Origin of the sequence: Gracilibacillus sp. YIM 98692 (assembly GCF_010993965.1) — a bacterium.
Classification (GTDB): domain Bacteria; phylum Bacillota; class Bacilli; order Bacillales; family Amphibacillaceae; genus Gracilibacillus.
The window spans coordinates 1-57,671 of record NZ_WIXM01000019.1 but is presented as its reverse complement, the minus strand read 5'-3'; the positions used below and the strand labels follow the sequence as shown (position 1 = coordinate 57,671).

Below are 57,671 nucleotides of genomic sequence, written 5' to 3'. Positions count from 1 at the left end.
GTTGAAAATCAATAATCTTTTCTCCTTGATCATTTTTAACATAAGCATCATTGATGTTCCATTCTCTTGGAATTGTCCAATCAAATACTTCCGTACCGCTAGGAACCTCCTTCACTTCAAGTGGTATATGTTCTTGAATATCCCTTAAAGTTTCTCTAACACCCTCACCAGTTATACTTCTGCAAATTGGAAATAATTTCTCCATTAATTCATACATTTTTAATCCTTCACTAGCCATTAAATTAACCCTACCTTTATATTCGCAAATGATAAAGCTATATATTATGTGTTATCTCATCAAAAGCAGCTTGATATTCTTCGCTTACTTCTGGAATAGTATTTTCTTTTAGAAAATCAATATAATTCTTTTGGATGGCATCCTTTAAATCATTTGTTAATTTAAATTCTAAAAAATCTATTGGTGGATTAGTAATTCCAAACAAATTATATAACTCATGAATTTGTTCACTAGAAGCATATTCTACAAATCTTCTATGAACCCATTTTTCGTTACTTAAGTGATTTATAATCAAATGTCTTTTTTCTTTGACATTATTGTAATCCGATGAATTTTTTAGAGTATTTGTTAGTAACCTAGACATTTCATTCATTTTAGACAATAAATAAGTTCTTTCTAAATTTAAAGAGGTATTCATTTTTTGGTCTAAATTATCTTTAGCAACTGGAACTTGAAAAGCATCCGAGATTACTCCCCAGAATATTTTTTTATTCTCTTTAAGTAATTCAAAAGGCAAAACTAAGATATTGCTAAAATATCTTTTATAGCAACTGATTACATACTCAAGGTCTAAAGAATTTTTTAAAAATTCACTTTGTTTATCGACAAATTCCTGTGCTGAACCATAATTACCTTGTTTAATAGATTGAACGTACATAGACCTTATCCAAGAAATTGGTTCCCGGATTGTTATTAGTAAGTTTTCTGTCTTTTTAGTAACTTGGTTCAAACTTTTGCTTGTGTAGTCAACAAATTCAGGTATTTTATCTTGATATACCGGTTGATTTAAAAATGCTGTTGAAAAACCTTCCCTACTTACGACAACGGTTTGATTTGACTTTGGTACTGTATCTGTATTAATTAGAGTACTTACTAACATGTTCGTATTGTCCTGAATAACATTATTCCTTAATTCATTTAAAAATTGTGTATTTCCTTGCCAAGATAAACAATATGTTGGATCCTGTTGCCATACATTTTGCATATACGTTGTAGCTGTCTTCATCATACCGATATGTATAAAATCAAATCTCATTTAATCACATCCTAAGATATACTTCATATATTTATTAATACACTAAAATAAATATATTAACTAAACCTTTTATTAGTACTATTGTTCCGATAGTAATTTTCCATATATATAAGAATCATACCAAGAACCTTTTGTCCAGTGTGTGCTTCTTAGTCTTCCTTCTAAGATATAACCAGCTTCATTTAATAATTTTATTTTTTTCTCATCAAAAGAATAAACTTCACACCATATACGATTGAGATTCACCTCTTCAAACCCATATGTTTCTAGTAGTTCTGTAGCCTCAGTTGCATAAATGTCATCAATATAAATCTTTTTTTCACCAATATAAACCGATAGCTCTGCACTCCTATTAATCCAATCAATATAACATAAACCACAAGCCCCAATTAGATTTTCAGTTTGTAAATTAATTATTCCGAACATAATAGTATTTTTACTATTTGAAACAACGTTATTATACCACCCATATTGATTTTGTTTATTTAATTCTCTATATTCACGAAAATAGACTCTCAATTCAGAATTATTACGCCATGATTGTAATTTATCCAAGTCTTGTTCCTCAATAGATCTTAATCCTACTTTAGAACCTTTTATCATTCTAAATTATTCCCCCATATCATGCTTGTTTATTACTTCACCTTTTTCTTTAGATGAATTTATTTTTTTTCCAATATAATTTATTATCTCGTAAGGTTTGATGGCATTAACTGTTGCTGGTCTTAAAAAGTCCACGTCATCATTTTTTAGAATATCTCCTTTTTTTAGGGACTTCTTTAAATAACATGCTCTTCTTTGTATTATTGCAGTTTTTTCTTCGTTTTTTTCGATTTTTTTTACACCATCACCTAAAGATTGTTCCAATTCCCTTGATCTTTCCACCATTTCTTTCCATGATTTTGGATTCATAGAAAAAGGATGATCTGGCCCTATCCTTTCATTATCATCTGTAAAATGTTTTTCTATTACCCTTGCTCCTAGTGCTATAGCACCAAGCACTGTACTGTGGCCAGGGGTGTGATCTGATAATCCCAAGATTACATTAGGAAACATTGTAGTGTATAATTTTAAAACATTTAGATTTATATAATGAAAGTTTTCTAATGAGTTTGTGTAGTTAGTATTACATTGCATTAATACAATCTTCTCATTATATTTATTGATTGAATGAACCGCTCTTTCAACATCTGCTATATCTGATGCTCCAGTCGCCATCAACATGGGTTTATTTTTCCTTGATATTGTCTTAATAAAGTCAGTATACGTTATATCACCGGACCCAATCTTATATGCTGGAAGGTATTGATCTAATTCATCAACAGCCTCTAAATCATAAGGAGTAGTTAAAAAATCAATATTTGCTTTTTTAGCTTCTTCCATTAATTCCAAATTCCAGTTTCTATTTAGCTCATAATCTTTAAAGACATCAAACACACTTTTATGCCAATTCGATTGATGACTTGCATTCTCTATTCCATCAAAACCCTTTTGGCTTATTAAACCCTCTGCTGTAAAATGTTGAAATTTTACAGCATCAGCTTCAGCTTCTTTACATAACCAAATCAATTCCTTAGCTCTATTTAAATCACCATCATGATTTGAGGCTATATCTGCAATAAAATAAGATGGATTACTTAATGATATTGTTGAATTATTTATTTTTAACTCCGATTTAAAGTTCAACAAGCTCACCCTTTCTATATTCATTAACTAGGCGATTAATAACTTCATTACTTGTAGGGGGTATCTCCCCTGTATGCTTAATAAATTTACTATTATCTAAACCTAAAGTCTTTGCTCTGGGTATGGTATTTGTTATTTTACCTTTTTTTATCTGACTACTTGTATTAAAATAATATGCCACTTTCCGAATAAATTCATATTTAGAAATAACATCATTAGCTGCGATATTATAAATTCCGCAAGTTTTCAAATTTATAAGCTTTAGAAGAAGTTCTGAAAAGCTAATTGTATCTATACTAGAAGTATAGAAATCAGTGTAACCTATAATATCCCTATTCGCTTCAAGTTCTTTAATTATCCATTCAAAGAAAGTAGGACTATAACCATTTCTAAAGCCAACTAGATTTGTTCTAATAACTAATGCTGCTTGATTAATCAATGTAAAAGCTTCACCTGCAAATTTCGTTTTAGCATACTCATTTAATAGCGTTATTTTTTCATTTTCATAATGCGAATGAATTGGTTTGTCATTATAATAATGATCTGTTGAAATTTGCACAAAATATACTCCAAACTTTTCACAAGCAGATGATAAAATATATGGTGCTCTAGCATTGACTAGGTATGCTTCTTTAGGATTTTTCTCACAATATTCTAAGTTTACAATTGCAGCACAATTAATCACTATATCAGGTGATTCTAATCTGATTAAATCGTCTATTGAATTACTATTTAAAATAAAATCAATATAGTATGGATAATTTCTTGTTACCTCAATAACTTCAATTCCAATTTGTTGTAATACATGACTGAGTGATTTCCCCAACATCCCTGTTGCACCAAAAATCATAACTTTTTTCAATTTTATTCACCTAATTTTTTTTGCTTTACATGTTTATTGATTTCTATTAATTCAGGCTCTTTTTCCAATAAATAAATAATATCATTTAAAGTAAAAAGTTGTTTATTTGGATAGATACTCTTTAAAATTTCGGATATAAGATTAAAGTCTTCTGCAGTATCGACAGTCAAACGATATTTACTATAATTTTCTTTATATTGAACTTGTCCTATATTGAAGTACCTTTTATTTAAGTAAATATAAGGAGTTACGTGTTCTTTTTCATACCCTTTTTTGGCATTATCATAAGCACTCTTAAGTGCTTTACCTGAAAAAACTTCTACATCCATTCCTCGTGGATAGGTACGTATTTGTGTATTTGAGACATAATCATATTCATTATCAATATAATTATCTATTACTTTATCTATAATAAAAGGATCAATTAAAGGACAATCACCAGTCATTCTCACGATAATATTAGCATCATATTCTCTTGCTGCTTGATAATATCTTTCAAGAACATTATTTTCTGGGCCTCTAAAGGTCTTAATATTTAATTCATTACATAAATCTATAATAAGGTCATCACTAGGTAAAAGTGTTGTCGCTACAACCACATCTGTAATTAGTTCTGATTTCTTTACTCTTTGTAATTGATACTCTAACAATGGTTTACTCATTACTTCCTTTAATACTTTTCCTTGTAACCTTGAAGACCCCATCCTTGCTTGAATAATGGCAACTATATTCACCAAGATCACATCCCTTTGCATTACAAAGTTTAATTATTCTTGAATAATTGTTTCTAATTGCTCAACTGACAACCACTCCTGATTCCTATCACTACTATAGACAAAATCATTTTTTACTAAATTTTCAGAATTGAGTTCATACTGCCACCAAGGAAATTCTGGTTGTATTACATAATAATTATCACATTCTATTGTTCTACGAGCATCATCTTCAGTTATCATTACTTCATGTAGCTTTTCTCCAGGGCGAATACCTATTATATCTATCTTACACTCTGGTCCAATTGCTTTCGCTAAATCTGTTACCTTCATACTTGGAATTTTGGGGACAAAAATTTCTCCACCTTGCATTCTACGAAAATTATCAATAACAAATTGTACTCCTTGATCAAGGGTTATCCAAAATCGAGTCATTCTCTCATCTGTAACTGGTAATCGTCCAGTTTTTCGCATTTTATTAAAAAACGGAACAACACTTCCTCGACTTCCCACAACATTTCCGTATCGGACAACTGAAAACTTGGTATCTTTTTCACCAACATAAGAGTTACCTGCAACAAAAAGTTTATCGGATGCTAATTTTGTTGCTCCATATAAATTAAGAGGAGCAGCAGCTTTATCAGTACTTAAAGCAATAACTTTATGAACACCTTTATCAATTGCTGCTTCTATAATATTTTGAGCCCCATGGATATTCGTTTTAACAGCTTCAAAAGGATTATATTCACATGCATCTACATGTTTCATGGCTGCAGCATGTACAACATAATCGACTCCATCGAATGCTCGATATAACCTGTCCTTTTCTCTTACATCACCAATAAAAAAGCGTAAGCGGCGATCAGAGAATTCTTGCTTCATCTCATATTGTTTTAATTCATCTCTACTAAAAATAATAACTTTTTTCACACTAGTCTCCAGTATTCGTCTAGTAAACTTTTTACCAAACGAACCCGTACCACCAGTAATAAGAATTGTTTTATCATTATACATATCCATTTTTGTCACCTCTAATCTTGTTGTATCTCTGCTATCATTTCTTCAAAGTAAGAATCTATCGCTGTAAAATGTTTATTAACTATTTCAATAAATGGTTCAAACAATAAGCTAACTTTATTTGCTTTTGCTACAATGTCTTTTTCATATTTTATTTCCTTTGATTTAGCAACAAGATTCTCCATCTCTACACGTATCATCGAAGATATAAAAGCTTTATAGAAACGGTTTTTTGTAATTTTTTTAAACAATTTATCGAAACGATTAAATTGTTGTTCGAGGTTTAAGGAGTGATTTTTATTATCTATTTTATTGAACTCATCAATCATTTTTTGTATTTTCTCTAATTGTGAAATAAGTTCCATCCTTTGAACTTGTAAATTATAAATTTTGTTATTTATCCCTTCATTATTATAACTCGCTATTGTTTTATACCAAGTTGAAGATACTTCATTTTTCTTCAAGCGACTTGAAATAACTTCTTCCAAAGGAATAAATTTTGTTCCTTCAATATCTGCACCATTCTTTGTTGTATTATACACTTTTAAGTAATTAAAGGCTTTTATATACATCTCCAACTGTTTTCTCATCTGATTGTAACCTTCATCAGTATATATATCATTACCATATACATCTTTTACTGTTAGTAGTTTCATATCCTGAGTATTCACTTTTGCACGATAATCAATACCTTTTGCATATCTGTAATTACCTTGATAAGACAAGTTTTGACCGACTAAATAAATCTCATTTACTCCGAGTTTTGCAAGTAATTGAAATGTAATAATTGCAATAGAGGGAGCATCATAAATTATCATATCTTTATTTATTTTATTTATTATAGATGGTGCTACAGTATCCTGACTTGTAATCATATGTAAGAGTGGTCCTGGGTAGTCCTCTATGGTTTCAAAACCTACCGTACTTCCAAAAATTAATGGAATATTTTTAATATTTTTCTTTTTCAATTTTTCCAATACAATTTGATTACGTTTTTTAGGATCGTATGTTAATGTAGCATCCGGATATATATTATTTTCAATGAGGGCATTTATAGCTGAACCAACAGAGAAAATATAGGCTAAACGATTTTCTTTTATATACCTTAAATTACCAAATTCACTATTCAAGCTAGGTCCAGCCGACACAATAACAGCTGGTTTATCTTTGAAAGTTTCTTGATTAATATCTGTAAGAATATTAGGTGTATCTAAAACTTTCGGTAAATTTTTAACCGCATTAAGTGTCCACCTTTTCTGATATCTTACATTTGTCACTAATCGACTTTTTTCGCCTTTTAAAGATTCTTTTATTGTTTTAAATAATTCATTTATTTCTACCTGATACAACTCTTCATATGATGGTAAGACAAATATTTCTACATTTTTCCCAGACTGTTCTTTTATATTTTGCAGGTTATTAATTAAATCTAATTTTTTATTCTTTGTAAAAATACTAGTTAATTTTCCATTAGTTATTGATTGCAAATCATAATGTTCTAGAAAGATGGATAATACATCTTTATTAGGTTCATAAATCGAAATATTAATTTGCGGAAAACGCTCCATTAATTCAGAGATGTGATATCCTAGTCCGATTCCAAAAACGATAACATGTTTGGTGTTTTCTTGAATTTCAAAAGATTTCAATAATCTTTTTGCTTCTAACTCTGGATCATATTTACTATGAATATATTTTTCTTTCCCACTAATAACTAATTTAAGGGTATCACATCCTCTTTTTGATTTCTCTATTTTTACGAGATCGTCATTTGTATGATAATTGTTCAACTTATTTAAAAGACCACGATTCTCCATTCTTAGATAGTTCTTATTTTCAATTAACATCATATCTTCGTCCCTCTTCGTCAATTGTTTTATTTATAAGTTTCTCTAACTGTTTATAAGTGGGGATTATTTCATAGTAAATAATATCCGCTATAAGTATGCCATCTTGATTTGCTACTGCATCACCGAGTGCATGGATAGTTTCCGTAAGTTCTGTATTTATCTTTATATAAGCTCCACCATTTTCCGGCTTTTCTGTTAAATTAGATATACTATTTAACATTTGAATTATCCATTGTAATCCATCAACTAAATCTTTAAAATCATCCCAATCATCCGTACTAGGATTATTATAAAAATTATCAACTACATCATCTAACAAAAATATTGCTCTTTTTAGGTAAACTTCAGCTGATAGTAGACTATCGTTAATAAATGTCTTTTGGGATTTAGCAATAATTTTAATAGACTGTATACTTGCTAGATGAACGGAAATATAATGCTTAAAATCACTATAAATTTCTTTTCCATTCAGCTCCAAATGACTAAAAATTAAATTATCATCTATTAGCTGATTTATTTCATGTATAATATCATCTGTATTATTTGGTTGTTCTATAAATATCGACTTATCTCTATTATTTAAAATTAATTCCATAAAATATCCTCCAGAATAACGTAAAACTATTTATTTATTATATCGGTCTGAAAACCAAAATTTCAATAGCTTCTACAAATGTTTTTATGGTAAATGAAACAAATTATATTTTTTACAGTATATAGGGTTATATGTAAAACAAATAAAATAGGCTGTCGAGAATTCTCGACAGCCTATTACTCCAGTCTAAGACAGAAATTTTTAAATTATATTATCCTAATAACTGTAATACTGATTGTGGTTGTTGATTAGCTTGAGCTAACATGGATTGAGATGCTTGAGCAAGGATATTAGAGCGTGTTTGCTCCATCATTTCTGCAGCCATATCAACATCACGGATACGAGATTCCGCAGCTGATAAGTTCTCAGAAGAATTATCTAAGTTTGCAATAGTATGTTCTAAACGGTTCTGGAATGAACCAAGATTTGAACGTTGAGCTGATACTTCTTCGATCGCATTATTAATAGCAGTTACTGCGGCGGATGCATTATCAGAAGATGATACATCCAGAGCAAATTCAGTTTTGTTATTGTCTGTTCCATTAGTAACACTTTCTACTTCAGTGTAAACAGCTCCTTCTACACCCTCTACACTACCTTCAGATTCTGAACCAGCTACACTTAATGCTTCTGCACGCATATCACTAATATTAATTTGCATGCTTTGACCTTGGTTAGAACCAATTTGGAATTTAGCAGTAAAGTCACTGCTTGTTGCACCGTCTGTAATGGAGATATCGTTACCGTCTTCTCCACCTTCAGAAGCTACAACACTAATTGTTCCACTCCCATCTTGTGAAACATCAATACCATCAATATCATCTAGTACATTTTGTATATCTTTTGCCAATTGTGTTTGGCCTGAAGTTGTATTACCATTGTCTATCATTGCAATTGCAGAACTTGTATCAATTCCTATTGCATCACCAGTATAATTTCCTTCGCTTGAATTATAAAATTCTACAGCTTCTCCATTTACTGTTAATCCTGTACCAGCTAAATCACGTATTTCCCCACTTGATAATCCAGAAACACTCATTGTTCCGCTAGCTTTATCATAAACAGTTGTACCAATAGAAGCGTCTCCATTTGCTGAAACAGCATCAGCGCTGCTTGCGCCACTAGTCGCCTCTATTTTACCGTCTTTTCCTTCTAGCTCATTTACTGCTTCTAATACTAGGTCATTACCAGAACCTTTTATATCATAATTTCCAGCTAATTTATCATTTTCATTAACAGCTGCTTTTAAAGCATTAGCCATTATATCAGCCACACCACTTGCTTTTGTATCGTTTCCTCCATCTAATGTAACTGAAGCACTGTTTGCAGTTGCACTACCAGAAACGTACTCATCTGATGTACCAGAAGCGAAATTTATAGTTATTTCTTGCAAATTCCCATCAACATCACCAAGTGTTAGCTTAAACTCATCAGTATCAACATTTCCACCTGAAGCTGCTGCCATAGTAATTGACTGAGTTGCATTTTGAATACTGACTCCACCACCAGATAAATTGCCAATAGCTAATTCATCTAATCCAGTTTTCTCTACGGAAACTTGCTCATCACCTTTAAGAATCTTCTGCGTGTTAAATTCTGTGGTATTACCAATACGATTAATCTCAGAAGTCAATTCGTTAATTTCTTTTTGAATTTCTTCACGATCCACATCAACATTTGTATCATTTGATGCTTGTGTTGCAAGTTCACGCATACGTTGTAGAATGTTATGAGTTTCGTTTAATGCACCTTCAGCTGTTTGGATCATAGAGATACCGTCTTGAGAGTTACGGCTTGCTTGATCCAAACCACGTACTTGTGCACGCATTTTTTCGGAAATAGCTAGACCTGCTGCATCATCACCAGCACGGTTAATACGAAGACCTGAAGATAATTTTTCCATTGAAGATTGTTGAGCTTGTTGGTTAATACCCATTTGACGATAAGTATTCATCGCTGGGATATTATTGTTAATAATCATAAGTATATTTCCTCCTTGAGTATGTTTTCTCCACATCCTTGTGGTGATACTAATTAATGAAAGCGGCCGCCGATCATTAATCAGATCCTACTAATACTATCGGAGGAAATAGATAGAAGTTTAAGTGTTTTTGTCACTTTTTTTAATTAAATCGATGACATTTGTCGATAGTTCTGCTGCTTCGTTATTTTCTGCTTGAATGGCTTGATAAATTTCTTTACGGTGAATTTCTACATCTTTTGGAGCGCTAATGCCTAGCTTTACTTGATCCCCATCGACACTAACTACTTTTATCTCGATATCATCACCAATTTTGATTGCTTCGTTTGATTTTCTTGTTAAAACTAGCATGTTATTCCTCCTCTACCTTGGAGGTTTGTTTAAATATCGTTTCTTTTGTCGTATAGCTTGATTGATTGATAATAAATTGTTTCGCTTTTTTCGATTGTCGGTTGATGATGATAGGCCCTTGCAAGTTTGCTGTACTTTGTTCTAATGGATCTTTGACCGTTACGATGGCTAATACTCGGACATCCTTCTCTTCTTGAATTTCTAATTGATTGATAGTAGCGTCGTCTAATTTCAATTGATAGTTTGGCTCGAATAAAAATGGATCGATGACGACGAATGCTGGATCTTTTTGTTTGGTAGATTGTAATACTTGGAATAAGCCGTTTTCTTCAAAGCTTAGTAGGGCAAAGTTTTTTTCTTCTGCAAAGCCTGGTATGCCTTGTGGGAAATGAATGATTTCTTGTTCATTTATCTCGATCTCTCCAAAATATTTTGTTTGTATGTTCATAAGTCACCCTTCTTATATTTCTGTTTCGAAATTAATTCCGACATATTTGACATTCTCAAAATCTATTTCGAGTTGATTTTTTTGTTCTAAATACGTGTCGACACTGCCTCGTGTATATTGCAACTTTGTTTCGGTTGGCTGTGAATCGATTTGTGGTTTAATCGCTTTGGCACTAATCTCAACTTCTGCTGGCTGATAGTCGATATCGACACCGCCCCATGATGGAATCCAGCCGATATTGAATTGTTTTTCTGGTCGTTCGCCGTTTATTTTTGCTTGGCGAGCTAGTGGATTGCCGCCATTTTCGATTTTCATTAGTTCATCGCCTTGACGACGGCGTTTTTTGACACCTTCGATTGCGGTTTGTTTTGCTTCTTCGGCATTTTGCTTGATCGATTGTTCGGTTGGAATGATGCCTACATCCGCTAATGCTTTCGATTGATCGATCGTTAATTTGCCTGGCTTGGTTTGAATCGATAGATCCGCTTCTGGCTGTCTGATAGTTTGCTGAGCTGGTCCTGCATCAATCGAGACTTGTGCGTCACGAGTTTGAATACCGATTTTTGCTTGTTGAGATTGTATATGGAGTTGAGGTATTTGCATTGTGCATATCTCCTTTGAGAAAGAAGCCTTATATTGATTAACTACTTAAAAAATATCCGTCGGTTTTTGAAGTTTATCCGTCACTTTTGTGCTTTTATCCGTCAGTATTTCTATTCATCCGCCATTTTTGGCTAGTTATCCGTCAGTTTATCGCATTTATCCGTCAGTCTGCAGACGAAAGTAGCTCGTTTGCACTTACTTTTATATCTTCTTTAACTTTTTCGTTAAAGAAAAAGGGCCTCACCTCTCTACAAGGTAAGGCTTCTGTTTAACGTAAAAAGTCTAATAGTGTTGGTTGTATGATCCGTGCGCCGCCGCTTAGTGCTGCGCGGTGTACGGCTTCTTGTGAAGTAAGATCCATGATGACTTCTTCCATATCAGCGTCTTCGTTTTTGGACATCATATCTTTGGCTGTTACAGCTTGTTCTTGGATTCGGTTTTCGATCAAGTCGATTCTGTTTTGCTTTGCGCCAAGATCTGCTCGGGCGTTGACGTTATTGTTAATGTGTGTGTCGATTTTCGAGATGAATTCGCCTAATGCTTCATCATCATCGCCTTCGCGCAGTTCGTTGGCGAAGTCGGTTAAGTCGCCGAATAGATCTTCATTAAATATTTGGTCTGGCTGGACGTTGACGTCTATTTTGGTGCCTTCGCTTACTTCAATTCGTACTGCGTCTTGGTTACCTGCATATTCAAAGAAGTTTGCTGCAGTCGGGTCATCCCCATTTAATTTATATGGCGGATCACCGTCGTTTCCGGTTGTTTCGGTTCCGCTGAAGATATATTTATTGTTGACCTTTGTGTTTGCAATTTCGACTAAGTGCTCTTTTATTTGATCGACTTCTGATGCGATGTTGCCTCGCTGGCCTTCTTCATACGTACCATTAGCGCCTTGTACTGCTAATTCTCGTAATCGGCTTAAGGCTTTTTGGGTTTTATCTAATGAAGAGTCGGAGTTATCCATCCAATTATGGACTTCTCCCATGTTTCGTTCAAATTGTTCAATATTTTTAACTTGAGTACGATAGTCCATCCCTTTCATAGCGATAACGGGATCGTCTGATGGGCGATTGATCTTTTTTCCTGTTGATAGCTGCTCCATATAGGTTCCTAATTTTTCATAGCTGGAACTCATATTACGCAGCATATTGCCTGTTAACATACTTTGAGTTACGCGCATGGTTTACTTACCTCCCGACTAAGCCCATATTATTAATAATGCGGTCTAGCATCTCGTCTACGGCAGTCATATTACGTGCCGCTGCATTATAGGCATGCTGGAATTGAATCATATTGGTCATTTCTTCATCTAAGGAAACCGAACTGATCGATTGTCTGCTTTCCTCTACTTGTTGTCGTAAGACTTCAGAGTTATTAACCATTCGGTTCGATTCTTGTGCTACAACGGCCATTTCCCCGATGGCAGATTCATAGAATGTTTTGATCGATGTTTTTTCATCTAATGTGTTCCCTGCAAATTCATAGTCTTCTGCTCGTTTTTGATAGACATCCGCAAGTTCTGTTGCGTGTTCTCCATCACCTGGTGAGCCTGTTGTACTTGCTGCGATGTTGTCTTTATCATCGATAATCGCTTGATCGACTGCGATTGTATCTGCGGTCAGGCCATTTTCGTCAAAAAAGTTGATGCCATTTTCACGGTTTAAGGAATAACCATCTTGATGAACGGCATTAAATTCTTGGACAAAGTTTTGCACCATCTCATCCAAGTTGTTCAGGATATCATTGTATTCGCCAGTTGCTTGTCCATTTTCATCCAAATAGCCTGTTCCTTCGACTAATGCTTTTAATTTCCCTTGCACTTGAAAGTTAGCTGCATCGATATAAGGCTCTTGTTGGTTATCTGCCAGGTCTTCTACGTCCTGGTTCGGTTGGTTAAAAAAGAGATTACTGACATTATTATCGTCATCAAAATCAACATACAGATGGTTGACCGCATCTTGACTGCCGATTTCAGTATCGCCGCTTCCATCTACCAATGTAATAGGTCCGCCCCCTTCAATATTGCTGTCATCTGCTGCTAGTTGAATGGTGGCGATCCCTTGTGCAATCGAGCTAGGCTGTCCTGAGCTTTCTTGATAAGAAACGTTGATATCTACATAGGAAGACAAGTCATCAACCAAACGGTCTCTTTCATCGTACAGATCATTTGGTACATAACCATGCGGCTCGATTTCAGAGATTTGGCTGTTTAATGCATTGATTTGATCGACAAGGGAATTTACCTCCTTGTTATCAACACCAATTTCATTTTTCAAATTAGATCGAACGCCTTCTAAAGAGCTGTTTAAATATTGAAAGGATTCAGCTACCGCCTTCCCGCGTTGGCGTACAACGGAACGGGCACCTGCTTCCTCTGGGTTGACAGATAAATCTTGTAATGATTCCCAAAATTGATCCATTGCTTGGGACAAGCCTTCTTCTGATGGTTCATTTAAAATAGATTCCATCTTTTCCATCATATCGGCTTTTGCTTCGTAATAACCGACCTTTGTGTTTTCTTGACGGAATTGTTTATCAATAAAACTGTTGCGAATTCGTTCAATCGAACCTGCTTCTACCCCGCTGCCGACTTGCCCAGGAATCTCCGGTCGATTTCGTGAAGCTGGGGGAAAGGGTGCGGTTTGAGAAAAGTTTACCCGTTGTCTTGTATAGCCTTCTGTATTGGCATTGGCAATATTATGTCCTGTCGTATGCAGGGCGGATTGCTGTGTATGTAATGCTCTTTTCGCAACCTCAAGCCCGCTAAAAGTTGATGACATGCTTTGTTCCTCCTAATACACTATGCTTTCGAATCAAATACCGATCGTTTTGGGGTAGCTGGACCCGTATTTTTTTGTTTTCCATAATTGAAGTTTTTAATCGATGGTTGAACCATGGACAAAGAAAGCTGCACAAACTGCATGGACTGCTCAGTTAATTGTTTGTTGAGAACTTCTTGTCTTCTCAATTCTACAAGTAACTCGGCCAGCTGCACGGTTACTTTCTCTAGCAGCTCTTTTTCGTCTCCTTCTATATGGTTATCTATCATGACTGAAACCGTCATAGAAGCTGGGTCTAGTCCTTCGCCTTGTGCCCAGCTTTCTACTGCTTCTATCCGCTTCTTTTCGATTTGATCAATCGCTTGAATATGCTTCTGCTCTGTATTAAGCAATTTTCTTAGGGCATCGATTTTTCCTTCCTTGAGGATCTCTGTCTTCTGCTCGGAAACACGCAGTAAACTTTGGTGTAGCTCTATCATTTTATTCAAATGGTTGATGATTTTTTGAACGGACATATGTCTGCTCCTTTAGTTTATTTCTTCCAGAAGTTCAAGATTTTTTTGGCTGCTTCTTGTGTATTAATCTGGTATTCGCCTGCTTCTACTTGTTGTTTGATGTCGTTCACGTAGTTTTGGCGGTTTGCGATTGGGTTTTCTTTATTTTGCAGCTGCTTGGCTTTGTTGGATATTTCGACTTGGTCCTCCTGGTTATGTTTCGTTTGTTTAGCTTCTTGTTGTTTTTGGATTTGTTTTTGATATGGGTTTAAGTTCGCGTGGTTTGGTCCATGGATTTTCATGACCTCTCACCTCTTTCCTATCGTCCTTTCTTCGCTATCTTTTATATCGTCAGTTGTTTTGAAATGTTTAGTCATGATTTAAGTATAAGGGGGATTTTTTGATTTGGCTAGTGGGATTTGTTTGGTGAAATCGGTGTTGTCTTTATTCAAACTTCATGTTAATATTAGGTCACATTAAATATGTTACCTTTTACGCACATGTTGAAATGTTTAATTAAATGTAAGAAAGGATCTTTAGTATGGAGGACGAATTGTCCGCGCTATTTAAAGCATTGAGTCACCCTATCCGCAGACGCATTTTGGACATCTTAAAACAATCACCTAAAACAACAGGGGAACTAAACGATTATTTTCCCGAAGTCTCTAGATATGCCATTATGAAACATTTATCTACCTTGCAGGAGGGAAGTCTCGTTTTGGTTCGCCGGGAGGGTAAATACCGATTAAATTATCTAAATGCAGTCCCTTTACAGGAAATGAACGAGAGATGGGTAGGAAAATACATGAGGAAGGCTTCCGAATCACTACTTAATTTAAGGTCGGCAGCTGAAAAAACAGGAGGAGATTTAGATATGAAAGGATCAGAACAAGGGAAAGTATTTCGTATTGAGCAAGAAGTGACCATTCATGCACCACGGGAAAAAGTCTTTCAAGCTTTAACGGAAAATGTAGGTGACTGGTGGGAGTTTCGCTTAGCACCTGAAGGAGAAGACTCAACCTTTACGTTTGACCCAACACCTGGAGGGCAATTTACTGAAAATTGGCGTGAGAATGAAGGGGCAGTATGGGGTAATGTCTATTATGTAAATGCACCAGAAGAAATCAGGTTACATGGTCATTTAGGTATGTATGGCGCAGTGAATAGTGCATATACGTATCGCTTAATTGAAAAAGGAGATGCTACTACCCTTCAACTATCGCATACGGCATCTGGAGTGATTGAAGAGGGTTGGGAAGAAGATCACACGAAAGGATGGCAACATCTTTTAGGTACATCATTAAAGGAATATGTAGAAAGCAACCATTAAGCTGGTCTGCTTAGATAGTAAAGTGGAAGAGGCTGGGGCAAAACAATAGTATTAAATCAGAAGACGAACAATAAATCTTAAACGCAGATACTAAGCGGAGTCAAAATACGCAGACTCCTGTGGGAACTTACACGAGCTGAAGATCCACTTGGTGAAGCGTTTTTCTTCACCAAGTTAGCTGAAGCCGTGCCCACGGAAAGCGAAGTATTTTGACGGAGCGATGTAAAGAACTCTTGTATAACACGAAAATCCGAACAATGCGGAATGAATTTGTTCGGATTTTCGTATTGATAGATTACTTTTGCCCCAACCTTTCGCTTATCGGCGTGTGAAATAGGTTCTGGTTCGGGTGTTGCGTTCTCGGATTTTGTCTATTTCTTCTTGCTGCTTCAATTCGGCGGAAAAGGAACTGGAGCAATCGTCACAGATATTGCCTTTCGTAATTGGATTTCCACATTTATCGCAAGGATAATTTAAGTTCGGAAACTGGGTTGGACGCAATCGGTTCTCACGCACAAATTGAAGAATGACCTCTTCTTCTACCCCTGTTTCTTCCACGATTTGTGGAATTGTCGCTTGACGGTTTTTTCTAATTCTTAAAAAGTCATAGACGGTACGAAATTGTTTTTCTTCTTCTTTTATGCAGTCAGGACAAATCGCTTTCGTTGTTTTCACAAAAAGCTGATCACAATAAGCGCAATTAGATAGCTCTCCCATTTGCTGTTCTCCTCTCTCTTTAACGTATCAACGTAAAACTATAGACTTCCGGGCATCCTCCATCTTTAAGCGTTTTCGCTGCATGATGGATCGTCATACCGGTTGTATATATATCATCGACCAAAATGGCCGGAGTTTGAAGAGGTTGGTCCAAAGAAAATGGGTTGGCCGTTTCCATCCGCTCTTTTCTCGACTTTTTCGATTGCTTGGAAGACGTTACAGACGGACGACTAAGCACAGGCATTACCGCATGATTGGTTCGTTTTTCGATCTGTTTAGCTAATACATCTGCTTGATTAAAGGCTCGTTGATGCTGACGTTCCTTTGTTAACGGTATCGGCACAAGTGTCGCATGTGACATGCCATCAAACGCGTGGCGGAATGCAGATAGCAGATAGCTGAACAACGCATCGATCACTATATAATCCCCCCTGAATTTCCATTTCGTAATGAAATCTTGCATAAAAGGACTGTAAGTAAAAACGGCCCGATTCCATTTTAGAACATCCTCATAATCAGGATGACTCTCCCATTTTGCACAGTCTGTACATAGCGTTTCTGCTTCCTGCTTGCGTCCACACCGTCTGCAAAAAGGAGATATTAGTAAAGGAAGCTTGTCCTTGCAGTCTTCACACAATGTCTGTTTGATCGGTAAATGGAAGAAGTTTTCCCAAGTGATAGTGGGCACAATCGATTGGTCACAAAGATAACATATATTCATTATTCTCTCCCTTTCTTATTCATTTGGTTGATTTGTCTGATGGCCTGGACCATTGCTTCCGTTTTCCCCTGATGGATAAATAGCACATCACCCGTTGGATCCTTTGGGCTTCTCCCGGCACGGCCAGCAATTTGGACTAATGCCGCTTCATCGAAAACGGTGTGCCCTGCATCCAAAATTACCACATCAATCGAAGGAAAGGTCACGCCACGCTCTAAAATCGTTGTGGTGATCAGCAAATCATATTCTTTCGCTCGAAACGCTTCTACTTTTTCTTTTCTGTCTGGATCTTCTGCATAGACGGTTTCCAACTTAGGGAAGAAAACCCGACAACAAGAAGCAACTGGCTCTAGTAGATTTATCGTGGATACAAAAATAAGGAGTTGACGGTAGATAGTGCGTGTTTCCACATATCGTTTGAGCTTCTTTGGCAATTGGGCGTTTTGCAGTTTACGGCGCAAATTCCATTCGAGCATGAGCTTCGGCACTGGTAATGGATGACCATGGAAGCGAATCGGCACAAAGACAGCTGGCAGTTTATTCATCTCGATTTTTCGTCTCTCTTTCGGTCTTGGAGTGGCGGTTAAATAGATGTTGGCTGCATCTTTTTTGGCAGCTTTATGGGCGAAGTAATGGAGGGTTTTATCATGATGGTATGGAAAAGCATCGATTTCATCGATGATCATGACATCAAATGCTTCCGAATAACGGATGAGTTGATGGGTGGTTGCAATTACTAGCTGGCCGATTCCGGTTGCGTCTTCGGTTCCGCCATATAAGGCTTCGATTTCGGTATGAGGAAAAGCTTGTTTCAATCGAGGGTATAATTCTCTTACGACATCTGCTCTTGGTGTGGCGAGGCAAATACGCATCTGCTCATGAATTGCTGTGGTGATGGCTGGAAAGAGCATCTCTGTTTTGCCTGCACCGCAGACTGCCCAGCAGAGGATTTCTTGATTGGCTGCTCTAACGACGGCTTGGAGTTTCTCGGCTGCTTGCCGCTGTGCTTTGGTCAGTGTCCCCTCCCAGTGACAGGGCTGTTCTTGATGTGGCCAGTCTGGGGCTTGTCCAATCCAGACGGACAATGTTTCACAAAAAAGGACTCGGCCTGTTGTGATACAGTTTCGGCAGTAATGGTGTGTTTGGTTGCATCTTGCACATGGGATGGTGGCGAAAAGGTGTTGTTTGGTGTTGCCGCAGCGTTTGCATTGGTAGTGGAATGTTTTTTTGCTGATGGCTTCTTTGAATTGGAGTTGGTTGGTTTCTTGGAGTGTGGAAATTTCTGCTTCGGTTAGCGGGAGTTCGTCTAGGAGCAGTTGTTTTCCTGCGAGGAGTTGGGGATAATTGGGCATTGTGGATCCTCCTTTTAAAATGGAAGAGATGTATAAAAAGCAATGATGTTTTCTTTAAGATGCTTATGTAAGACTCTCATTAGTTCGGGAGAGCGGCAGGCGGCGACTCCTGCGGGAAAAGCATGAGTCCGAAGACCCCGCAGGATGCACCTGTGTCTTCTAGTAAAGCTTCGTAGTAGGCTTCCTCGGTGCAAGGGAGCAAAGATGTTATTTCAAGTAGTCCCCTGGCTGAGGCCATGCCCGCGGAAAGCGTCCGCCTAAAGCGAACCCGAACGGTGAAGAAACAGGAAATTTTTCGAAAACAGCGGAATGGAGAATAACTGAGTTGCGTGTACAGAGATCTAACCTTTTGGACAATCCTTATTTCTTATACCACCCGAGGCCTAGTCCGCCTTCACCGATGTGTGTGCCAATGACGGGGCCGAAGTGGCTGAGGGTGATATCGACATTGTCGTATTTTTCTTCTATGCGTTGCTTGATTTGCTCTGCTTTTTCTTGTCGGTTCGCATTGATGACAGTTGCTTCAATTGGCGCACCAGTTTTAGCATCCTCATCGAACAAATCAAGAATCCGTTTGATCGCTTTCTTTTCGGTACGGATCTTTTCAAATGGGACAATCTTCGTATCCACAAAATGAAGGACCGGCTTCACCTGCAGCATACTGCCAATCAGCGCTTGTGCACCGTTTAATCTTCCGCCACGGTGCAAGTGAGATAAGTCATCTACCATAAAATATGCTTTTAAAGATTGCTTGATTTCATCTAGTCGTTGAATGATCGTATCGACATCTTTACCTGCTAGCGCCATATCTGCAGCTTCTAGCACATAATAACCTTGTGCCAAGCAGCTAATCTCCGAATCATAGGTGGTGACTTCGATCCCTTCCACCATCGAATTTGCGGTAACGGCAGATTGATAAGTGCCGCTGATTCCACTCGATAATGTAATGAAAATAGCATGGTCATACGTTTTCGAAAGCTCTTCAAAAGTTTCGGTCATTGCCCCAATGGAAGGCTGGGAAGTTTTCGGCAATGTCTCTGCTTCTTTTATCTTTTGATAGAATTCTTCTGTGGTGATATCCAATTCTTCCCGGTAGGTTCGGTGGCCCATCACAACACTTAATGGGATCATATGTATTTGTTTTTCTTTTCTCGTTTGTATCGGTATATACGATGTACTATCTGTAATAATCGCTACTGTCATGATAGACTCGTACCTCTTTCCATTATAAGATTATGTATATTTTATCGAATTATAGATCACTTGACTAGTAGTACGTGGGAAGTTTTTAAATAAGGATAGGGGAAATGTGCAGATGACTAGGTGCAGGCTGTTGGGAAGTTTTCGTCCTCGCAACAGCCTTTTCTCTATAAAATTTCTACCCAGCCGTTTTTGATGGCGATGACTACTGCTTGCGTACGATCATTTACTTTCATTTTCTGCAAAATGCTGCTGACATGGTTTTTGACGGTTTTTTCACTAATATAAAGGGATTCTGATATGCCTCTGTTGCTTTTTCCTTCTGCAAGCATTTGTAAAACTTGGCACTCTCTTCTCGTCAATAGATGCAATGGTTTGCGATATTCAATATCTTTTAATTTGGATAGGGATTGATCGGATTCGTAAATGGCACTTTCTTCTGACACTAATCGGCGATATTCTTGCACTAAATTGTAGGTTACTTTTGGGTGAAGATATGATCCACCTTCACTTACTACGGTAATTGCTTCAATTAAGGCATCTGAATCCATTTCTTTTAATAAATAACCTTGTGCCCCTGATTGTAAGGCATGTGTGACGTAATTCTCATCATCATGGATGGATAAAATAATTACTTTGACACCTGGGAATTGATCTAAAAGTTCAGCTGTTGCTTCTACTCCATTAACATTTGGCATGTTGATATCCATTAACACAACATCTGGGCGGTGTTTGCGAACTAGTTCTGTTGCGACAGATCCATCGTCTCCTTCTGCTAGAACTTGAAAACCTTCCTCTAACTCTAAAATCCTTTTAACTCCTTCTCGAAATAGCTTGTGGTCATCAATCAGTATAATATTGGTTTCCATAATAACCCCTCCTAGATTTTACTCTTACCTGATATATTTATATATTGTCTATTTCATTTTCTTCTTGTGTTATTGGAATATCGATATATACGGTGGTTCCTTTATCTAGCTCTGTTGTGATCTGAAATGTTCCGCCAAGCATATCCATTCGTTCTTTCATGCCAATGATGCCAAATGAATGTTCTTTGTTCTCTTTTTGATCAAATCCCTTCCCATCATCGGTTATTTTCACTTGTATTCGGTCTTCTGTTATTTTAAGTATGACATTGATCGATTGCGCTTCTGCATGTTTTAGTGCATTTTGCACTGATTCTTGGATTAATCGAAATACGGCTACCTCATATTGTGACTCCATTCTGGATTGAGTAGCATGATGAGAAAAGTGAATAGTTGGCTTTCCATCTTCTACGGTTGCTAAGTATTTTTTTATGGTCGGTACGAGTCCTAAATCATCTAGTGCCATTGGCCGTAAATCGTAAATAATTCTGCGCACTTCCTGAAGGGAATCGCGGATCATAGAACGTACGCTTCTCATTTCTTCTACAGCTGTTTCCAAGTTTCCTTTTTTATAAGCACGCTCGACAATTTCGGATCGAATTAAGATATTAGCAAGCATCTGTGCAGGGCCATCGTGCATTTCTCGTGACAAACGGCGTCTTTCTTCTTCTTGAGCCTCAATGATTTTCAACCCAAATGCTTGCTTTTCTTGAGCTGTCTGCAGGATGTCACTGACATTCTTAAAATCTTCACTTAAATAGTTTAAAACAATGGATATTTTTCCAACTAATCCTTCTGCACGCCCCATCATTTCTTCTATTGACTTAAGGCGCATTTCGATTTGATCTCTTCTTTCACGAAGGGATTGTTCTTTTTCCCTTTTCAGCATAAATTCTGATTGAAATTGATGAGCTTGATCATACACTTTGTGAATCTCTTCATCAGAATAATCTTGGAAGTTTTTACTAACGACGGATAAACGTTGTCGTGCTAAACGTGATTTTTTCTCCAAGCGGTCTCCTTCATCAATGACTTCATTCACTTCTTCTTTTAATTCATTTAATTCTCTTGAAAGATTGTCATACTCTTTTCGGGAGTCTTCCGCGATATCAAAAATTTCGTCTTTACTGTTTTTTACTGTATCTATCATCTCTTCTATTATATAATCTAAATCACGATCCATATTTCTCATAGATACGACCCTCACTACTCCAGAATCAATTATATGTTTCGATTGGTTTAGTACTTTTTACGGGGGTGTCTTTTATATCTTTTTCCCTAATAGATTGATTTTACACATTTTGATGCGTAAATGACAAGTCGCAACAGTTCGGAGGTAATAATATGTTAGACCAATATTTTACAGTGAAACCAGAAGGTATGGATGAACAAGTGATTCAGAAATCCCGTTTTATTGGTTATGTGAAGCGTGTGGAAACAGAAGCAGAAGCGCAAACGTTTATTGAAATGATTAAGAAAAAACATCGTGATGCTACTCACAATTGCTCGGCATATATGATTGGAGAGCATGATAACATCCAAAAAGCGAATGATGACGGTGAGCCAAGTGGCACGGCAGGTGTGCCTATGCTTGAAGTGTTGAAAAAAAGACATTTAAAAGATACGGCGATTGTTGTCACTCGTTATTTTGGAGGGATAAAGCTTGGTGCTGGCGGGCTGATACGTGCTTATGGCAGTACAACCTCTCTTGCGATTAATACAACGGGTGTGGTGGAAAGAAAATTAATGAAAAAAATGTCCGTTACAATCGATTATGGTATGTTAGGAAGAATGGAAAATGAACTAAGACAATCGGACTATATATTGGATTCTACTGATTATTTGGAAAAAGTCACGTTTTATGTATACATAGTGAATGGAGAGGAAAAACAGTTTACAGAATGGATCATTAACTTAACCAGTAACACAGCTGAGGTGGCAGAAGGAGAAACAGAATATATGGAAACAGAAGTGCCTAACCCTTAATTTCCCGGGAAATAATAGAAAGAGAGTGCGGTCTTTCACACTCTTTTTCTATTTTTTTGTTTTGTAAATACATTCGATTGTTTTAATTCATTTGTCAACTGTTTGATAAAATCTTGTGAATTATTTATTTTATGCTGCTCTGTTTGATCTAGCATTTTTTGTAAAATGGATCGGTATAGTTCTTGCTCCGTCAAGGTTATACACTCCTTTGAACCTTCTACTGCATTATATGAAGACAGGCGGACAATGTGCCATGTTCAGTGATTATGCCTATTTCTATTATTTTAATTGAATCGTTACCATAACTAGATTACAATACCCTTCTATAAAAAGTAAAGCTATTTTACATCTTTCCACTAATTTTACAAAAATTTAAAATTTGAAAATTTTCATTTTTCCCATATTTGGAATATAATAAGAGTAATAATAGAAGGAAGCGAAATACATTCCGTAAGCAACGAAAAGATCATATTCCCTAAAAAGAGAGACTTCCATCAGTAGGTGGTTCTTCATCCCCACTGATGGTTAGCGAAACTTATCAAGGTGTGGCTATCCCCCACTTATACTTCTTTCGCTATTCTAAGTCTTGGAGTGGGGGTCTTACGGAAATTGTTCAACGTGATAAAGCATTAAAATCTTCTTAAATTCTACATATTTTTTTGGAGGTGATGGTCTGTGAGGAATTTAGCTGCACTCTTTATCATAGCGGGGATTATTTTATTAGGCATAGGTGGATATCAATTTTTTAAACTGCATGCAGCGGAGCAACAAGCAATGAAAGATGCAAAAGAATTGTTTGTTCTTCCTGAAAAAGAAAAATCCCCCATTTCTGAGACGAATTCTGAATCGAAGTCAACAGCCGATAACTTTGCTCCGGATACAGGAGAGATAATCGGGTTATTGGAAATACCATCCATTAATGCAGAACTGCCTATCGTAGAGGGAACGGACCCTGATGAGTTAGAAAAAGGGGTTGGACACTACAAGGGATCTGCCTTTCCAAAACAAAATGATCAGGTTGTCTTATCAGGACACCGAGACACTGTATTTCGCAAATTAGGTGAAGTAGAGATCGGTGATACATTCACTGTAAAATTGGCTTATGGAGAATTTAAATACAAAATGATGAACTCCAAAATAGTCGTTGCAGATGATACTACTGTCATCCATTCAACTGCCCCAAATGAGGAGTTAGTCCTTACGACATGTTATCCGTTCTCCTACATAGGAGATGCACCAGACCGTTACATCATATATGCAAAACCAATAGAGTAAACCCGACTAGAAAGGTTGTCGATGATTAGCTGTTCAGCAGCTGGAATATGCGAGACTCCCCATGACGAGCGAGCCTAGTTTTGCTTGAACAGATGCTGACTTATGCCCTTTGGGTGAAAGCGAGTATATTTCAATTGCATATACATTAAGCTTATTTTTTTGTGGACAGCTCCTTTTTGTCACAGCGAGGAGGTTTTGATGTGAGAAAATTGTTAGGCGTTCTAACTGTAGTGCTGATTACTTTAATAGGTTGTCAGGATAAGGAAGAAGAAGTGACACCAGAAGATCGTTTACAGGCATATTTAGAACTTTGGAGTGACCGGAACTTTGAAGAGATGTACACGATGGTAAAAGGAGCTTCTAAGGAAGCATTTGTGGATCGCTATCCAAAAGTGTATCAAGACCTAGAAGTAGAAAATCTACAATTAGATTATGTCGTTCCGGAAATGGAAGAAACGGAAGAAGAAGCAACCGAAAAAGAAGAACAAGCATTTCTCTTGCAAGTAAAAATGGAAACGATTGCTGGAACTATTGATTATGAAACACCACTTACTATGGTAAAAGACGTAGAAGAAGTAGATAATCAAGAGGTTACCGATTGGCTCGTTCAATGGGACACCCATTTCATTCTCCCCTCTTTAGAGGAAGACGATACAATCACTATCAACACTTTCGAGCCTGCACGAGGAAGTATTTATGATCGTAATCGCCAAGGGTTAGCGGTTAATGAGAACATCTATGAATTAGGTGTAGTGCCAGAACGATTTTCAGAGGAAAATGAACAAGTAGAAAAAGAGTCCATTGCTTCCGCCTTAGGCATCACTGTAGAGGAAATCGATGAAAGCTTAAATCAAAGCTGGGTACAACCCCACTATTTTGTCCCTTTAAAAGTTGTTCCTGGTTTGTCAGAAGACGGTTTAGATGAAGAAGTGAAAACAAACAACGCTCTCACCTATCGAACGGTTACAGGGAGAATTTATCCATTTGAGGAAGCTGCTGCACACCTTATTGGTTATATCGCTCCTCTAACAGCTGAGAAGCTCGAAGAAGTTGATAGTGATATATACAATGAAAACGATATGATTGGCTACCGCGGACTCGAAGAACTTTTTGAAGAGGAATTAAGAGGGACAGAAGGAGTACAAATCATTGTGGAAAAAGAAAACAAAGAGGATAAGGTCATTTCTGAGCAAAAAGTGCAAAATGGAGAAAATATTACGTTAGCGATAGATGCCTCTGTTCAAAAGAGGTTGTTTGAATCATTAGAAGGCGATGCTGGAACTGCTGCTGCGATTGATCCTAAAACTGGTGATACGCTAGCTTTAGTAAGCAGCCCCGCTTTTGACCCTAATGCCTTTTTGTATGGTCTAAGCAATAGCCAGTGGAATGATTGGCAAGAAGACCCACAAAATCCGCTGCTGAATCGCTTTACTTCTACGTTCGCACCTGGCTCTGCGTTCAAACCAATTACGAGTGTTATTGGTTTGGAAAGCGGAGAGATCGATCCAAATGAAGGGTTAGAGATTAATGGATTAACATGGCAAAAAGAAGGATGGGGTAATTATCGTGTCCGACGTGTATCCGAGTCCAATGGACCAGTTGATTTAAAGGACGCACTGGTCCGATCTGACAACATATATTTTGCCCAGCAAGCTCTTCAAATTGGAGCGGAAACATTGACGGACGGGCTAAAGGATTTTGGATTTGATGAAGATTTCCCATTTACTTATCCTATTTCAGCAAGTGAGATCACTTCCGATCAATCATTAGACAATGAAGTGTTATTGGCTGACACCAGCTATGGTCAAGGAGAAATAGAGATGAGCGCATTACACATGGCAACGGCTTACTCCAGCTTTTTAAATGATGGTACGATGATGAAGCCGAGGTTAACGATGGATGAAGCTAGTGCAGAAGCTTGGAAAGAAGGACTTGTATCCAATGAGCATGCATCTTTCATTCAAGAATCATTACGCGCTGTTGTGACAGAAGGGACAGGTCAAGATGCTAACATAGCGAATGTATCTATTTCAGGCAAAACAGGTACAGCTGAACTGAAACAATCCCAATCAGACGAAGGCGGACAGGAGAATGGGTGGTTTGTAGGCTATCCAGAAAACCAAGACATGATCATCGCAATGATGATTGAACATATAGAAGACAAAGGAAACGGCAGCGGCTATGTAGCCGAAAAAGTAGCTAATGTATTAAACGACATAAGATAAACTATTCTACAAAAATAAGGCGTAATTCATACGCCTTATTTTTGCTTTTTCTATACTAATATTTAAAAGTAAAAACAGCTGCGTAAAGATACGAGACTCCTGCAGGAAAAGCAACAGCTGAAGATCCCGTAGGAAGCGAATTTTGCTTCCGAGGAAGCTGAAGCGTTGCCCGCGGAAAGCGAGTATCTTTACGCAGCGTCGAGTAAGCACTTTTCTCTAAAAGAATATGGTGTCTTTCCATTTTACAGCTTAACTACCTCACCTTTTTTACTGCTTGTATAAACGGCGTCTAATACTTTCATTTGACCTGCCATCTGATCGAAGGTGTACTTTAATGGTCTATCTTCTAGGATTGCGCTTGCAAACTCTTCTGCCATTAAAGCATATTGGTCGCCAGATTCAGCATATACCGTAATTTCCCCATCAGCATTTGTCACATGGATTTCTCCAGCCATGTTTTCATTCGTATCTGGTCGATAAGCGGATTTTACTTTAATCGAACCCTTCGAACCAATCACCTCATATTCTTGTCGAGGGATCGTATCAAAACTGCAGTCAAATGCTGCTTGTTTGCCATCTGCAAAGCTAAGGATTCCAGACATTTTCGTATCTACATCTAACTCATCATGGTAATGTGCATTCGCATAGGCTGTAACAGGTTCTTCACCCAAAATATAACGGATGGAATGCAAGGTATAACAACCAACATCATACATTGCTCCACCACCTAATTGGCTGCTTAAACGAATATTAGAGCGATCCTCTAATAGAAAAGCAAAAGATGCACGCATAAAAGCAACGTCTCCAATAACATCTTCTTGGATGAGACCTTTCACTTTTTGATGTTGTGGGTGGAATTGATACATAAAAGCTTCCATAAACTTCACACCATTGTCTTCACAAGCTTGTACCATTTCATCTAATTCTTCCTTTTCAATACCGACAGGCTTTTCACACAGCACATGCTTGTTCTTTTCCGCTGCCTTGATCACCCATTCTTTATGTAAAGCATTTGGCAATGGAATATACACTGCGTCAATTTCTTGATCGTCTAACAATGCTTCATATGTATCATAAGCTTTCGGAATCGACAATTCCTTTGCCACTTCTTCCACTCGCTCTTTTTGACGGCTCGCAATAGCTATTACTTCGCCATTAGAAGAGCGTTGAATAGCCGGAATCACTTGTGTCCTCCCAATTTTGGCTGTACTTAAAACTCCCCACTTTAAGCTATTCATATGTACTCTCTCCCCCTTTTTAAAAATTAGAACGTTTTCAAAAACTACAACGCCTTCACGGATCCACCATCAACGATTAACGTTTGTCCAGTAATATATGTATTAGCGGGCGAGCCAAAGAACACGATAGCTTTCGCAAATTCTTCAGGTGTCCCTATCCTCCCAATTGGAATGTGACTCCCTGCTTCTTTTACTTGTTCTTCCACAGACTTTGTATCTGCTCTTTTTTCAAATAACTCTAAAATACGATCTGTTTGAATGGTGCCCGGTCCTACAGAGTTTATTAATATATTGGATGGTGCAAGCTCTTGTGCTAAGCTTTTTGATAAACCTACGATAGCAGGACGAAACGTATTGGATAATAGCAGGTTATCTAATGCCTGTTTCATCGAACTTGATGTAATGTTGACAATACGGCCAAATTGCTGCTCTTTCATAACTGGCATGACACCTCGAACTGTACGAATAACGTTTAGCAGCAACAACTCAAAAGCATTTTGCCAATCACTATCGGCAAAGTCAGAAAAACTTCCAGCTGGCGGGCCACCGGTATTATTGACCAAAACATCTACCTTGCCATTTTTTTCCACTGCTTTTTCCACCATATTCTGTATATCTTTTTCTTTTCTCACATCACAGACAACGTGATGAATATGATCGTTTCCTGAGGCTTGTTTGATATCTGTGACAGCTTGTACTAACTGTTTCTCATCTCGGCTTGCAATAAGTACATGTGCTCCCTCTTGTGCATAAGTAAGCGCACATGCTTTCCCTAATCCTTTGCTAGCTGCCGTGACAATAACCGATTTTCCTTTTAGTCCTAAATCCATTCAACTCTCCTCCCTTCTCTATCCTTCATTTTACAAAATGAAACTAAAAAAATCGAGCGATAAAGAAAACTCGTCGATTGACGAGCTTTTAGCGAAGTCAGAGACGTAGTTGCTCTTATCTATCTTCCTTATCGTGGTATCTACGTCGAATTCCCTTCATCTGTAACACGATATAAATGCTGATAGGGTAAAGAAGAGCTATCTCATAGTGTCAGATAAAATTTCACACTATAAGGCAGCTCTAAGTTTTTGTTAATATAAAAAGTGGCTCGAAACGCCTAAAAGTGGCGCGTTTCTTATAAAAAGTGGCTCAAAAGTGCTTAATAGTGGCGCGAGTCCTATCAAAAGTGGCTCGAATCCACTTTAAAGTGACACCATTATCTCTCTTTATTACATTTTATTTAGAATGGATGTATAGAAGTAAAAGTCTTCTTTATTTTGTTCATCTAAGGCACGATCTATTAATCGCAATAAATTATGTCGTTCTAATTCAATAATCACATCATTGATTTGATGTTCTTTTTCTTGAGATTGCTGCATGACAGTATATGGGCTTAATATCGTATTTAGGTGTTGTTGAAATTCTTTTATTTTCATTAAATCAGATAAAACAATTCGGTTATATCGCTTTCCCTTTTGGAATACAAATACGGCATCTTTATTTTCTATTTCTTGTGTCTCACGATGAATTCGAATTTCTCTTCCTTCTAGTGGAACAAATTGATATACTTCGTCATCCATTAGTAGTGAAAAATATTGATAAGCTAAAACCACTCGAATATATTCGCCTTCTTCTTTCACGTAATACGGTTTAAACAACTTAATTGAAAGCATTTAGACACCTCCACGTGTTTTGCTATCTTCCCGTCTGAAATATACTTCTTATTTTACATCATATGCAGTAAATAAGAAAGCGTTTACAAATATTTTTAAAAATTTTAAATTTTTAGATGGTACACTTTTTTTGTTTTGTTATACTATGTATGAGAAGCAATTGTAGGGAGATTTTTAAAATGAAATACATAAAGTGGCCTTTCCGTATTGCAGGTAGACGAGTCATCAAAACAGCTTTAGCCGTTTTCCTAACATCCTTTATTTGTCAATTATTAGATTGGCCTGCCGTATTTGCTGTTATAACAGCGATTATCACCATCGAACCAACTGTAGCCTCTTCCATTAAAAAAGGGTTAATACGTTTCCCAGCATCCGCTATTGGATCGGGCTATGCGGTATTATTTATTTATTTTTTCGAAGACTCACCGCTTACATATACGTTGGCAGCACTATGTACCATTATTACATGCTATCGATTAGGATTACATGTAGGTCTTCTCGTTGCAACGTTAACTTCCGTTGCCATGATTGAAGTGATTCACACAAACTTATTGTTTTCCTTTATTATTAGACTTGGTACAACCACCATTGGGTTGATTGTTTCGACCCTCGTCAATATGTTCGTACTGCCACCAAATTATACGAAGACTATCTCCACTAATTTAGAAGGGTTATTGAAAAAAACGGGCGAAGAACTCGAAATGATTATGAAACAGTTAATTATGAAGGATGGAATGACAAATAAGAGGGAGATCGAAAAGCGGTTTGCTGATCTAAGGGTAACCCTTAATAAAACGGAAAAGCTGTTAGAATTTCAAGAGGGAGAAGCAAAGTATCATCACCTTGATACGGAAACAAAAAAATTATTTGCCCAAGAAAAACGAGCCTTGACGCAATTTCGTTTAGTCCATTATCATATTGGCAATTTATTAAATACACCGATTAATTCTGTGTGTTGGTCTAGATCAGAATGTCAAGACATTGTAAAGATGGTCGAGACCTTAGTTTCCTTTATGAAACACCCTGATGATTATAAGGCGAGTGCTTATCGCCAACAAGTCAAGGTTTTAATGAATCAGTTTTGGGAAAGCAAACGACCGCAAAATAAAACGGAAGGTTCCTTATTTACACCAGAAATTATTATTTTATATGAGTTGTTATCCATTTACAATCTCATCGAAGAGATACTGAAAAAGAAAGACCAAATTTAATACAGCAAAAACCGGGTTGCTTCAAAACAACCCGGTTTTTTATGTCATAGTATATTAAAATTTGGCTTTATTTCAAAATATTAATACTTCTTGCGCAATAACTTATAAATACTTTCCATCCACTCGTTTAAAGATGAGTGCTTAATCGTCGCTGCGGAAAAACACTCGCTTTCACCCAAGGGCACAAGTGCGACATCTACTCAAGCTTCCTTTGGTCGCTTTCGCAGTGTCTTCTTTGCCGTGGGGAACGCTTCAGCCTCCTCACGAGCAAAAAACGCTCGCCCGAGGGGTCTTCAGACTGTTCCTTTCCCACAGGAGTCTCGCATTTTTCCGCAGCTTGGATTGGTACTCGTTTGAAGTAAAAAAAATTCAAAATTTTCATTACACATTAGCGGAAGAAATATACGTAGACTCCTGCGGGAACAGCGAAGACGGTGAGACCCCGCAGTGAGGAACGAGCGAGGAGGCTCAGTGCGAGCCCGCGGAAAGCGAAGTATATTTCTGAAGCGGTATTTACACACTGACCAAATGCTACGTCGCTGTTTTGGTCAACTGTCGCATTAAACATCACACGATACTAATAGAGCCTTATATTTTAAATTGTGCTACTAGACTATTTAATTCTTCTGCTAATTTAGCGAGCTCGTCTGAGTTTTCGGATACTTCTTCCATGGAACTGCTTGCTTGCTGGGCAGATGCGGAAGTTTGCTCTACTCCTGCTGCGGATTCTTCTGAAATCGATGCAATCTCTTCTACAGACGAATTGATCTCATTAGTGCTTGATGTAATTTCAGTTAAATTTCCAGTAACAGTCTGGATATTTGTTGCCATCTCATTGATTGCTTGATTGATACGCTCAAATGTTTTTCCTGTTTTTTCTACTTGCTCTGTTCCATGCTCCACCTCTGTATAACCTTCCTCTAAAGAATTGGTTACAAGAGAGGACTCAGACTGAATATTGTTGACAATTTCCGTAATATCCGTAACAGAATTTGCTACTTGCTCTGCTAGCTTTCTTACTTCATCAGCTACTACAGCAAAACCTTTACCATGCTCTCCGGCACGTGCTGACTCAATTGCTGCATTTAACGCTAGTAAATTAGTTTGTTCTGCAATATCTTTGATCACAGAAACTAATTTAGATATTTCTTTTGTTTGTGTATCTAAACCTTGTACTTTCGTTACGGAATCTTGAACAATTTCATTAACACGATTCATTTGATGGACAGAAGTCGACATCATTTCTTGACCATCTTCTGTTAACGTACGAACATCACCGGAAGCCTTCTTAATATTTTCCCCATTATTATTTGCTTCTGTTACTTTGGTGGTAAGCTCGCTCATTTGCGAAGCTACATCCCCTGCATGATTAGCTTGTGTTTCCGAACCTGATGCTAACTCTTGCATTGTTGTCGCAATTTGTTCTGTCCCTGTTCTTACCTCACTTGCCGATTGAGTTAGCTCTTCACTTTGCGCACTAACCGTATTTGAAACAGAGGATACCTTCTCTATCATTAACCTTAAATTTTCTTTCATGACGTTCACAGCCATAGCTAACTGACCAATTTCATCTTTACTCTGATAGCTGATATCTTCTGTTCTTAAATTTCCTTCTGCAATTTGATTACTAGTTTCCACCACTTGATTTAAGTTTCGTGAAATCAATCGATTCACAATAGTAACTAACACAATACTAATAATAACAGAGATCAAAATTGCCGCTACTAATACGTAAAACGCTGTTGTCTGACTTTGCTTTGCCTTAGTAACGGCAGTATCTCTTTGCTCATTGACTAATTCATTTAATGCCGTTAATTGTTGAACCGCTTCCCATTGAGCAGTGTCTGCTTGTCTCGCTACCGTTTTAGCAACTGCCTGTTCGCCTTGATCCATATAACTTACTAATTCTTCAAATTTTTGGTTTAATTGATCATCTAACTTAACGATAATAGCAAACATATCTTTTTCTTCTTCTGTGTTCATTTTAGGCTTAACTTCTGCTTCTAACTCCTCAAATAATGCTTTACGCTCATTATATTCCTCAACTAAGTTAGAATCTGGTTCATTTAAATATTGAAATGCTCGAATGGATTTAGCCCGGATCAGTGAGCCCATTTCTGCCACATCGATTGCTCGGTCCCCGCGTCTTTCCATTGCTTCCATTTCTGAATCGACATTATTCAGTAGAATAGAAACGAGAACACCTGAAATAACGAATAATGCTAAAACAATACTTAGAATAATTCCATACTTTGTCCCTACTCGGACATTGCGAAACGAAAATTTACTTGTAAGTTTTTTCACCGTTGTTCCTCCTAAGATTAATAGTTACACGCTTTTTCGACATGAGTATATTTTAACATGTCTTTTTCATCATTTCTATTTAATAAAGTAGTCTTTTAGACCTGTATTTAAACATATAAAAGGACTAAAGTCACTTAAATTCCAAAATTCAACTGCTTTATGCTAGATAATTTTTCAGTTTGGTTATTTTCCGATAGAATAGATATAGTGTTGTGACCTTAAATGGAAAGGATGAAGAAGCATGCAATTCTTTTATATTTCTGAAAATGCGGTTATGCTTCAACTAACAGAACATTTTACAGCCGAAACAACTCAAAGATTGATCGCTTTACATAAAAAAATCGAGCAAGATTCACCACACGGAGTAATAGAATCTGTGCTCGGTTATACCACATTGACTGTTTACTTTGATTGGATCTATCTATCACATCAAGAAATTCAAGATTATCTTACAAAACTTTTACAAGAGCCTTTAGAACAGCAAAAGCAAGGAACACACCATAATATTCCTGTTTGCTATGAAAAAGAGTATGCTCCTGACCTGTCATTTGTGGCAAAATATCATGACCTTAGCATTGAAGAAGTAATACAAAAACACACGAACAATACGTATACGGTTTCCTTTCTTGGTTTTTCACCAGGTTTTCCTTTTTTAAGTGGAATGGATACGAATATCGCTACACCGAGAAAGGATAAGCCGAGACTCGAAGTACCAAAAGGATCTGTTGGTATTGCGGGAGAGCAAACAGGGATGTATCCAAGCACATCCCCAGGAGGCTGGCAAGTTGTTGGCCGTTCTCCTGTTTCACTGCTCCACTTGTATAAAAAAGAACCTACATTAATGAAAGCGGGAGACACGGTTTCCTTTTATCCGATCAACAAGTATACTTTTCAACAATATCAAAGCAAGGAGACTGTAACATGACTCTTGAAATGATTGAAGAAGGACTATATACAACCATACAAGATTTAGGACGATTCGGTTACCGTTCCAAAGGATTTCCAGTAAGCGGAGCAATGGACTCCTTCGCGATGCAGGTAGCTAATATTTTAGTTGGAAATCAAGAAAACGAAGCGGTTATGGAAATGAGCTTTCTTGGACCAACGATCCGTTTTACCGATCAAGCAACAATCGTCATTACAGGAGCCGATATGGGAGGTAATATAAACGATAAGCCCATTCCAAGAGGTCAACCTATATCCGTGTCTGCTGGTGATATTTTGCAGTTTAGAACAACCAAAGAAGGACTGTACTGTTACTTAGCTGTAAAAGGAGGATTTGATATAACTCCAATTCTTGGAAGCAAAAGTACAATCGTACGTGCTGAATGGAAAGGAATGCTAGGTAGGAAATTGGAAGTGGGAGATCGTATTCCATTAAAAGAATCGGTCGAAGCGGCACCAGTGAATTGGAGAGTAAATCCTAGCTTGTTTCACTATTTCACTAAAACAGAACCAGTTATCCGCTATATCAAAGGGGCTCAATCTGAATGGTTTAACGATGAAGCCAAGATGGACTTTGAATCCCATTCATGGCAAACTACTACGCAATCCAATCGAATGGGATATCGGTTAAAAGGAACGGCTGTGCCATTTGCTAACGATAAACAATTATTAACAGAAGCCACAAGCTTTGGAGCTATTCAGGTCCCGCCTGACGGACAGCCGATCGTTCTCATGGCTGATGGACAACCAACAGGAGGTTATCCGAAAATCGGACAAGTCATTCAAGCTGATTTACCAAAACTAAGTCAATCAAAACCTGGTATTCCTTTTCGATTTAAAGAATGTTCCATTGATGATGCACTAAAGGCTAAACAAAAGCAGAATGATCAACTTAAAGCAATAAAATTAACCTTATGTCAAAAATGGGGGGAGTAAAAATTGACTTCTATTGAACTAAATTGTGACTTAGGAGAAAGTTATGGCTCCTACAAAATGGGAAATGATCAGGCTATTATTCCATTCGTCGACAGTGTGAATATCGCTTGTGGGTTTCATGCCGGCGATTACCGTACTATGGCAGAAACAGTGCAATTAGCAAAACAACATCATGTTCAAATCGGAGCACATCCTGGATTCCCAGATTTACAGGGGTTTGGCAGACGTAAAATGGATATGAACCCTGATGATGTATATGATTTAATGCTTTATCAAATAGGTGCATTGAACGCTTTTGCACAATCTCAAGATGTGAAATTACATCATGTGAAGCCTCATGGTGCTTTATATAACATGGCATGTAAACAAATGGAACTGGCGGAAGCTATAGTACAAGCTGTGTACGATTTTGATAAGCAGATCATTTTATATGGCTTAGCAAATAGTTATTTGACTCGTGCCGGGGAAAAAGCAAGCCTTACGGTCGCACATGAAGTGTTTGCGGACCGAACCTATCAGGATGATGGTACGTTAACTCCCCGCTCTCAACCAAATGCTGTGGTTCATGACTCTGATCAAGCACTAAAGCAAGTACATGATATGGTAACAAAAGGAAAAGTGAAGACTGCTTCAGGCAATATCGTTTCATTGCGTGCTGATACCATATGTGTGCATGGAGATACGAAAGAAGCCGTAACATTCGCTAAACGTATCAGGGAAATGATCGATACCATCTAAGTTGGGATCACATAGTATTGTGAGTGAAGCTAAAAATTGGCTTAGCAGAAGCAATTCTGTCTACGTTAAAAAAACCACGGAGAAAGTTTTTTCTCCGTGGTTTTTGTTACCTGTAACGATATTTAAATAAGCACTCATCTAAGAAATCCTCAGGCATTTTTTTCATGCCTTGCTGCCAGATGGAAACATGCAAAAAGGCAAATACGCTAATTGCTGCTACAAATGCCATGGGAATGTAAACGGAAATCAGTGCAAATATTCCGCCAATACTTCCGATTAATAAAACTTGTGGTAATAGCGTTAAGGAAGCAATCCAAGCATTTTTCCATAGTTTTAATCCTTTTAAATGCGACGATACCGCGAGTGGCACCATAGAAATTAAAGTAAGTAAAAAAACGCTGACCATAAACCACCAGCCTATTTGGAGAAAAAGGTGGCTGCCCTCAAAGAAAAATGGGGTTTCCGAGACGTACATGACAAATAGTGTAATTGCAAAGACAACGTTTAGTGCGATTAATAGCGTGTTTTTAAAATAAAACTGAAAGGATTGGAAAAAGTTTCTCCACACACCTATGATATCGACTCCGTTTCTACTCCAATCTAAAATGACCGCATACATCGCTAATGTCGCCGGAATGATGGTCACAACCCCTAAGGAAAAAAAGAACCATAACAGCTGAATAGCAAGATACGATGCAAAAACATGTAAAACCCGAAACAACGTTGACTCCAATTGATTCATCCAATCACCCACTTTAATCATAATACTGGATTATCAATAGATTTTATTGTATTTACATTATTTCCGAATCATATAAATATAAACCTAAATTTTTAAAAGAAAAAGGTAAGCGAGTAATCCTTTTTAAAAAGTGACCTGTTTCACGAAAATACTGCCCTGTTTCCTCTAATAAGTGAGCCGTTCAACCAAAAAAGCGGCCCATTTTTTCAAGAAAGTGACCCCTTTAAGCAAAAAAGTGGCCCATTCAGCATCTACGTGATAAAGAATTGCCCTAGTTACTTATGCGGGTCAAACAAAATTTATGACTCCCCAAACATAGAAAAATGAACTGCTTCTCAAAAAGAAACAGTTCATTTCGTTTATTTCAACTCAGGCAATACTCTTACTTCCCTCTCCATATTCGATTTACACAACGGACAGCTCGGTGTTTTTTCAAAGGAGTAATCCTCTCTCATCCACCCTTGGCAATCTTCACTTACACATGCCCATACCTTTGTCTCCACATCTTCGACGGGCTCTTTCTTGTTATTAAAATAAGCCATTCGGCACTCCCTTTCGTGGGTACTACCTCCATTATACGCTTATTCGTCTCCAAATACAAAGTTATTGTACAAATCCTTTGATCGCAAAACGGAAACGATAACAGCGATTCGCAAATAACGTGTATTCTGGATGTGTCTTTTGACCCCAGCTGTCATCACCGCCAACACCCATTTGCCAGCCATTTATCGTAACAGACACTTTCTCAGGCTCTTTCAACTTATAATGATGACTCGCTGCTTCTAATTCATTCACTGTATAATGCAAGGCATTTACTTCAATAGTCGGATCTCCACTTACATGCAGACCATTTCCATCCTGATTGCGAAGTTCAAACCAACGAACCCCGCATTTATTTCCACTCTCTTGCGGCTTCAAATAGGGTTGAAGTTGTTCTTTTACCCTGCCTTCATAAATACCAAGTTTGCCGCCATGCTGACGATCCCAATAAGTTTCATGCGGGCCTTTTCCATACCATTTCAACTGATCAAAATCCAGCCCCATATCAAACGTAACACCGATTGCCGGAATTTCCGCTAATCCTTCTCCTGGCATAAGATGTTGCTCCACTTCCACCGCACCATCAGGATAAACAGTATATGTCAGTTCCACCACACTAATGGAACTTGTCGGTAATTGATAAACAGCTTTCGCCACTACGACTGAATCCAATTGCTCTACCTGTAATGCTTGCAAAGTTCGTTCCTCGCTTGCTTGACGCCAATTGGCACTTCGCTCGTGCAGCTTATTACCGCGATCGTTATCGGTCATCGCTCGCCAAAAATGAGGCATCGGAGCACTTTCGATTAACTCCACACGTTTTACCAAATAAGACGTTATCGCTCCAGAAGCTTTATCCAATGACAATTCAAAATCCTGCCCTTGAATCTGATAAGCTTGCTCTGTTTCGTCTAATGTCAGGCTGCCGTCTGTGTTGAACGCTGGACGGTTGACACTAGGCACGACAAATTGGGCAAAGGCCACTTCATGGTCCACTTCTGCCCACGTTGGCGCATCCTTATACACCACCGATAGAGTCACGACATATTCCTTATCTTTTTGGAAAATGTCAGAAGGATAATCGAGTCGGAGCTCCTGTTTAGCTGTCGCCTGTGCTTCTAAGTCAGTGGTGCCCGACGCGACAATCTCTCCTTCTTCCTCGATCGTCCATACGAGTGTAAACTGTTCTAATGATGTGAATAAATATTTATTAGTCAGCTCGAATTCTCCATTTTGCAAGTTTGTCGCTTGAAAGTCAATGTTTTGATAGCATGCTTTGGTTTCATCAAGCTTCGGTGACACGGTTCCATCAGCGAAAATAAGACCGTCTCCTGCAAAATTTCCGTCATGGGGAGATTCGCCAAAGTCACCACCGTAAGCGAGGAAGCTTGTGCCCTCTTCGGTTTGATGACGCAATGCTTGATCTTTCCAATCCCAAATAAATCCGCCTTGTAAAACAGGATATTGGTCAAATAGCTCGGTATATTTATGAAGGTTTCCTGTTGAGTTCCCCATGGAATGACTGTATTCACATAAAATATATGGCTTTTTCTCACCAGGCTGCTTGGCATAAAAGGCTAGTTCACTTGGGCTGCGATACATCGTACTTTCAATATCAGAAGCTGCATCAGATTCGCGGAAATGAAATATCCCTTCATAGTGTACTAGTCTTGTTGGATCAGTTTCTTTAAAGTATTGATGCATTTTCAAGAAGTTATCCCCGCCAAAGGATTCGTTCCCTAACGACCAAATAACGATAGATGGATGATTTTTATCTCTTTCATACATCGATTGGCAGCGGTCGAGGACATTTTCTGTCCATTCTGGCTTACTTCCTGGCAATGCTTTTTCTTCTGTTTCCTGTCCATATCGCCAAGTTCCATGTGTTTCTAAGTTTGTTTCATCAATTACATAAAGCCCGTACTCATCACAAAGGTCATACCATTTTGGATGATTCGGATAGTGGGATGTTCGAACTGCATTAATGTTATACTTTTTCATTAAAGTAATATCATGAACCATATCTTCTGTAGTTACTGCGCGACCTCTGTCTGCAGTGAATTCATGGCGGTTTACCCCTTTAAAGACGATTCGCTTACCATTGATATGCATGATCCCATCTTTCATTTCGAATTGACGGAAACCAAACTTTGTTGCATATACTTCAACAGTTTCACCTTGATCGTCGGCGATTTCAAAAAGCATTGTGTATAAATATGGTTGTTCAGCACTCCACTTATATGGATTTTTTACAGTAGTTGTCGATTGAACAGTGGTAGACATTTTACCATCTATCGCTAGTTGAAATTGCTGCTTTTCGATTAATTGATTTTCTGCATCCAATACGGAGACATGTAGAGCAGCGCTGTCATATTTTTTCTCAAAATAATTGATCACATCTGCTTTTATTTCTAGTTCTGCATTTTCATAGTTTTGATCAAAATAAGTACGTATGCGATGGTCATAAAGATGCAAATCTGGTAAAGCCATAAGGTTTACATCACGGAAAATACCACTCATTCGCCAAAAGTCCTGATCTTCCAGCCAGCTTGCATCACACCAACGATAGACTTCCACTGCTAGCGTGTTTTCTCCTTCCTGAAGGTATGGTGTAAGATTAAATTCAGCAGGTGTAAACGTATCTTCGCTATAACCTACCAACTCACCATTGAGCCATACATAAAAGGCAGATTCTACCCCTTGAAATTGTAGAATAACAGGGCTTTGTTCCCAAGCTTTAGGTAATACAAAGGATGTCACGTATTGCCCTACTGGGTTATAATGAGTAGGGGCAAATGGAGCTTCGATCTCGTCGTGTTCGATCCAAGGGTATCTTGTGTTTACATATTGCGGATAATCATATCCTTCTAATTGCCAGTGTGCCGGTACATTAATGAGATCCCAGGAAGAAGTATCATAATCTTTTTGATAAAATTCCTGGACTTTTTGGGATGGTTTTTCAGAAAAGTGAAAACGCCACTTGCCATTTAAACTTTTTACAAACGGCGATTGACTAGCATCAAATGTATAAGCTTGCTCTTTTGTTTGATATGGAATAGCCACAGCATGTTGCGGCATGCGATTAAGTTCAAATATTTCTGGATTATTATTCCATTCCGGATAACCGTTTTTTGGTGATTGATAATGATATTTCTCTTTATGAAGCTGCATGATTAGTTCCTCCTCTTTTCTGTGTAACCGAATTCATTTTCTTTTTTATATAGACAATTCTTAGAATTTATCTTAAAATAGTCAATAAAATTAGTCAAGTTAAATTTTACTTACTTTACTAATCGGTATTGGAAGGATGACAAACATGGCAACCATAAAAGACATTGCGAAAAAAGCGGGTGTATCAATCGCTACTGTATCCCGTGTATTAAACTATGATCCCTCTCTATCCGTTGGAGAGGATACGAAAAAGAAAATTTTTGAGATTGCAGAAGCCTTATCTTACACCAAAAAGGCACCAAGGAAAAAGCTATACCGCCGTATCGCCTTTATTCATTGGATGACAGAGGAAGAAGAATTAAACGATTTATATTATATGACCATTCGTCACAGCATAGAAGCAGAAGCAGAGAAACAACACATTCGTTTACTAAAATTTGTAGCAAATGAAATGGAGAAAATACCTGATGATATAGATGGAATCATTGCTGTTGGACGTTTTAGTAAAAAACAAGTAAAAACCTTTCAGCAAACGTCGAAACACATAGTATTAGTAGATCCTGATGAGGAGTACGATAACTGTGACGCCATTTTGATTGAATTTAAAAAAGTGATAGAAAGATCGGCTGATTATTTATTAAATAAGAACGTCAATAAAATTGGATTTATAGGCGGGGAAGTTTCTAGTAGTGGTAAAATGGATGAACGTGAACAGCATTTTCGTTCCTATTTACAAGAACAGGGTTTGTTTGTTGAATCATTGCTTTTATATACTGACTATACGGTAGAAGGTGGATATAAGGCCATGAAGGCTTTTTTACAAAAGAGTCAAAATGTCGACCGAATGGGATTTATCTCAGCCAATGATCCGCTTGCGATTGGGGCTTTAAAAGCGCTCCATGAGACGAAAGTGGAAGTTCCAAATCAAGTAAGTATGATTGGCATTAATGATATTAGTGTATCGAAATATATATATCCGGCACTAACCACTGTAAGAATTGAGAAAGAATTAATGGGAAAAACAGCGGTGGATTTAATGATGGAGCGCCTTCGCGATGAACGCACGATCGCCAAAAAAGTATATATTGATACTAGCTTAATTGAAAGAGATTCCGGTTGATTCATCCGAATATGATTGATATGCAGACGTCATTATCCATTCTTCAGATTTTAGGGCAAGTTGATTATAAGACTTCTATCAACGATTTGAAAACAAGAATTAGCTTAAAACTGTTGATAGAAGTTCTCTATCGATAGTTTTAATGCTAAATGCTGCTTAAAAATGCATATAGAACCTCCCTATCGATAGTTTTAATGCTAAACGCTGCTTAAAAATGCATATAGAGCCTCTCAATCGATAGTTTTAACGCTAAATGCTACTTAAAAATGCATATAGAACCTCCCTATCGATAGTTTTAATGCTAAATGCTGCTTGAAAATGCATATAGAGCCTCTCTATCGATAGTTTTAACGCTAAATGCTACTTAAAAATGCATATAGAACCTCCCTATTGATAGTTTTAACGCTAAATGCTGCTTAAAAATGCATATAGAACCTCTCTATCGATAGTTTTAACGCTAAATACTGCTTGAAAATGCATATAGAACCTCCCTATCGATAGTTTTAACGCTAAATACTGCTTGAAAATGCATATAGAGCCTCTCTATCGATAGTTTTAATGCTAAATGCTGCTTATTACTGCGGATAGAACCTCTCTCTAATTCATAACTATTATCTTCTACAGATTTGTTCCATCTATAATTTTTTTCAATTCATGTAATACAAGCGCGTCTTTTCTAAACTGCTGCACATCATCATTTTTAACAAATTCCATCAGCACATATCGCTCTTTTTGATCACTCATAATCTCTTTTAAGTAGCGTTGCCATTCTTTTGCACCGATTCCTAAATCTAAACGCTCTGTTTGATTCCAGTGAAAAATGTGCACATTGGAAATCCATGGCTTAACAAGATCAATACTTGCTAAACGATCCTCGACAGACAAACCTACTGCTGGCTGCCAATAAAGATACACATTACCATGGTCTACTTCTTCCATAAGTTGCTTGGCACTTTCTTTTGTGTTGGTTAATGTACCGCCGTGATACTCAAAGTGAATCGAAATATTTTCTTTCCCAGCCATATCTGCAATTCGTTTCGCATCCTCTATCACCGATTGACGATAGCTTTTATCTGCATCCTCTGAATCTAGTGTACCAGCCCATACGCGAATAGAAGTAGTATGTAATGCTTGAGCTGTTTCTAGAATGGTTTCGAAAGAATGCTCATTTTTTTCTGGATCTCCAACACGATAGTAGGAGCCATAGGAAGACACTTCTAATTCACGTGATTTTGTCATTTCTAACACATTTTTGGCATGATCAATATCACCCGGAGGAACGTGTACATCTCCTCCCCATTCGATCGCGTCTAATTCTGCTTCCATTGCTAAATCAATCACTTGTTCAATTGATTTGCTGCGAAACGTTACCGAGCATAATCCTAGTTTCACTTATAAACCCCCTTTCCTAAGCCATCTTTCCAAATTGCTTTTTCGTTACTTGCCATTTTAATGGCTCACCATTTAACCATCTTTTTAATTCTTCTAACATATATTGGCCCATCCGTCCGCATTCTTCTCCTTCACTTCCAGCAAGATGCGGGGTTAGCACCACATTATCCATTGTATACAACGGCGAACCTATTTCTGGAGGCTCTGGATCAGTGACATCCAATACCGCCGTAATATCAGACCTTTCTTGCAAGACATCGATCATTTCGTTTTCCCGAACGATCGCACCTCTTGCCGTATTTATAAAACTAGCTCTATTTTTCATTAACCGGAAATGATCCCCGTTAATCATTCCAACCGTTTCCGGTAATAATGGAGTATGTAAAGAAACGACATCTGCTTGTTCAAACATTTCTTCTAACGAACACAATTGCACATTTAATTGTTCCGCTTCTTCTTTAGAAACAAAAGGATCATAGGCCAAAACATCGATATCAAATGGACGTAATAGCTCTACCGTACGGCGACCAATGGTACTTAACGAAATGATCCCAACTTTGCTCCGATATGACCCTTTTACCGCAAATGGCTTTGGTGGAAAGGCATAATTTTCTCTAATCCCACGAGTAAAGCCCCACCCATTTTTTAAACAAAATAAAATTTGCGACAGCGTAAATTCAGCAACTGGTATACCATTCGCATGAGCCGCCGTTGAAAATAAGATATCTCGATCCCACGCTTCATCTGTTGCAATACTTTTAATAGAACCAGCTGCGTATAGAAATGCTTTCAAATGAGGGGCATGCTCTAATAGATTTTCATCAAGTTTTGGTCCTCCCCAACCTGATAATAGGACATCGACATCTTTCAAAACGGATAAATCCTGTTGTAATTCAGCATTCGTAAGAGGTGGACTAACTATCTCCACCAATTCTTCCACTTCATCCCGAATAAAACGAGGGTATACTAAATCAAAAGTATCATCATTCATCACATAAATTGCCTTTTTCATGAAATATACGCTCCCTGTTCGCAAAAATTACCCTTCTAATAGTGTTGTTAAAAACTCAGCCACTCTTTCGTCATTTTCGGATGTTGCAGGAATAACCAAAATGCTTTCTTGAATGTTTTCCACATCTTTCAGCACGTCAAACTGCTCTATTCCAATCCCGTAAATTTCCCCAGAGTCTAATCGATGAATCTCAACATTGCTTTGCTCTAATAATTCTTCATCTACTACTTGTCCTAAAGGTGTTAATCCTTCTTGATCAATTAAATCACCAGAAAAATCTTGGTTGGCTAGCATAATATCTACTTCCCCAACCGAAATTTTAGCTACTAGCTTTTGCATTTGTGCATAAGATTGACTTCCTGCGCTTCCCCCGCCATGCTGTACCAAATCAACCGCTACACGAAAATCATCAAAATATTGCTCATTTATTTCCGTTGAGATAGCTTCAGTCATATTATAATTCACTGCTCCAACCACCATAAAATTTAGCGTTTCCTTCTCTTCTTTTAATATATTAGAGGTGATCGAAATGATAAAAAATAAACCGAAAGCGATTCCGAAAATGTGCAGTTTATAATATTCCCATATGTAATCTACTGCTTCTTTAAAAGACATCGTTTTCAATGTTGCCCATAAGTTCTTCATTGTACTCATACTCCCCTTGTCTCTATTTATCTAAAAGGAGAAACCAAAGGCCTCTTCCCATTAGCAGATGGGTATGATATTACTTATCTTTTCCCAACTGCTTCTACGAAAATTATATCACAAATAGCGCTATTCGAAATCGCCTGTTGTCAATTTTTGAAAAAAATCTACTAGTTTCTAATCCCATTATAATTATAGTGCTACATGGGCAATACTGAACAAAATTTGCAACAAAGATCTTCAAAAGACATACGATAAAAAAATAATCTTGGTCTAAAAAGTGATCGCGAAGAAAATAAAGCCTCGGAACATAATATAGGAAATCATCATTAATATTTTAATCTCTCTTCGGCTTCTGAGGAGAGATTTTTTTCATTTTTATTAATAAGAATGATGGTTATTACACAAAATAAAGTTCAAAAGTATAGGGGGGATTAGATGAAAGTTGCTCAGTTATTAATTAAATGCCTGGAAAATGAAGGAGTAGAGTACATTTTCGGTGTTCCTGGTGAAGAGAATATTGACTTGATGGATGCATTACTTGATTCAAAAATTGAGTTCATCGTCACCCGACATGAGACTAGCGCCGCCTTTATGGCAGGAACCTATGGAAGACTGACTGGAAAGCCAGGTGTCTGTCTGGCTACTTTAGGACCTGGTGCTACGAACTTATTAACAGGGGTGGCTAATGCCAACATGGACCAATGTCCACTGATTGCGATTACAGGACAGGCTGGTTTAAACCGTCAGCATAAAATTTCCCATCAATATTACGATCTTGTCAATATCTATGAACCTATAACGAAGTGGAATGCCCAAATAAAAACACCAGAGATTGTACCAGAGGTAGTAAGAAAAGCGTATCAGCTAGCTAATCAGGAAAAGCCTGGCGCTACCCATATCGATTTGCCTGAGGACGTGGCAGGAATGGAAGTGGATGAACCTCTGCTTGAAATTACAGGACGTGCTTTGCCGCACGCGGAAGAGGCAATTATTAAAAAAGCAGCTTCTCTCATAGAGGGTTCAAGCTATCCATTAATCTTAGCTGGAAATGGCATTACTAGAGGTCAAGCATCAGAAGAATTACGAACGTTTGTGGAAAAAACAAACATTCCAGTGGTCCATTCGTTTATGGGTAAAGGAGCACTCTCTTGGAAGGATGAAGCAAGCTTGCTGACGGCTGGTCTTAGTGGAAAAGACTACATTACGTGCGGATTTGAACAAGCAGACTTAATTATAACCATTGGTTTTGATATGGCCGAGACCCCGCCGGAAAACTGGAACCCTGAACGTTCCACTCCTATTCTTCATATAGACACAGAAGAAGCGGAAATTGATTCCCATTATCCTGTTGCATTGAATGTCATTGGGGATATAAAACAGAATATTACTCAGCTAATGAACGTATTGGCTGATAAAAAACGGAGCCTTGACTGGGTGCGTTCCATTAGAGAAAAGGCACTCGACGAATTAGAAAGTTACAAGCAGGACAATGAATTTCCTGTTAAACCGCAAAAAATTATTTCTGACCTGCGTGATGTCTTGAATGACGAAGATATTGCGATCTCAGATGTAGGTGCCCATAAGATGTGGATGGCGCGGATGTACCATACAGCTCAGCCAAACACCTGTCTCATATCAAATGGACTTGCTTCCATGGGAGTTGCAGTACCTTCCGCCATTGCGGCCAAAATGGTATTTCCAGAAAGAAATATCGTCGCAGTCTGCGGAGATGGTTCCTTTCTTATGACAGGGGCAGAGATGGAAACAGCTGTAAGATTAAATCTCCCTATCATTGTTCTATTATGGCGAGATGATGGTTACGGTTTGATTGAATGGCATCAGATGAAAAAATTTGAACGGCCCTCACATATTCGTTTTGGAAACCCAGACTTTGTTCAACACGCGAAATCCTTTGGGTTTGAAGCAATAAAAATTGAAAAAACAGAAGAATTACGACCAGCTCTAGACAAAGCTATCAGTCTTAAGAAACCGGTGTTAATCGATTGTGCGGTTGACTATAGAGAAAATATGAAGTTAACTGAAAAATTACGCGGAATCCGCTGCTAAAGAGGTGATTAATTCATGAAAATAGCTTCCATTATCAACGGAAAAGAATTCAAGGGGAAACAGCGGGAAACCTTAGCTGTAAACAACCCTTATAATCAGGAAAAAGTAGCAGAAATATCATTAGCATCCATTGAAGACTTAAATGAAGCGATCGACAATTGCTTTTCTGTCTTTCATGATACGATGAAAAAAATGCCAGCCTATCAACGTTCAGATATTCTCCGCAATACGGCGAATTTAATGGAAGATAGGAAACAATCATTTGCGGAAACCATCACCAAAGAAGCCGGGAAACCTTTAAAATACAGCCTTGGTGAAGTAGACCGGGCGATTCAGGTTTTGCGCTTTGCATCAGAAGAAGCGAAACATATTAACAGTGAAGTCATTCCAATGGATGCAGCGATTGGCGGTGAGAATCGGCTGGGCTTAACCAAGAAAGTCCCGCTTGGGGTAGTTGCTGCGATTACTCCGTTTAATTTTCCGTTAAATCTCTCGCTGCACAAAATAGCTCCGGCTATTGCGGCTGGTAACACGATTGTCTTTAAGCCAGCAGAAAAAACACCGGTATCTGCTTATATGCTTGTAAAGCTGCTTCATGAAGCAGGACTTCCGCCTGGGGCACTGAATTTAGTACTTGGGCTTGGAGAAGAGTTAGGGGACACTCTAGTACAGCATGAGAAGGTTCAGAAAGTCACTTTTACTGGAAGCTTGCCTGTCGGGAGAAAAATCCGTGAAAATGCTGGCTTTAAGAAGATCACATTAGAATTAGGATCCAATTCACCTAATATTCTATTTGACGATGTGAAAGTTGGAGATGTGGTTGCTGATTTAGTTAAAGGTGGGTTTGCTTTTTCTGGGCAGGTCTGTATTTCTGCACAGCGCATTTATGTTCATCAGTCCTTGTATGACTCTTTCCTTGAGGAGTACGTAAAAGCGACAGAAGCATTGGTTATTGGTGATCCAATGGATGAACAGACGGAATTTGGACCGATGATCAACGAAGAAGCTGCTGAACGAGCAAAACAATGGATTGATGATGCAGCAGCTAAAGGAGCAAAAATTCAAACAGGCGGGAAACAACAGGGAACGATGCTTACACCAACCATTATGACAAACGTAAAGAACGATATGAAAGTAATAGCGGAAGAAGTGTTTGCTCCGATTGTTTCTGTCATTCCTTTTGAAACAGAAGAAGAAGTCATAAAGCTATCCAATGACTCCATCTATGGTTTGCAGGCAGGTGTGTTTACAAATGACCTTACCCGTGCGTTCAGGGTTGCAAATCAACTGGAAATGGGCGGGGTGTGGATTAACGAAATATCTACCTATCGCCAGGATAATCATCCTTATGGAGGTGTGAAGCAAAGCGGAATTGGCAAAGAAGGAGTTAAGTATGCAGTAGAGGATATGACGGACCTGAAGTTTATCGGATTAAACTTAAACAAACCTAGATGAGGATTTTGGCTTATGCTGAGATCAAAAACATATAGGATGTAATAAAAGAGGAATTTCCAGCATCTCTGGGAAATTCCTCTTTTTTGTGATATCGATATTTCTGTATCCTCTTATTCCGGATTTTGATTTAAGTCTGAATCTTTAATCCACCCGCGGGCATGCATGGCTTTGACAAGATGATTAATCCCGACCATATAAGCGGCATCTCTCATGTGGCATTTCTTCTCTTCGCGCATTTCCAAAACCTTGTCAAAGCCAAATAACATCTTCTCTTCAAGCTTTTGATTGATTTCTTCCTCTTTCCAATAATAGTTCATGGTGTTTTGTACCCATTCAAAATAAGAAACGGTGACTCCTCCTGCATTGCAAAGAATATCCGGGATGACAAATATATTCTTTTCCTCCAGAATTTTATCTCCTTCCGGCGTGGTGGGTCCATTAGCGGCTTCTGCTAAAATTTTTGCTTGAATGGTTGGTGCAGTTTCCTTTGTAATTTGATTTTCTATCGCAGCCGGGACAAGAATATCCACAGGTAACCCAAACATTTCTTCATTGGTTATGCTATTAGCCTTAGAGTAATCAGAAGCGTAATTTTCCTTATCTCCTACAAACTCTAAAAGGTCGGGAATATCTAATCCTTCTTCATTATGAATCCCGCCCCTTGCATCTGTCACAGAAACTACCTTAACTCCTAATTCATACAAAAACTTAGCCGTCATACTGCCGACATTGCCGAATCCTTGGATGGCTGCGGTTGCTTGGGTTAAATCCAGCCCGAGTTTTTTAGCGGCTTCGCGTATTGTAAAGACGACTCCGCGTCCAGTTGCTTCTAACCTGCCAAGCGAGCCCCCAATGATAATGGGCTTCCCTGTCAACATACCAGGAATATTATACCCGCGTAACTGATCAAACTCATCAATCATCCACCCCATAATTTCCGGATCTGTGTTCACATCGGGGGCTGGAATATCCTTTTGAGGCCCGATGATAGGGGTTAACTTACGGACAAATGTGCGACTAAGAGTCTCAAGTTCACGCTCTGAAAGCTGTTCTGGATCTACGATAACACCACCCTTGCCACCTCCAAAGGGTAGATCAATAATAGCGGCTTTTAGAGACATCCAGATGGACAATGCTTTGACCTCATCTACATTTACCTTAGGATGAAAACGAATCCCACCCTTAGTAGGACCTAAAATATCAATATGTTGGGAACGGTAACCGGTGAAATTTCGCAGGTTCCCATCGTCCATACGAACAGGAATTGAAACTTCTAACATTCTCATCGGTTTTTCCAGCATGTAGTATATGTTCTCATGCAATTCAAGTGAATAGACGGATTCTTTAATAAGTTTTTTTACTATTTCGTAAGGATTATGTCCTTGTGTAGTGATATCGGCTTCCGCTTTATCACAATTGTGCTTTTTCACTGCTCATCCCCCTTGATCGAAATGTGTCTTATTTTATTAAATTACCAATAAAGTCCACATTTTATACTTAAAATTATGGCGAGGTAAAAAAACGAGCAGGATCGATGTTTTAAACAAAACAAGTAACACTTAGAAGAAAATGTCTATAGAAGTTATCCTATCATCACTTAATTAATTGCTCTATTAACCAATCATAGGCTTTTCTCCCACTAATCTCATGAGAACCCGGGAAAATATCATGACTGAATTTTTCTGGACGGTTTTCATAATACTCCTTTATCTCACCAATCGCTTCCTGAGCATATTGGTTAGGAAAAATCGGATCTGCTTCACCAGACTCTACAAACAGTGCTCTTGGAGATATAAGTGCTATCCATTCAGGAAGTTCTGCATGGTTTAAAATGCCCGGGATATAATTATCGATACAATGACGCATGGCCATGATGCTTCCTTTAAAAGTATTAGTAAAACCAGTTAAAACAGTAGCTTGAATCCGCAAATCCAGAGCTGCGGTATATGCTGCTACTAATCCGCCGCCTGAAAACCCCATAATCCCAATATGATCTGCATCGACATCCTGACATGTCTCCATATAGTTTAGAATTTCTCTAGCTTCCCAAATTCTTAAACCGGCTAATGTCTTCCCCTCTAACAATAAATTCGTAGCCATTGCTTCACATGAATTTTGTTTCCCTTCTTTTTTGTCACGAGTCAACATTCGTTCTCCAAACCCTATCACTTCTGGTGCGAATACTTTTAGGCCTTGCTTTACTAATGGGATGGCAAAATGTTGATGAATGCCAGGATCTCCCTGATCTTCTTCGCCTTCAGCTGTCAATCCCACTATCTCTTTTACTCCATAACCATGACCATGCAATGCAAGTACAGAAGGATATGTACTTCGATCAGCCTTAGGGGTAAGAACATACATATTAATTTCAATATGGTCTGTAACCGGAACAATAATTAATTCTCGAGTATAGTCATCAAATTCTTTTTCTTCTATCACTCTAATGTCCTTATCTATCTTCGCTGCATCTAAATCAGAAAAATCACCTAATAATTCTAACAAAGTGCTTTTTAGCGATAATTTTCTTTCCACTGGCCCAACCGTTGTTACTGAGTCTTCCACTGCTCGGTCATAAAAGTGGTCAAACAATTTATCCAATTGATTCATCCAGACAACTCCTTTAGATTCCTCACATTTTTGAAAACGTTTTAAATTATATATCATTATTATAAAGGAATTTTTGATTATCGAAAATCATTTCACACCAAATTTTTTATAGAAATGGAATATTCAAGGTTTTGATAAAGCCTTGCAGCATGAGTATGAAGAATCCCGATACTTATGGATCCACTTGATTTATTCCATGTGAATTTACTATCATTTTGAGATGGATATAGTTGTTACATTTGCATTTAGCTCCCTCGTCTGAAGTGAATGCCAGTTTTTCTGATATACTATAGCTAATACTTGAACGCTTCGGATCTAATTTACCTTTTTTTCAAAAACACCGATGGGATATCTGACTTAAATCGCAAGAATTCACCTGTTACCGGATGATTAAAGGCTAATACGATAGCATGTAAGCCAAGTCTGCCAATTGGATTGAATTTCGAACCATATTTTTTATCGCCAACGACTGGGTGACCCAAATCTGCCATATGCACACGAATTTGATTCTTTCGGCCTGTTTCTAAATAAACAGATAGTAAAGAGAGATTGTTGTTCGCTTTGATTACCTTGTAATGAGTAATTGCTTTTTTTCCGTCATTCGGCTTCTGACTAGAATACATTTTAAAGGTTTCATTTTCCTTTAGCCAAGAAGTGATTGTACCTTCATGCTTCTTTACCGTACCTTCGACAAGCGCTACATAGGAACGTTCTTTCACCATATCCTTCCATCCACTTTGTAATGTTTGCTTTACCTTCTCGCTCTTAGCAAACAGCATGACTCCTGACGTATCCCGATCAAGTCGATGTACTACAAAAACCCGATTCTTCGCATTTATCTTACGGACATAGGACATTAGTTGCTTATAAGCAGTCAGTGACTTCTCTTTTTCAGTAGCTACCGATAATAGGCCGGAATCCTTTTCAATCACTATAATCGAATCATCTTCATACAGTATTTTCATCTTTTCAAAGGTAGCCGCTTTGGCCGCTTTATTTTTTTGAATTGTAACCGTATAACCTGGTTCAAGTCTAAAATTATGTTTGGTTACTTCCTTATTATTCACAAATACTTGACCACGAGTAAGAATTGATTTAACGGAATTTCGGCTTCGATTGGACATGGTATCTAATAAGAATGAAAGTAGTTCTTCAGACTTCTCCACTTTATATTGTTCCATGTTTGGATTCTGTCTCTGTTTATTCATTGTATTTTTGCCTCCGATCTATTTATTTCATTATAACTCTTTTGAAAACATTATGTGTGAAAAAGCATTCACTCTATTCAAAAAGAATACTTTTTCTCATTTAATGCAAGCTAAAAGCAAAGTATTGTGCAAAGGAGATTAAACAAATGGAAGGTAGCTGGATATCGATTATTCCCTTCGCCGTTGTGATTATTACAGCGATAATGACGAAACAAGTTTTTCCTGGATTAACACTCGGATTAATTACCGGAGCTTATTTAGTTGAACCATCCATACTCGGTGGGATTCAACAAGCAATTCAATATATTGTCGATAGTTTAACTGACATCAATAATTTAAAGATTATAATTTTCTTATATCTGTTCTCTGGATTAGTCGGAATTATTAAGATCACTGGCGGGATTAGAGGGTTTGTCGATCTTACTGCAAAAAAAATTAATACGAAAAAAGAAGCCTTACTTTTAACCTGGATCTCCACACTCGGAACATTTAGTGCCCCTAGCTTTCGAATTGTGACGGTTGTTCCAATCATGAAGGCACTATTACAGAAAATTAATATGACAAGAAAAGAACTTGCCTTTATGATCGAGACTAGTACACAACCTGTCATTGTACTCATACCTATTGCAACAGCTTTTGTCGGTTATATGGTATCTGTTATTGAAATGGGGCTGCAAAATCAAGGAATTGAAGCAGATCCCTATTCTTTATTTGTACAAAGTATTCCTTTTAATTTTTTTGCCATTTCAATGATTATTATTGGGACGCTGTTTGTATTATTTCGCCATTCCAAAAGTAATCGATATGATCAAGAAGATGAAGATGGGGATCCAAATAAGGTAAAAGAGGAAAAGGAAAACCCAGCTATTTCTAAAGATCTTCCGTCAAAACCGTGGAACTTAATTGTTCCAGTCTTACTGGTTATTTGTTTAACACTGTTTTTAACATGGTGGGATGGTTATTCCAAAGGATATGATTTCTTCGAAGCTTTTATTGAAGCTGACGTCTTACAAGCGATGGTCGTTGCCTTATTTATTACAATACTGTTTACATTTGTAATGCAATTGCTTCAAGGAAATTCTTTAAAAAAGATGATTCACGAATTTATTCAAGCAGGGAATAACTTAATGTCAGTTATCCTCCTATTATCGGTGGTATGGGCTCTGTCATCGACAACAGAAGCACTAGGTTTTTCTACTTTTGTTACAAATAATGTCGATTGGATACCAACAATGTTTATTCCGCCGGTTATGTTTATCATTGGTGCATTTGTGTCTTATTTTATTGGTTCCTCTTGGGGGACCTGGGGGATTCTGATGCCTCTTGGTATTTCACTTGCGCAAGCCGCTGACGCATCACTGCCACTGGTCATTGGCGCTGTTTTTGCAAGTGGTTCATTTGGATCATTTTCCTCTCCACTTAGTGACAATAATAATACTATCGCAGAAATATTGGATTTGAATGCCATGCAATATGCTCGATATAAGCTGCTCCCAGCCCTCATTGCAGTTGGGATTTCAACAGTATTGTATGGGATTATGACATTTGTTTTATGATCCAATTTCTAACGTTCCGGGGATATTACTTATCCAAAAAAAGCATGCTCATAAATACTGAGCATGCTTTTTTATGTGGAATTTTATTTATTAGGCTTTAACTGCCCCATCTGCACAAAACAAGCGTCGTTTACATATAATAAAGACAAAGCTTAATACTTCTAAATTTTAGATGATTTATTCTGTACTTATCTTCCTCCAACATGTAAAACTCTTATTACAAATAAATAAGTATGATTCTTGCCCACTAACACAAAATAAATATAAGAATATTTGTTACATACGAGGTGTCACGGATGCTGTTATTCATAGGGAAGATTAGTCTTTTATTTCTGATATATGTGATTGCGATTCGGCTATTGGGGAAATCAGCTTTAGCTCAGCTTACACCACATGATTTCGGTGCTATTTTTTTCTTAGCCTATATTCTCTTCGGTTCGATTGAAATCAACAGTTTAATAGAGGGTATTACTGGTGGTATTGTCATTATTGTATTATATATATCAATTGCGAGGTTAAGTTTGTGGAATAAGTTGAGTAAATACATCATTGGAAATCCCACTTTTTTAATTCGAGATGGTAAGATTCTAAAAAATCATTTGCAGCATAGCCGTTTTACGGTAACGGAATTACTCTCCACCATACGTACTGCAGGATACAGTGATATAAGAGATGTCAATCATGTCTTGCTAGAACCTAATGGCAAGATTAGTATTATTCCGAAAAGTAATAAAGCAATGGTGACACCAGACCATCTCAACTTACCGTTAGAAGATAAAGGGATCTCCATTGCGGTTATTATCGAAGGAAAAATACAGCATAATAATTTGAAATCCATTAATAAAGATGAACAATGGTTAAAATCAAAACTTCATTCCATGGGGAGAACCAAAATTAATAACATTCTGCTGGCAACCGTTCGTGATAAAGATTATTTTTTAGATATTCATTCCGAACAAAGTTAAATGATCCTTTTTGCACTTTAAGCTTTTCGGATTAAATAAAGTAAAAACGGTTATTTTAGAATTAAATAACTTTTTGGAGGTTCGCCATGTATACGAATAGCCATTTTTTAAGTGATGATGAAGTTAAAATTTTTTATCGTTGTTGGCTACCAGACAATCCAAAAGCTTTTGTTTTATTAATTCATGGCGCAGGAGAACACTCTGGAAGCTACTCACACATTGGACAATTGTGCATGGAGCAACAAATAGCATTAGTTTCACCGGATTTAAGAGGGTTTGGTCAGTCGGAAGGTGCTAGAGGACATGTTAATCAGTTTACTGATTATTTGAATGATATAAACAAATTAGTTCAACTTCTTTTTTCTAAATATGGCAAAGTCCCCTTATTTTTATTTGGTCATAGTTTGGGCGGTTTAATTGCTATCCGCTATGGACAAATGCATCCACAAGAGGTGAAGGGGGTTATCTTATCATCACCAGCTGTGGGACTTCGTTATCAAATCCCATATGTAGCGAAAAAAATGATAGCATTTGTATCGAAAATTTCCCCACAATTGGCCATTCGCCCAATGAAGTGGAAAAATGTAGCGAGAAAGATTAGAAAATTGAAACCATATTTGCCGAAAGAAATAGATTTAAAAAACGATCCCTTTATTACTTCTGAGTACACACCGAGATGGTTAACCGAATTGCTTCAAAATGGGATGCATGCTATATCTGAAGCACCACAGTTTCAGTGTCCAGTATTATGTTTTTATGATCAAAGAGATCCGATTGTGCACCCTAATGCTGTACAACGTTTTATCAATGCTATATCTATTACTGATAAAAAATACATTTCGTTTGCCGAAGGATTCCATCGACCTTGGAATGCACATCATATGGACTTAGCATTAGAGCGATTTATTGCATGGGTAATTAAACGATTATGATTAAAACTTCGTATGTACAAAAAGCCGAGGCGATATCACCCGGCTTTTGTTGTATCTTTTTTAACTTCTTTTTCTTCCACTTCTAATTGAATGTCATGAAAAGTAATTTCTGGTCGACTTCCGATTCTAATATTGACACCTGTTTGTCCTAATCCTTCACTAATATAAAATGGCTTGCCATCCTGATAATGCAATCCCTGTACCACATTCATCCGAACGAGCTTTCCCATTTTTAAAAGATGAAAAGGCTTTGGCCAGTGAATTTGTCCGCCATGAAAGTGGCCAGACAATAAATAATCAAACGGATAATCTGACATACTTAACACGATATTCGGATCATGTGTTAATACTAGGCGATATCCTTTATCTACACCATCATAAGATTTCTCTATATTACTGTGATTGGTACTATAATCATCAATGCCAATAATGTTCATATACCCGCCATTAACTTCAATCGTTTCATGCTCATTTATTAATAACTTGCATCCATACTCATGCAGAAGTGCTTTTAATTGATCCAAATCATCCTCACGTAAAACATAATCATGATTGCCAAAAACTACATAAATGCCGTGAACAGGATTCAGCTTTTGAAGAGCTTCTAAATATGATGCTAGTTTTGGAATAGTTTTTTTACGATCTAATAAATCACCTGTTATCGCAATTAGATCAATTTGTTGATCTTTTAACTCTTGATATAATTGATTAGGTGTTATCGAAATATTTTCTAAATGCAGATCTGATAACTGCAACACTCGAAACCAAGATAAAGGAACATTAAGATTTGAGTTCTCTATTTTTTTATGCTCTATATTTACTAATTTAGTATTTTTGTAACCCTTAATAAAGAAATAAGAAATAAACATAATAGCAATAGCCAAAATAATATAAGTCATCTAATCTCCCTCCTCACTCTATTATATAGTATAAAGGAGATTAGATAACTTTTTTAGTTGTAAATTTTGGGTAAATTATTTTTTACACTTGGTATTTTTGCATAAGACGATCCTTTGACATCATTAAATACATCGGCAATGGAGGGTTTTTCTTGCACGTTTTTGCTGATAAAAAGTAAATCGGAATTAACGCCAATGTCTTGAACCACTGATAATACTTGTTGCGAAGCGGGAACACTTCAAATCCTAATTTCTTGCATCCTTTATGCAACATGGTAATTCCAATGATCCCTTTCACTTGATCCACATATCCTTCTGATTGAAGGAACCTTACCAACTCAGGTAATGATTCCCTCACATGGTAGTAAATAATGTATGCTTTTTTTACATCACTATCGCTTTCTTCAAATTTTTTTAATAACCGGACATTATGCAAGTGGATTTTTAATAATATATCGTTTTTCTGTATCACGGTGCCGTCTTGTAAGATGATTCTCTCCCCTTTATATTTGGTTAACCGGACACGCATGATCGTCTTTTCCCCTAAAGGATTTTCCACGTATTTTAATCGTGTACATGAATAGTAAATAGGATCCCAAAAATTCCAAGCATGAAGAATACAATCTCTGACTTGATTTCTCATGACTTTACTCCTCACCTTTTTTAGTAACACTTTTATTGTGCATTACTTTCTACATACTATGAGAGAAAATTTTCGAGTTCTTGCATGAATTCAACGCTCCTTTACAAGCTAAGATAAGATCAAAATTTGCAGAAAAGAGGTACAAAAAATGACTCGCGTTTTGTTCATGCCTTTATTACAAATTCCTTCCGGTCACCATCATGCAGCAGACTGTATCCAGCAGCAGTTGAAACAGGATGCACAACACTTTGACTGCGAGAAAGTTGAAATTCTGTCGCACTGCTATGGGAGTTTTGAGAGTATAATATCCAACTTGTATTTATATGCCATACATAAAACCCCTCATATTTACAGCTGGCTGTATAAAACTTCTGCTGTTCAAGGAACACACAATAAATCGTATTTCTTATATGAGAAGTTGTTTCTAAACAAAGTATTGCGTATATTGAACCAAAAAGAACCAAGCATCGTTTTTTGTACACATGCTCTTCCATCCTACTTATTAAATCAATTAAAAGCAAAACAACTGTGGTCCGGATTAGTTGTCAATGTGTATACCGATTACTTTATCAATGACCTATGGGGGATAAAGCATATTGATTATCATTTTGTACCAAGTGTACATGTCAAAAAAAAGCTCATTCATGAAGGTATTAACGCAAATAAAATTTTGGTTACTGGTATTCCTGTTCATCCCGTTTTTACAGAGGCAACACCTTCCTTAAAGAAAAAACAGTCATATAAAGTTTTAATTAGTGGGGGAAATTTAGGTGCAGGATCGATTGAAAAATTTCTTCGTCGATTAAATTTAGATGGGGCTATCCATTATTATGTTCTTTGCGGTAAAAATAAGCAGTTGTATGATCGGATCCAGCGAGTTCATCATCCATTGATTCAAGCAGTACCCTATATTGATGCAAAAGAGAAAATGAATGAATTGTATGATCAGTGTGATGCTATCGTTACGAAGCCTGGAGGGGTGACTATTACAGAATGTTTGTGGAAAAGACTACCTATTTTCGTATATGAAGCATTGCCTGGCCAAGAAGAATACAATTTACATTATTTAGATCGTGAAGCGCTTGTCATTCCCCTTGATTGGCAAGAATCAACGGGGAATCTTGAAGAAATTATTCTCAAACAACTTAAAAAGCACAAACACGATATAGCAAAGCGAGCTGCTGGTTTTCATCAGGATATAGAGTCCAGGGATATTCCATATCTTGTTAAGCAAATATTATCCGCTTCATCATAAATAAACAGTTCTATGACACAGTTGAACAAAACTGCGCAATAGAATAAGTTGCAGTGTGAAATACCGCTTCAGAAATATACTTCGCTTTCCGCGGTAG

54 protein-coding genes (1 of these 54 running past the window's edge) are annotated in these 57,671 nt (G+C 37.5%); 15 read left to right on the top strand and 39 right to left on the bottom strand.

Features of this window, described 5'->3' with window-relative positions; genetic code table 11:
* The 17 genes from GHD00_RS14585 to flgM form a co-directional block, all read right to left on the bottom strand.
* A protein-coding gene (locus GHD00_RS14585) for a DUF4910 domain-containing protein (RefSeq protein ID WP_163538894.1) crosses the window boundary here: on the bottom strand, positions 1–238 show its 5' portion. It extends 1,076 nt beyond the left edge of the window; 238 of the gene's 1,314 nt are visible here — the first part of the coding sequence; it begins with the start codon at positions 236–238; the stop codon falls past the left edge of the window.
* Positions 239–275: 37 nt separating this feature from the next.
* On the bottom strand, positions 276–1,274 hold the full coding sequence (locus GHD00_RS14580) for a hypothetical protein (RefSeq protein ID WP_163538893.1): 999 nt from the start codon (positions 1,272–1,274) through the stop codon (positions 276–278).
* Between the two features lie 78 nt (positions 1,275–1,352).
* On the bottom strand, positions 1,353–1,877 hold the full coding sequence (locus tag GHD00_RS14575) for a GNAT family N-acetyltransferase (protein WP_163538892.1): 525 nt from the start codon (positions 1,875–1,877) through the stop codon (positions 1,353–1,355).
* Positions 1,878–1,883: 6 nt separating this feature from the next.
* Positions 1,884–2,960 carry an N-acetylneuraminate synthase family protein gene (locus GHD00_RS14570; protein ID WP_240468715.1) on the bottom strand — a complete coding sequence of 359 codons (1,077 nt, stop codon included), beginning with the start codon at positions 2,958–2,960 and terminating at the stop codon, positions 1,884–1,886.
* Entirely contained in the window at positions 2,950–3,822 is an 873-nt protein-coding gene (locus GHD00_RS14565; protein ID WP_163538890.1) for an SDR family oxidoreductase, read from the bottom strand. The genes GHD00_RS14570 and GHD00_RS14565 overlap by 11 nt, the downstream gene beginning before the upstream one ends.
* Before the next feature lie 2 nt (positions 3,823–3,824).
* Positions 3,825–4,556: a cytidylyltransferase domain-containing protein gene (locus GHD00_RS14560; RefSeq protein WP_163538889.1), complete on the bottom strand. Its 732-nt coding sequence runs from the start codon at positions 4,554–4,556 to the stop codon at positions 3,825–3,827.
* A 33-nt stretch (positions 4,557–4,589) separates the two neighbouring features.
* Complete coding sequence (pseB, locus tag GHD00_RS14555) at positions 4,590–5,555, bottom strand: UDP-N-acetylglucosamine 4,6-dehydratase (inverting) (protein ID WP_163538888.1); 966 nt, start codon at positions 5,553–5,555, stop codon at positions 4,590–4,592.
* Positions 5,556–5,566: 11 nt separating this feature from the next.
* Complete coding sequence (locus GHD00_RS14550) at positions 5,567–7,402, bottom strand: motility associated factor glycosyltransferase family protein (RefSeq protein ID WP_163538887.1); 1,836 nt, start codon at positions 7,400–7,402, stop codon at positions 5,567–5,569.
* On the bottom strand, positions 7,389–7,997 hold the full coding sequence (locus GHD00_RS14545) for a DUF8042 domain-containing protein (RefSeq protein WP_163538886.1): 609 nt from the start codon (positions 7,995–7,997) through the stop codon (positions 7,389–7,391). The genes GHD00_RS14550 and GHD00_RS14545 overlap by 14 nt, the downstream gene beginning before the upstream one ends.
* Positions 7,998–8,208: 211 nt before the next feature.
* Entirely contained in the window at positions 8,209–9,978 is a 1,770-nt protein-coding gene (locus GHD00_RS21305; protein WP_163538885.1) for a flagellin N-terminal helical domain-containing protein, read from the bottom strand.
* Positions 9,979–10,098: 120 nt separating this feature from the next.
* Positions 10,099–10,329 carry a carbon storage regulator CsrA gene (gene csrA / locus GHD00_RS14535; RefSeq protein WP_163538884.1) on the bottom strand — a complete coding sequence of 77 codons (231 nt, stop codon included), beginning with the start codon at positions 10,327–10,329 and terminating at the stop codon, positions 10,099–10,101.
* A gap of 1 nt (position 10,330) precedes the next feature.
* Positions 10,331–10,777, bottom strand: a complete 447-nt coding sequence (gene fliW / locus GHD00_RS14530; RefSeq protein ID WP_163538883.1) for a flagellar assembly protein FliW — start codon at positions 10,775–10,777, stop codon at positions 10,331–10,333.
* Between the two features lie 12 nt (positions 10,778–10,789).
* Entirely contained in the window at positions 10,790–11,380 is a 591-nt protein-coding gene (locus GHD00_RS14525) for a DUF6470 family protein (protein WP_163538882.1), read from the bottom strand.
* 268 nt (positions 11,381–11,648) lie between these two features.
* Positions 11,649–12,560, bottom strand: coding sequence for a flagellar hook-associated protein FlgL (gene flgL, locus GHD00_RS14520; RefSeq protein WP_163538881.1), 912 nt, complete (start codon positions 12,558–12,560; stop codon positions 11,649–11,651).
* A gap of 7 nt (positions 12,561–12,567) precedes the next feature.
* Positions 12,568–14,160 (bottom strand): flagellar hook-associated protein FlgK, encoded by a 1,593-nt coding sequence (gene flgK / locus GHD00_RS14515; protein WP_163538880.1) that lies wholly within the window; start codon positions 14,158–14,160, stop codon positions 12,568–12,570.
* Between the two features lie 20 nt (positions 14,161–14,180).
* Entirely contained in the window at positions 14,181–14,675 is a 495-nt protein-coding gene (locus GHD00_RS14510) for a flagellar protein FlgN (protein WP_163538879.1), read from the bottom strand.
* 17 nt (positions 14,676–14,692) lie between these two features.
* Positions 14,693–14,956, bottom strand: a complete 264-nt coding sequence (flgM, locus tag GHD00_RS14505) for a flagellar biosynthesis anti-sigma factor FlgM (protein ID WP_163538878.1) — start codon at positions 14,954–14,956, stop codon at positions 14,693–14,695.
* 251 nt (positions 14,957–15,207) lie between these two features.
* On the opposite strand from flgM, the gene GHD00_RS14500 reads away from it, so the two are divergent.
* Entirely contained in the window at positions 15,208–15,984 is a 777-nt protein-coding gene (locus tag GHD00_RS14500) for an SRPBCC domain-containing protein (RefSeq protein ID WP_240468714.1), read from the top strand.
* 318 nt (positions 15,985–16,302) lie between these two features.
* Here GHD00_RS14500 and GHD00_RS14495 read toward each other — a convergent pair whose 3' ends face one another.
* The 6 genes from GHD00_RS14495 to GHD00_RS14470 all read right to left on the bottom strand — a co-directional run bounded on the left by GHD00_RS14495 (position 16,303) and on the right by GHD00_RS14470 (position 22,032).
* Positions 16,303–16,701, bottom strand: coding sequence for a TIGR03826 family flagellar region protein (locus GHD00_RS14495; RefSeq protein ID WP_163538876.1), 399 nt, complete (start codon positions 16,699–16,701; stop codon positions 16,303–16,305).
* Positions 16,702–16,720: 19 nt separating this feature from the next.
* Positions 16,721–17,422, bottom strand: a complete 702-nt coding sequence (locus GHD00_RS14490) for a ComF family protein (RefSeq protein ID WP_163538875.1) — start codon at positions 17,420–17,422, stop codon at positions 16,721–16,723.
* Positions 17,422–18,774, bottom strand: a complete 1,353-nt coding sequence (locus GHD00_RS14485) for an ATP-dependent helicase ComFA (protein WP_163538874.1) — start codon at positions 18,772–18,774, stop codon at positions 17,422–17,424. Before GHD00_RS14485 ends, GHD00_RS14490 begins: the two co-directional genes overlap by 1 nt.
* Before the next feature lie 360 nt (positions 18,775–19,134).
* Positions 19,135–19,977 (bottom strand): DegV family protein, encoded by an 843-nt coding sequence (locus GHD00_RS14480; RefSeq protein ID WP_163538873.1) that lies wholly within the window; start codon positions 19,975–19,977, stop codon positions 19,135–19,137.
* 164 nt (positions 19,978–20,141) lie between these two features.
* The gene (locus GHD00_RS14475; RefSeq protein WP_163538872.1) at positions 20,142–20,843 is read right to left on the bottom strand and encodes a response regulator transcription factor; all 702 of its coding nucleotides are present in this window, start codon (positions 20,841–20,843) and stop codon (positions 20,142–20,144) included.
* Between the two features lie 37 nt (positions 20,844–20,880).
* Entirely contained in the window at positions 20,881–22,032 is a 1,152-nt protein-coding gene (locus tag GHD00_RS14470) for a sensor histidine kinase (RefSeq protein WP_163538871.1), read from the bottom strand.
* A gap of 152 nt (positions 22,033–22,184) precedes the next feature.
* Here GHD00_RS14470 and GHD00_RS14465 point away from each other — a divergent pair, with 152 nt between their 5' ends.
* A complete protein-coding gene (locus GHD00_RS14465; protein WP_163538870.1) occupies positions 22,185–22,826 on the top strand; it encodes a YigZ family protein in 642 nt (213 codons plus the stop codon).
* Between the two features lie 35 nt (positions 22,827–22,861).
* Here GHD00_RS14465 and GHD00_RS14460 read toward each other — a convergent pair whose 3' ends face one another.
* Positions 22,862–23,020 (bottom strand): hypothetical protein, encoded by a 159-nt coding sequence (locus tag GHD00_RS14460; protein ID WP_163538869.1) that lies wholly within the window; start codon positions 23,018–23,020, stop codon positions 22,862–22,864.
* Between the two features lie 481 nt (positions 23,021–23,501).
* Between GHD00_RS14460 and GHD00_RS14455 the strand changes: the two genes are divergently transcribed.
* Both GHD00_RS14455 and GHD00_RS14450 read left to right on the top strand, forming a co-directional pair.
* Positions 23,502–24,101, top strand: a complete 600-nt coding sequence (locus tag GHD00_RS14455) for a class D sortase (RefSeq protein ID WP_163538868.1) — start codon at positions 23,502–23,504, stop codon at positions 24,099–24,101.
* A gap of 200 nt (positions 24,102–24,301) precedes the next feature.
* Entirely contained in the window at positions 24,302–26,326 is a 2,025-nt protein-coding gene (locus GHD00_RS14450) for a penicillin-binding transpeptidase domain-containing protein (protein ID WP_163538867.1), read from the top strand.
* Between the two features lie 242 nt (positions 26,327–26,568).
* Here GHD00_RS14450 and GHD00_RS14445 read toward each other — a convergent pair whose 3' ends face one another.
* From GHD00_RS14445 to GHD00_RS14435, 3 genes are all read right to left on the bottom strand, one after another.
* A complete protein-coding gene (locus GHD00_RS14445) occupies positions 26,569–27,564 on the bottom strand; it encodes a Gfo/Idh/MocA family protein (RefSeq protein ID WP_163538866.1) in 996 nt (331 codons plus the stop codon).
* Between the two features lie 44 nt (positions 27,565–27,608).
* Positions 27,609–28,394, bottom strand: coding sequence for an SDR family oxidoreductase (locus tag GHD00_RS14440; protein ID WP_163538865.1), 786 nt, complete (start codon positions 28,392–28,394; stop codon positions 27,609–27,611).
* Positions 28,395–28,784: 390 nt separating this feature from the next.
* On the bottom strand, positions 28,785–29,228 hold the full coding sequence (locus tag GHD00_RS14435) for an IDEAL domain-containing protein (protein ID WP_163538864.1): 444 nt from the start codon (positions 29,226–29,228) through the stop codon (positions 28,785–28,787).
* 179 nt (positions 29,229–29,407) lie between these two features.
* Here GHD00_RS14435 and GHD00_RS14430 point away from each other — a divergent pair, with 179 nt between their 5' ends.
* Positions 29,408–30,439 carry an FUSC family protein gene (locus GHD00_RS14430; protein ID WP_163538863.1) on the top strand — a complete coding sequence of 344 codons (1,032 nt, stop codon included), beginning with the start codon at positions 29,408–29,410 and terminating at the stop codon, positions 30,437–30,439.
* 588 nt (positions 30,440–31,027) lie between these two features.
* Here the strand turns inward: GHD00_RS14430 and GHD00_RS14425 are convergent.
* Positions 31,028–32,743 carry a methyl-accepting chemotaxis protein gene (locus GHD00_RS14425; RefSeq protein WP_163538862.1) on the bottom strand — a complete coding sequence of 572 codons (1,716 nt, stop codon included), beginning with the start codon at positions 32,741–32,743 and terminating at the stop codon, positions 31,028–31,030.
* A 241-nt stretch (positions 32,744–32,984) separates the two neighbouring features.
* On the opposite strand from GHD00_RS14425, the gene pxpB reads away from it, so the two are divergent.
* From pxpB to GHD00_RS14410, 3 genes are read left to right on the top strand one after another with little or no spacing between them, the layout of a single operon-like run.
* On the top strand, positions 32,985–33,668 hold the full coding sequence (gene pxpB, locus GHD00_RS14420) for a 5-oxoprolinase subunit PxpB (protein WP_163538861.1): 684 nt from the start codon (positions 32,985–32,987) through the stop codon (positions 33,666–33,668).
* Positions 33,665–34,624, top strand: a complete 960-nt coding sequence (locus tag GHD00_RS14415; protein WP_163538860.1) for a 5-oxoprolinase subunit C family protein — start codon at positions 33,665–33,667, stop codon at positions 34,622–34,624. Before pxpB ends, GHD00_RS14415 begins: the two co-directional genes overlap by 4 nt.
* 3 nt (positions 34,625–34,627) lie before the next feature.
* On the top strand, positions 34,628–35,362 hold the full coding sequence (locus GHD00_RS14410; protein WP_163538859.1) for a 5-oxoprolinase subunit PxpA: 735 nt from the start codon (positions 34,628–34,630) through the stop codon (positions 35,360–35,362).
* 106 nt (positions 35,363–35,468) lie between these two features.
* On the opposite strand, the gene GHD00_RS14405 is transcribed toward GHD00_RS14410, so the two are convergent.
* From GHD00_RS14405 to lacZ, 3 genes are all read right to left on the bottom strand, one after another.
* Complete coding sequence (locus GHD00_RS14405) at positions 35,469–36,104, bottom strand: DUF624 domain-containing protein (RefSeq protein ID WP_240468713.1); 636 nt, start codon at positions 36,102–36,104, stop codon at positions 35,469–35,471.
* A 359-nt stretch (positions 36,105–36,463) separates the two neighbouring features.
* Entirely contained in the window at positions 36,464–36,646 is a 183-nt protein-coding gene (locus GHD00_RS14400) for a cold-shock protein (RefSeq protein WP_163538857.1), read from the bottom strand.
* 61 nt (positions 36,647–36,707) lie between these two features.
* A complete protein-coding gene (gene lacZ, locus GHD00_RS14395; protein WP_163538856.1) occupies positions 36,708–39,815 on the bottom strand; it encodes a beta-galactosidase, LacZ type in 3,108 nt (1,035 codons plus the stop codon).
* Positions 39,816–39,960: 145 nt separating this feature from the next.
* Between lacZ and GHD00_RS14390 the strand changes: the two genes are divergently transcribed.
* Entirely contained in the window at positions 39,961–40,935 is a 975-nt protein-coding gene (locus tag GHD00_RS14390; RefSeq protein WP_163538855.1) for a LacI family DNA-binding transcriptional regulator, read from the top strand.
* 618 nt (positions 40,936–41,553) lie between these two features.
* Here the strand turns inward: GHD00_RS14390 and GHD00_RS14385 are convergent.
* Genes GHD00_RS14385 through GHD00_RS14375 form a run of 3 tightly spaced genes read right to left on the bottom strand, consistent with a single transcriptional unit; the run spans position 41,554 to position 43,984 of the window.
* Positions 41,554–42,327 (bottom strand): sugar phosphate isomerase/epimerase family protein, encoded by a 774-nt coding sequence (locus GHD00_RS14385; RefSeq protein WP_163538854.1) that lies wholly within the window; start codon positions 42,325–42,327, stop codon positions 41,554–41,556.
* Positions 42,328–42,343: 16 nt separating this feature from the next.
* A complete protein-coding gene (locus GHD00_RS14380; protein WP_163538853.1) occupies positions 42,344–43,339 on the bottom strand; it encodes a hydroxyacid dehydrogenase in 996 nt (331 codons plus the stop codon).
* A gap of 27 nt (positions 43,340–43,366) precedes the next feature.
* The gene (locus GHD00_RS14375; RefSeq protein ID WP_163538852.1) at positions 43,367–43,984 is read right to left on the bottom strand and encodes a hypothetical protein; all 618 of its coding nucleotides are present in this window, start codon (positions 43,982–43,984) and stop codon (positions 43,367–43,369) included.
* Positions 43,985–44,422: 438 nt separating this feature from the next.
* Between GHD00_RS14375 and GHD00_RS14370 the strand changes: the two genes are divergently transcribed.
* Positions 44,423–46,054, top strand: coding sequence for an acetolactate synthase large subunit (locus GHD00_RS14370; protein WP_163538851.1), 1,632 nt, complete (start codon positions 44,423–44,425; stop codon positions 46,052–46,054).
* A 15-nt stretch (positions 46,055–46,069) separates the two neighbouring features.
* On the top strand, positions 46,070–47,509 hold the full coding sequence (locus tag GHD00_RS14365; protein ID WP_163538850.1) for an aldehyde dehydrogenase family protein: 1,440 nt from the start codon (positions 46,070–46,072) through the stop codon (positions 47,507–47,509).
* A 110-nt stretch (positions 47,510–47,619) separates the two neighbouring features.
* Here GHD00_RS14365 and GHD00_RS14360 read toward each other — a convergent pair whose 3' ends face one another.
* From GHD00_RS14360 to GHD00_RS14350, 3 genes are all read right to left on the bottom strand, one after another.
* On the bottom strand, positions 47,620–48,939 hold the full coding sequence (locus GHD00_RS14360; RefSeq protein ID WP_276208283.1) for a Glu/Leu/Phe/Val family dehydrogenase: 1,320 nt from the start codon (positions 48,937–48,939) through the stop codon (positions 47,620–47,622).
* 163 nt (positions 48,940–49,102) lie between these two features.
* Positions 49,103–50,116, bottom strand: coding sequence for a dienelactone hydrolase family protein (locus tag GHD00_RS14355; protein ID WP_163538849.1), 1,014 nt, complete (start codon positions 50,114–50,116; stop codon positions 49,103–49,105).
* 320 nt (positions 50,117–50,436) lie between these two features.
* Positions 50,437–51,324: an RluA family pseudouridine synthase gene (locus tag GHD00_RS14350; protein ID WP_163538848.1), complete on the bottom strand. Its 888-nt coding sequence runs from the start codon at positions 51,322–51,324 to the stop codon at positions 50,437–50,439.
* A 146-nt stretch (positions 51,325–51,470) separates the two neighbouring features.
* On the opposite strand from GHD00_RS14350, the gene GHD00_RS14345 reads away from it, so the two are divergent.
* From GHD00_RS14345 to GHD00_RS14335, 3 genes are all read left to right on the top strand, one after another.
* Positions 51,471–52,880, top strand: coding sequence for a Na+/H+ antiporter NhaC family protein (locus GHD00_RS14345; RefSeq protein ID WP_163538847.1), 1,410 nt, complete (start codon positions 51,471–51,473; stop codon positions 52,878–52,880).
* 296 nt (positions 52,881–53,176) lie between these two features.
* On the top strand, positions 53,177–53,845 hold the full coding sequence (locus GHD00_RS14340; protein WP_163538846.1) for a DUF421 domain-containing protein: 669 nt from the start codon (positions 53,177–53,179) through the stop codon (positions 53,843–53,845).
* A gap of 86 nt (positions 53,846–53,931) precedes the next feature.
* Positions 53,932–54,777, top strand: a complete 846-nt coding sequence (locus tag GHD00_RS14335) for an alpha/beta hydrolase (RefSeq protein WP_163538845.1) — start codon at positions 53,932–53,934, stop codon at positions 54,775–54,777.
* Between the two features lie 35 nt (positions 54,778–54,812).
* On the opposite strand, the gene GHD00_RS14330 is transcribed toward GHD00_RS14335, so the two are convergent.
* Together GHD00_RS14330 and GHD00_RS14325 are read right to left on the bottom strand one after the other, a co-directional pair.
* Complete coding sequence (locus tag GHD00_RS14330; protein ID WP_163538844.1) at positions 54,813–55,676, bottom strand: metallophosphoesterase; 864 nt, start codon at positions 55,674–55,676, stop codon at positions 54,813–54,815.
* Positions 55,677–55,758: 82 nt separating this feature from the next.
* Positions 55,759–56,319, bottom strand: a complete 561-nt coding sequence (locus tag GHD00_RS14325; RefSeq protein ID WP_163538843.1) for a YkoP family protein — start codon at positions 56,317–56,319, stop codon at positions 55,759–55,761.
* Positions 56,320–56,467: 148 nt separating this feature from the next.
* Here GHD00_RS14325 and GHD00_RS14320 point away from each other — a divergent pair, with 148 nt between their 5' ends.
* Positions 56,468–57,574: an MGDG synthase family glycosyltransferase gene (locus tag GHD00_RS14320; protein ID WP_163538842.1), complete on the top strand. Its 1,107-nt coding sequence runs from the start codon at positions 56,468–56,470 to the stop codon at positions 57,572–57,574.
* The last annotated feature ends 97 nt before the right edge of the window (positions 57,575–57,671 follow it).

Coding starts and splice junctions, on each gene's coding strand:
- GHD00_RS14580 (WP_163538893.1), bottom strand. CDS start 1,274: ATGAGATTTGATTTTATACATATCGGTATGATGAAGACAGCTACAACG.
- GHD00_RS14575 (WP_163538892.1), bottom strand. CDS start 1,877: ATGATAAAAGGTTCTAAAGTAGGATTAAGATCTATTGAGGAACAAGAC.
- pseB (WP_163538888.1), bottom strand. CDS start 5,555: ATGGATATGTATAATGATAAAACAATTCTTATTACTGGTGGTACGGGT.
- GHD00_RS14550 (WP_163538887.1), bottom strand. CDS start 7,402: ATGATGTTAATTGAAAATAAGAACTATCTAAGAATGGAGAATCGTGGT.
- GHD00_RS14545 (WP_163538886.1), bottom strand. CDS start 7,997: ATGGAATTAATTTTAAATAATAGAGATAAGTCGATATTTATAGAACAA.
- GHD00_RS21305 (WP_163538885.1), bottom strand. CDS start 9,978: ATGATTATTAACAATAATATCCCAGCGATGAATACTTATCGTCAAATG.
- csrA (WP_163538884.1), bottom strand. CDS start 10,329: ATGCTAGTTTTAACAAGAAAATCAAACGAAGCAATCAAAATTGGTGAT.
- fliW (WP_163538883.1), bottom strand. CDS start 10,777: ATGAACATACAAACAAAATATTTTGGAGAGATCGAGATAAATGAACAA.
- GHD00_RS14525 (WP_163538882.1), bottom strand. CDS start 11,380: ATGCAAATACCTCAACTCCATATACAATCTCAACAAGCAAAAATCGGT.
- flgL (WP_163538881.1), bottom strand. CDS start 12,560: ATGCGCGTAACTCAAAGTATGTTAACAGGCAATATGCTGCGTAATATG.
- flgK (WP_163538880.1), bottom strand. CDS start 14,160: ATGTCATCAACTTTTAGCGGGCTTGAGGTTGCGAAAAGAGCATTACAT.
- GHD00_RS14510 (WP_163538879.1), bottom strand. CDS start 14,675: ATGTCCGTTCAAAAAATCATCAACCATTTGAATAAAATGATAGAGCTA.
- flgM (WP_163538878.1), bottom strand. CDS start 14,956: ATGAAAATCCATGGACCAAACCACGCGAACTTAAACCCATATCAAAAA.
- GHD00_RS14495 (WP_163538876.1), bottom strand. CDS start 16,701: ATGGGAGAGCTATCTAATTGCGCTTATTGTGATCAGCTTTTTGTGAAA.
- GHD00_RS14490 (WP_163538875.1), bottom strand. CDS start 17,422: ATGAATATATGTTATCTTTGTGACCAATCGATTGTGCCCACTATCACT.
- GHD00_RS14485 (WP_163538874.1), bottom strand. CDS start 18,774: ATGCCCAATTATCCCCAACTCCTCGCAGGAAAACAACTGCTCCTAGAC.
- GHD00_RS14480 (WP_163538873.1), bottom strand. CDS start 19,977: ATGACAGTAGCGATTATTACAGATAGTACATCGTATATACCGATACAA.
- GHD00_RS14475 (WP_163538872.1), bottom strand. CDS start 20,843: ATGGAAACCAATATTATACTGATTGATGACCACAAGCTATTTCGAGAA.
- GHD00_RS14470 (WP_163538871.1), bottom strand. CDS start 22,032: ATGAGAAATATGGATCGTGATTTAGATTATATAATAGAAGAGATGATA.
- GHD00_RS14465 (WP_163538870.1), top strand. CDS start 22,185: ATGTTAGACCAATATTTTACAGTGAAACCAGAAGGTATGGATGAACAA.
- GHD00_RS14445 (WP_163538866.1), bottom strand. CDS start 27,564: ATGAATAGCTTAAAGTGGGGAGTTTTAAGTACAGCCAAAATTGGGAGG.
- GHD00_RS14440 (WP_163538865.1), bottom strand. CDS start 28,394: ATGGATTTAGGACTAAAAGGAAAATCGGTTATTGTCACGGCAGCTAGC.
- GHD00_RS14435 (WP_163538864.1), bottom strand. CDS start 29,228: ATGCTTTCAATTAAGTTGTTTAAACCGTATTACGTGAAAGAAGAAGGC.
- GHD00_RS14430 (WP_163538863.1), top strand. CDS start 29,408: ATGAAATACATAAAGTGGCCTTTCCGTATTGCAGGTAGACGAGTCATC.
- pxpB (WP_163538861.1), top strand. CDS start 32,985: ATGCAATTCTTTTATATTTCTGAAAATGCGGTTATGCTTCAACTAACA.
- GHD00_RS14415 (WP_163538860.1), top strand. CDS start 33,665: ATGACTCTTGAAATGATTGAAGAAGGACTATATACAACCATACAAGAT.
- GHD00_RS14405 (WP_240468713.1), bottom strand. CDS start 36,104: ATGAATCAATTGGAGTCAACGTTGTTTCGGGTTTTACATGTTTTTGCA.
- GHD00_RS14400 (WP_163538857.1), bottom strand. CDS start 36,646: ATGGCTTATTTTAATAACAAGAAAGAGCCCGTCGAAGATGTGGAGACA.
- lacZ (WP_163538856.1), bottom strand. CDS start 39,815: ATGCAGCTTCATAAAGAGAAATATCATTATCAATCACCAAAAAACGGT.
- GHD00_RS14390 (WP_163538855.1), top strand. CDS start 39,961: ATGGCAACCATAAAAGACATTGCGAAAAAAGCGGGTGTATCAATCGCT.
- GHD00_RS14380 (WP_163538853.1), bottom strand. CDS start 43,339: ATGAAAAAGGCAATTTATGTGATGAATGATGATACTTTTGATTTAGTA.
- GHD00_RS14375 (WP_163538852.1), bottom strand. CDS start 43,984: ATGAAGAACTTATGGGCAACATTGAAAACGATGTCTTTTAAAGAAGCA.
- GHD00_RS14370 (WP_163538851.1), top strand. CDS start 44,423: ATGAAAGTTGCTCAGTTATTAATTAAATGCCTGGAAAATGAAGGAGTA.
- GHD00_RS14365 (WP_163538850.1), top strand. CDS start 46,070: ATGAAAATAGCTTCCATTATCAACGGAAAAGAATTCAAGGGGAAACAG.
- GHD00_RS14355 (WP_163538849.1), bottom strand. CDS start 50,116: ATGAATCAATTGGATAAATTGTTTGACCACTTTTATGACCGAGCAGTG.
- GHD00_RS14350 (WP_163538848.1), bottom strand. CDS start 51,324: ATGAATAAACAGAGACAGAATCCAAACATGGAACAATATAAAGTGGAG.
- GHD00_RS14345 (WP_163538847.1), top strand. CDS start 51,471: ATGGAAGGTAGCTGGATATCGATTATTCCCTTCGCCGTTGTGATTATT.
- GHD00_RS14340 (WP_163538846.1), top strand. CDS start 53,177: ATGCTGTTATTCATAGGGAAGATTAGTCTTTTATTTCTGATATATGTG.
- GHD00_RS14335 (WP_163538845.1), top strand. CDS start 53,932: ATGTATACGAATAGCCATTTTTTAAGTGATGATGAAGTTAAAATTTTT.
- GHD00_RS14330 (WP_163538844.1), bottom strand. CDS start 55,676: ATGACTTATATTATTTTGGCTATTGCTATTATGTTTATTTCTTATTTC.
- GHD00_RS14325 (WP_163538843.1), bottom strand. CDS start 56,319: ATGAGAAATCAAGTCAGAGATTGTATTCTTCATGCTTGGAATTTTTGG.
- GHD00_RS14320 (WP_163538842.1), top strand. CDS start 56,468: ATGACTCGCGTTTTGTTCATGCCTTTATTACAAATTCCTTCCGGTCAC.